Below are 46,087 nucleotides of genomic sequence, written 5' to 3' on the forward strand. Positions count from 1 at the left end.
CACATCAGCGGATTGGTCGCCAGCCGCCCCAGATCGCGGGTGATGCGTACGGCGTTGAGCAGCGTCCGCTCGTAATGGCCGAGCCGGTCGAGATCCGCCGGGCTCTGCTGGGCGGCCGCACGGTGCCAGCGCTGGATGAACGCGGCCACGTCCTCACGGCTCATCGGCGCCAGCGACACCTCGCCGAACCCCTCCGCGGCGAGCCAGCCGGCGGGCACGGCGGACGGCCGGGAGGTGACGATCCAGACGTTCCCCGGGTACCGGGCGGCCCACTCGCCGAGCTTGCCGCGCAGCTGCTCGCGGTCGCCCTCCGGGGCCTCGTCGAGCCCGTCGACCAGCAGCAGCGCCCGCCCGGCGCCGAGCACCCGCCGGGCCCAGCCGTCCGGCGCCGCCTCGGCGTCCCCGTAGCCGACGGCACTCAGAAACGTCTCCGGGGAGGGCAGGCCCTCGCGGGCGAAGCGGCGCACCGGCAGCAGGAACGGGACCCGGTCGCGCAGCGCCGCCAGCGCCTCGGGCAGCTCGTCGCGGGCGGTGGCGACGGCCAGCCACTGCAGCAGCGTCGTCTTGCCGGACCCGGCCACCCCGCGCACCAGGACCTGGTCGCGGCCGGACAGCGCCTGCTCGGCGGGGAGCGGAGGGTCGTCCTGATCGGCGCCCTCACGGCCGTCCGGGGAGCCGGACTCGCACTGCAGCCCCAGATAGGCGGCGTCCAGCGGCCAGCTGTCGGGGGAGTGGGCGAGGTCGATGCCAAAGATCGTGAGGTGGTTGTGGAGCGCGGCGGTGTCCTGGGCGTAGCGCGCCTCGAAGACGGCGTCCGCGGCGGCCCGGTCGCCGCGGGCCGGTGGCGGGGCGGCGGCGCGCTGCCCGTGGACCAGCTCGGCGAGGGTACGGGTCTGCTCGACGAGGGTGCGGGCGAGGTACGTAGAGCGCTGGGTGAGGAAGTACAGGACGTGCAGGGCCGCGGCGTCCATGAGGAGGCCGTGTGTCCGGGCGGCGTCGCCGGTCAGGGACGCGGTGACGCCCGGCACGGCCTCGCACAGCCGGCGGGCGAACTCGGCGGGCAGCAGCCGGGCCGCGTCGACGTCGTCCATCTCGATGTCGGCGAGCGCCCGGAGGCTGCGGGCCACGGCGGTCGCCAGGGCCGGCTCCTCCCCGCCGGTCGCCAGCTCGACCAGTGCCGCTGCGAGGCCGTCAAGCTCCCGCTCCGTCAGCACCGGCTTCTCACCGGCGAAGGAGACCAGGCGGGAGATCCGCACCGGCCGGTCGGCCAGCTCGGCGGCCGGCCCGTCGGTGCGGAAGAGCCTGCGGATCAGCGGGTCGACGGCGCGCGGCGCCAGGCGGGCGGCAAGGGCGGAGGGATCCATGGGCTGCTTCCCGTAACTGCGGTGCTGGGCCGGGCGGTTGAGGAGTGCCCTCCAGCCTACGTGCGGCGGCGCGGGAAGACAGTCAGTTTGGTACCGGGAGGGAGGGGGTGGCCGGGCGCGGGGTGGAGGTAGGAGAGGTGGACCTCTTGGAGGTCGGGCAGGGAGGTCAACGGGGGAAGGGCGATGGGGGCGTCGATCATGCCGTACAGCTGAAGTGTGCGGACGCCGGGGAAGGCGGGGAGGGCGGTGCGCAGCACGTCGGCCAGGTCGGACGCGGGCAGGCGCGGCCAGTTGAGGAGGCTGAGGTGCTTGACCTGGGGCAGCTCGAGACCGGCGGGAATGCGCAGGGCGGTGCTCTCCTCCGCCAGGCCGAAGGAGAGGAACTCCAGCTCGGTGAGGTGGCCCAGTGCCCGCCACTCTTCCTCGGCGAAATCGTCGGTGATGCGCTGCAGTTGCAGCCTTCGCAAGCCGGGCCACGAGGTCACCTGTGTGAACGCGGAGCCGATCGGGTGTCCGAGGGTGAGGTTGACCAACGGGGCGTTCACCGGCAGGGCATCCAGCCCCTCCGGCGGGAGCGGTACGAGGAGCGTCAGGTTCTTGGTGTGGCGCAGGTGAGAGAGCCCGCGCGGGGCAGCCACTTTGGAGCCGTCCGGTCCGCTCACCGCCAGTGTGTGCAGGGGCAGGTCCGCGGCCGGGGCGATGCTCTCGACGGCGGGACAGTCCTGGAGCGTCAGCGATTCCAGTGCGGTGAACCTCCGGAGGAAGGCGAGGCTGCTGATCTCCGGGTTGTTCATCAGGGTCAGATGGGTGATCTGCTCGATGTGCAGTCCGTCGAGGAGCTCACGGTCGGTGAAGGGACCGTTCACCGTCATGCGCGGCCGGCCGCCGAGGGCCTTGAGCGCGTGCAGTTCGCCGTCGGTGACGACGGTAACGGGCGTGTCGGGGGACAGCTGCCGGATGATCTCCTGGGCGTAGCGGTCGGTGTCGAACGCCTCCCAGCGTGTGCCGAGTTGGAGCCGGACGCCCAGCGCAGGGTGGCCGCGGAAGCGCTTGAGGATCTCCAGCGCCGCGTGCGAGCCGATGAGCGAGGCGGTCGCCACCACCTCCTGGGCCTCGTCATCCTCCAGCCCGTCCGGGCCGGGCAGCAGCTCCAGCACAAGCGGTCCCACCCCCGCCAGCAGCTCAGACTCCTCGCGGTTGCGCGGCGGCAGAATCGCCCGCGCCCGCCCGTTGACCTCCTGGCGTACGCGCGGATCGAGTTCCGTGGCGTGCTCCAGGCATGCCATGGCCAGGAGGTGGACGCGCAGGCGGGCGGCGTCGCTCCCGGCGCCGTCGCCGCGGGCGAGCAACCCGCGTAAGAAGTCCGCCCGTTCACGCGGCCGGGCGTGCGCCACCGCCATCCGCAGCACGTCCTCCCACTGGGAGTCCTCCGCATGTGCCACCAGCAGCCCGAAGTCCCCGTCCTCGACCGCCGCCTTCGCCCCCAGGTAGTCCTGGAACGTGCGGTGGACGAACTCGACCGAGCCCGGCGCCGGCTCGCGCAGCAGCCCGCTGCGCAGCAGCAGATGCCGCAGGACGTCCGGCGCCGAGCCCTGCTCCGCCGCCGCCGGAACCGCCGGCAGCGCATCGCCGATGATCCGCTCCGCCCGCTCCCGGTCCAGCTCCGTACGGCCGTTGCGGATGAGCCAGTACGCCAGCCGCTGCAGCAGCTGGATCTGCGGCTCGTCGCTCAGCTCGATGCCCGTGGGGGCGGCCATGTCGCGTTCGCGGTCGCGGCGGGAGAGCAGCATCGCAAGCGCCGCGTCGTACAGCTCCTTGCGGCCGGTGGGCAGATAGCCGCGGCGGTCGCGGTGCAGCGCGCAGATCAGCCCGCACATGAGGGGATTGGTGGCCAGGCGCGCGAGGTCCTGCTTGGTGTGGACGGCGGCCAGCAGGGACTGCTGGTAGGCGTCGAGGCGTTCGCTGTCCTCGGCGTCGCAGCGGGCCGCATCGTGCCAGCGGCCGATGAACGCGGCGACCTCGGTGCCGCGCATGGGGGACAGCGTCAGCTCGCCGAAGCCGTCGGAGGCCAGCCAGTCGTCACGTACGGCGGAGGGGCGGGTGGTGACCAGCCACCGGTTGTCCGGGAACGCGTCGAGCAGATCGCGCAGCCAGCGGCGGGCCTGCTCGCGCTCGCGGTCGGGGATCTCGTCCAGGCCGTCGACGAGGAGGAGCGCCCGCCCGGAGGACAGGACGCGGTCGGCCCAGCCACCGGGCTGCGACCCGGAGACCGGGCAGCCGACGGCGGCGAGGAAGCGGTCCGGGGTGGGCAGCGGCGCGCCGTCGCGGGTGAGAGTGCGCAGCGGGAGGACGAAGGGGATGCGGCCGTAGAGGTGGGGGAGGGGCGCCTGAGCGGGGGCCTTGGTGCAGGAGACGGCCAGCCACTGGACCAGGGTGCTCTTGCCGGAGCCCGCGACGCCGCGCAGCAGGACCCGGTCGCGGCCGGCCAGGGCCTGGTCGGCGGGGACGGGAGCGGACGGGCCGATCGGACGGAGGTCGTCCTCGGCCCAGGGGCCGCCGAGGGGGTTGACCTCGCGCGCGCCCGACGCCGTCGCCTCCAGGCTCATGTACGCCGCGTCCAGCGGCCACCGGTCCGGGGAGTCGGCCAGGTCGATGCCGTAGATGGTGAGCCGGCTGTGCTTGCGCGCCACGTAGGCGAGGTAGCTCCGCTCGAAGGCGGTGTCCGACGCCGACTGCGAGGGGTACCGGGCGAGGAACTCGTCGATCACCGTGATCAGGTCGTCCAGGCTGCGGCTCTGCTGGACCAGGGTGCGGGCCACGAAGGTCGAGCGCCGGCTGAAGAAGTGGACGATGTGCAGGCAGGCGGTGCCGAGCAGGGTGGCGTGCAGCAGCTCGGCGTCCCGGGACAGGCCGCGGACGGCGTGCGGGGCGGCCGCCTCCAGGCGCTCGGCCAGGGCGGTGGAGCCCAGCCGCACGGCCTGTACGTCGTCCATGTCGAGGTCGCCGAGGCCGCGCAGCGTGGTGGCGAGGGCGTCGGCCACGGCCTGCTGCTCGTCCTCGCCGACCGGGCGTTCGCCGGGCCCGGCGGCGCGGACGGCGCGGTCCACCAGCTCCGCGGCGAGGCGGTGCAGGTCCTTGTCGGACAGCGTCCGCTTCTCGCCCTTGAAGGACACCAGCGCGGAGAGCCGTACGGGTGCCGCGGTCAGGCCGGCGCCCGGCCCCTCCTTGACGAACAGCTTCCTGACCAGCGGCGCCACCACGCCGGAGGCGAGCCGGACGCCCACTGCTGACGGGTCCATCGTGCGCTGTGCCCTCCCCCGCGGCCGGTGCCGACGCCGTCGGCCCAGATTAGCGGGAAAAGGTGTGGCGGCGGTCACGGAATTCGGCATTCCGCCGGCTCCCGAAGGGCACGTTCGGCGGCCCCGGGTAACCCACGTCACAAATAGCCGAGTAACCCGGGTCACACGGGAAAGGCATTCGATCTCGCTCGCGCGTGACATGACGCACAGGCGATTTGAGGCCTACTAAAAGAATTAGGGGAAGTGCGGAGCCGGGGTGCGGGGGATTTCGGGCTCCGACGCGGGGGTGGCGGGCGACGAGCGGGGCGAGCGGCGCACCACCCGTGCCATGTAAGGGTAAAAAGCCTGATCAGAGCGGGTATAGCAGGCGCCAAGCGTGTCCGAAATGGACCTGTTTAGAGGGTTTCGTTCGATCGATCATCGGCGGCGCAAGGGCCTGAAGCACACGCTTCCCAATACGGGGCGGCTTAGTAGAAAGCCCCTTTGGCGGGATGGTTCGGGCGGGTTACCAAGGAATGGCGATCCCGGTCCGCAGCCGGGAAACCAAACACATTCCGGAGGGCAAACCCGCATGTCGAAGTTCACCGCCATACGTAATTCGAAGAAGTCCGTCCTGCGTAACCGCGCCGCCGTTGTCGCCGCCGGTATCGGTGTGACCGCCGCGCTCGGCGCCGGTGTCGCTTCCGCCGCCGACGGCGGGCTGCTGGGCCTCACCTCGGGCGTCGGCAAGACCGTCTCCGCCCAGGCCGACGCGCAGGCCAAGGCCGCCGCCGATGCCAAGGCGGCCAAGGTCGCCAAGGCCGCGAAGGCGGCCAAGGCCAAGAAGGACGCCGCCAAGAAGGCGAACGCCTGGAGCAAGCCGGTGGAGAAGTACACCCTCGGCTCGACCTTCGGCCTGGCCGGCAGCCACTGGTCGCACAACCACAGTGGTCAGGACTTCGTCGTGCCGACCGGCACCGCCGTGAAGTCCGTCCACAAGGGCACCGTCGTCAAGGCCGGCCCGTGGGGTGGCGGCGACGGCCCGGCGTACGGCAACGCGATCGTGATCCGTCACGACAACGGCATGTACACCCAGTACGCGCACCTGTCACAGATCAACGTCCAGCCCGGCCAGCGGGTCGGCACCGGCCAGCTGATCGGCCTGTCCGGCAGCACCGGCAACTCCACCGGCCCCCACCTGCACTTCGAGGTCCGTACCGGTCCCAACTACGGGACGGGCATCGAGCCGACCGGATTCCTGCGGGCTCACGGCGCTTCCGTCTGAGCTGAGTCCGGCCGGACTGGCCGGCGGTTCGGCGGGTTTGCCGCCGTGACCAGTTCTGTGGCGACCTCGAGGATGGCCTTGCGCTTCTCCTCGGGGTCGCCTTCGACGTTCTGCATCGCGAACATGCCCGCGTGCATGGAGAACAGCGCCGTGATGCAGCGCACCTGATCCGACAGCTCGGAATCGGGCTCCTTCAGCAGGCCGAAGAGGGTCAGCATCCGCTCCTTGAACCGCTCGCCGATGCTCAGGTCGCGCACCGCGGCCTGGTTCTCCTGCATGAAGCGGAAGAGCGGCTCGGCCGCGCGCAGGGACTCGCTGTAGCGGCGGATCAGCTCGTGCTTGGTCTCCAGGGTGCGCGGCTGCTCCTGGGCCCAGACGATCAGCTCGTCGATCGGGCTGGTCAGGTCCTGGAACAGGCTGATGACGATGTCTTCCTTGGTCTTGAAGTGGTAGTACAGCGCCGCCTTGGTGACTTCCAGCTTCTCGGCGATCTCACGCAGCGAGGTCTTCTCGTAGCCCTGCTCGGAGAACAGCTCCAGAGCGACGTCCTGAATGCGCTGGCGGGTGTTTCCCCTGCGCGCCTGCGGTGTGCTCATGCTGCTCTCCTGCGTCGTCGGTACTGGTCAGAGGGCTGCCCGGGTGGGCGTCAAGGAAACTTACTTGACGCCCGGCTAGTTGCCCGCCTACCTTCATCACTGTAACGAACTAGCCGGGCGGCAAGTAAGTAGGAGTGAAGTAATGGGGAAGTCGCAGGCTGCGACCCCGACGGGGGACAGACAGCAGACCACGGTCGAGGAACGACCCGAGTCCGCGCAGAGCACGGGGGCGGAGAAGCAGCCGGCGAGCGTACGGGTGGTGCTCTTCGCGCTGATGATCGCGATGCTGCTCGCGATGCTGGACAACATGATCGTCGGCACCGCGATGCCGACCATCGTCGGCGAGCTGGGCGGCATGAGCCACCTGTCCTGGGTGGTCACCGCATACACCCTCGCCACCGCCGCCTCGACGCCCATCTGGGGCAAGCTCGGCGACATGTACGGACGCAAGGGCGTCTTCCTCACGTCCATAGCCATCTTCCTGCTCGGCTCGGCGCTCTCCGGCATGGCCCAGGACATGGGCCAGCTCATCGGCTTCCGCGCCGTCCAGGGCCTGGGCGCGGGCGGACTCATGGTCGGCGTCATGGCGATCATCGGCGACCTGATCCCGCCGCGGGAGCGCGGCAAGTACCAGGGCATGATGGCCGGCGTCATGGCCGTCGCGATGATCGGCGGACCGCTGGTCGGCGGCACCATCACCGACCACCTCGGCTGGCGCTGGAGCTTCTACATCAACCTCCCGCTCGGCGCGATCGCCCTGATCATGGTCACCGCGGTGCTGCACCTGCCCAAGAAGCGGTCGCAGACCCGCATCGACTACGTGGGCGCCGCGCTGCTCACCATCGGCATCACCGCGCTGGTACTGATCACCACCTGGGGCGGCACCGAGTACGACTGGCTCTCCACCCAGATCATCGGCCTCGGAGTCCTCGGCGTCCTCGCGCTCCTCGCCTTCGTCCTGGTCGAGCGCAAGGTCAGCGAGCCGGTGCTGCCGCTGCACATCTTCCGCAACGGCAACTTCTCGCTCGTCACGCTCATCGGCTTCCTGGTCGGCTTCGTGATGTTCGGCTCGATGACCTTCCTGCCGCTGTTCCAGCAGACCGTGCAGGGCGCCTCGGCCACCAACTCCGGCCTGCTGCTGCTGCCGATGCTGCTCGCGATGATGGTCGTCTCCCTGTTCGCCGGCCGGGTCACCACCGCCAGCGGCAAGTACAAGGTCTTCGTCGTCGTCGGCGGCGGCCTGATCACCGCCGGCCTGGCGCTGCTGTCCCTGATGGACACCGACACCACCCGCTTCACCTCCGGCGTCTACATGGCGGTGCTCGGCGCCGGCATGGGCTTCCTGATGCAGACCACGATGCTGATCGCCCAGAACAGCGTCGAGATGAAGGACATGGGCGTCGGCTCCTCGTCCGCCACCCTCTTCCGTACGATCGGCGGCTCCTTCGGCGTCGCGATCTTCGGCGCGATCTTCACCCACCAGGTGGAGTCCACGATGATCGAGCGGATCGGCAAGGCCGCCGGCGAGAAGATGACCAGCGGCGGAGCCCAGATGGACCCCAAGGGCCTCGCCCAGCTCCCGCCGATGATCAAGGACGCCTACGCGCACGCGGTCGCCACCGGCACCCACCACGTCTTCCTGTGGGGCGCCGCGGTCAGCGTCATCGGCTTCGCCGCCGCCTGGTTCCTCAAGGAGGTTCCGCTGCGCGGGGGGCCCGCGAAGTAGGTCCACATCCCACGTTTTTGGCTTTCCCGCCGTGGTGGTTTTTCGCCGTTGCTCCCCCACTGCCTTAAGGGCGTGGGAGGTACCCCCAGCGGCGGGCGGTTGTTTGTCGGGTGCGGTGACAGCCCTACGGACTCCGTCCTACGGTCTGTCCCCTCCCGTGGGTGGGTGGAAAGAGCGGTCGGTGGGGGCGGGCCCTGCCCGTCGACTTCCTGCACACGAACGCTGACGTTCACCCCCACCGGTCTCCTCTCCCCCTCCCACGGGAGGGGGCGGACCGCAGGACGGAGTCCGGAGGGGCGCACCCGCTGCCGAAAACGCCCCGCGCAGCGGCACCCAGCCCGCCGCAGGCGCAACGGCGAGGAGCCAGACGAGTGGCCGCAGCAAAGCGCAGCGGAGGGGCTCGCCGCCAGGCGCAACGGCGAGCAACTCCCACGGCGGGCCAGCCGACAACGTGGGAAGCCAGCCAAGCGCAGCGCCTAGCGGTCGGGGAGATTGATCACCGGAAAGCTCCCCGTATTCGTAGGCGCGTTCTCCGGCAGCCACAAGACCGACACGGCGCCCGTCGAACCGTCGACGACCTCATCCGCGTTGCGGAACGTCAGACGCGCGCCCAGCACCCGCGCCTGCCCCGCCGCGATGGTCAGGCCCAGGCCATGGCCACGCCCCGCCCGGTCGCTGCTGCCGGTACGGAAACGACTGGGCCCCTCGCGCAGCAGCGCCTCGGGGAAACCACCGCCGTGGTCCCGCACCCGCACCACCCGGCCCTCGACGGTCACCTCGATCGGCGGCTTGCCGTGCCGGGCGGCGTTGGCGATGAGATTGCCCAGGATCCGCTCCAGACGGCGCGGATCCGTCGTGACCTCCGCGTCCCGTACGACATCGACGGCGATCTCCGGATCCAGCGCCCGCACCCGGCGGGAGACGAACTCGCCGATCATCACGTCCTGCAGCTCCGCGCGCTCCGCGTAACCGTCGAGCCGCGCCACCTCCAGCACGTCCTCCACCAGCGTGCGCAGCGCCTGCGCCCGGTCGCGCACCAGCTCCGAAGGGCGGCCCGGCGGCAGCAGCTCCGCCGCCGTCAGCAGACCCGTGACCGGCGTACGCAGCTCATGCGCGATATCGGCGGTGACCCGGCGCTCGGCCTCGATGCGCTCCTGGAGGGCGTCCGACATCGCGTCCACCGCCCAGGCCAGATCATCGGTCTCGTCGTGCACCCGGCCGCCGCCGACCTCGTCCCGGATACGCACCGAGGTGTCACCGTCGGCCAGCTTGCCCGCCGCCGCGGCCGCCTTGCGCAGCCGACTGGAGAGCCGCCCGCCCACCAGGACGCCCAGCGCACAGCCCCCCACCACGACCGCGGTCGAGCCGATCAGCAGCGCCTGGTCCAGATCGTCCAGGACGGCGAAGCGGTCCGGGAAACGGTCGTGGACCGACAGCACCCGGCCGTTGCTCAGCGGCGAAGCCGCCCACACCTCCGGGGCGGTCTCACCGGTGTCCTGCAGATAGGTCGCCCGCTTGTTCTTGGCGACCTCCGCGCGCAGCGCCGGCGGCAGCGCCGGATCGTCGATCTTCGCGCCGAACTGCAGCCGGTTGGTGGACTCGAAGATCTTCTGCGTGAAGTTCAGCCGCTCGACCTGAACGTCCCGGCTGTTGTCGAGCATGGAATGACGGGCCGCATTGTGTACGACAAGGCTCAGCGCGATCGCGACCAGCGCTCCGACGAGCGCGATCGCGGCACTGAGCTTCCATCTCAGACCCGTCCGCAGGGCCAGCCTGACCACCGGAGGAGTCAGCCTCTCAGCTTGTATCCGAAGCCGCGGACCGTCTCGATCCGGTCCTGGCCGATCTTGCCGCGCAACCGCTGGACGTGCACATCCACGACCCGGGTGTCACCACCCCAGCCGTAGTCCCAGACCCGCTCCAGCAGCCGGTCGCGCGAGAGGACCGTACCCGGAGCGTTGGAGAACTCCAGCAGCAGCCTCATCTCGGTGGGCGTCAGCGCGACGTTCTCGCCGCCCTTGCGCACCTCCATGCCCTCGGTGTCGACCTCCAGATCACCGAACCGCAGCACCGCCTCCGCCGCATCGTCCTCCTCCGCGGCGGCCGGCCGCGCGCCCTCCGGGCCGCTGGCGTGACCGAAGCGGCGCAGCACCGCGCGGATCCGGGCCACCAGCACCGCGCCGTCGAACGGCTTGGTGACGTAGTCGTCGGCGCCCGCCTCCAGCCCGAGCACCACATCGATGGAGTCGGCACGCGCCGACAGCATGATCACCGGAACCGTCGACTCGTCGCGGATCCGGCGGCACAGGCTGACACCGTCGAGGCCCGGCACCATCACATCGAGCAGCGCGATGTCCGGACGGTTGGCGCGGAACGCCTCCAGGCCCGCCAGCCCGTCGGGCATCGCGGTGACCACGAAACCGTCCCGCTCCAGCGCCAGCTGAGTGGCCTCACGAATGACGTCGTCGTCCTCGACGAAGAGCACATGGGTCTCGGCCATGCGGTTGTCTCAACCCTCCGATGCCATGCCGTCGTCCGGCTGCGGGCCGTCGGCAGTGGTCTTGCTGTAGTCGGTGTGGTACTTCGCGAACTCGGTGAAGCGGCCGTCCGCCCAGTGATAGGTCAGCACGTCCTCCCCGGAGGGACAGCACACCTTGTCGCCGGCCTCATAGGTCTGCTTGGAGATCTCCAGCTCGCCCTTGTTGACCCCGGCGGAGACCGACGGCTGCTCGTTCGCATACACGTTGTCATACCCGCTCTTCGCCCCGCTGTTCCTGCGGTACACGTAAGAGCCGATACCCACCGAATCCGCGCAGGTCATGACGTTGACGATGACATCGGGAGACTTACCGCCGGTCAGTGACGCATACGTCACCTCGACCGGATACTCATCGGCGGCACACGGCTTGTACAGGGACTTCTTCACATCCGCGCCGACCTTCGGGTCGTCCCTCATCAGCGCGACGGCGTCGACCTTCTTGAAGCCGGCGGACGAGGTCGGACTGGGCGCACTGCTCACCGCACCCCTCGGCGCGGGCGTATGGCCGGCCGCCCCCTCACTGCGGACGCCCTCGCCCCCCGGATTGCACCCGGCCAGCAAAAGGCCGACGGCGGCCACCCCTGCCGTGGCCGCGCCGCCGCCTCTGGTCAACCCCAACCTGGTCAACCTGTTCCTGGACAAACCGCTCCCGCTCACCGCGCTGCTCGCACAGCCGCCGCTCCCGCTGCTGTTCCTGATGTGATTGTCGCGCGTGGAGTCGTGAACCGTACGGCCCCTGCGGGGGTGACGGCCCTCTCATGCCAGGCCGCCGCACATAATGCCGCGCTGTTCGTCGTCGCGCCGATCGTCGTCGTCCCGCTCCGTGCCGGATGCCGTGAGCCGACCGTCAGGCCGCGCACCGCTCCCGCTCCTGCTCGCCGCGCTCCAGCATCCGCGCGTCGATGTCCCGCATCTGCAGCTCCTGCCGCAGTCGGGCCAGCGCACGGTGCAGCGTGCTCTTCACCGTACCCGTCGACATGCCGAGCGCGGCAGCGGTCTCCTCCGTGCTCATCTGCTCCCAGTGCCGCAGCACCACGACGCTGCGCTGCTTGGGAGCCAGCACCCCGAGGATGTCCATCAGCAGGGCACGGTCGGCGCGCTGCTCGGTGCCGTCGTCCACGCTCGCGTCCGGGAGCTGCTCGGTGGGCACCTCCTCCAGCTTGCGCGCCCGCCACCACTCCGTCCGCGTGTTGATCATGACGCGGCGCAGGTAGGCGTCGGCCAGCGACTTGTCCGCGATGCCGTCCCAGCGGCCGTAGGTGCGCACCAGTGCCGTCTGCAGCAGATCCTGCGCGTCGACCGGATCGGGCACCAGGCGCCGGGCGCTGCGCAGCAGAGCCTCCTGCCGGGTACGAACGTACTCTTCGAAGTCCAGTACCTTGCCGCCGCTGGTCGCCATGTCGACGCCTCCGATCCGCATTGCGATTCCCCACGTTGTCCGCGCCGGTGGTCGTCGTTTCCAGCGCGAGGAAGACGCTACGGAGGGGGTGTTGCGGCGTAGTGTGCGTCGGGCCCACAGCGAATGCACGGAAAACCCTCGGTTGTGTAACAGCGCTCCAGGGGTCATACCTCGGGCGGACGGCGGGGCTACGCGCGTCATACTCCGGACGGACAAGCACCCCCACCACAAGGCCTACGAGGCACATCGAGGCGGGTGCCGGGCCCCGCAGGCCCTTTCCGTCCGACGCGGATCGCGCCTCGGCCACCACGTCCCGCTGACAGAACGTCAGGGCGCTGCGGCTAGCGCGGCAGCCGCAGCCGGCGCGGGGGCCGCGGCGAGCGGCCCTGGGGCAGCCCCGCCTCTGCCGCCGGGCCGGGCCATACGCACCTACTGGCCCATACGTACTTGCTGGCCCATACGACCTACTGGCCCATACGACCTACTGGCCCATACGACCTACTGGCCCATACGTACCTACTGGGTCATGCGTGCCTACTGGGCCATCCGCACCGGGCCACCCACCGTATGTGACAGCGCGCGATGACGGCCGGGATATGACGGCTGGGGCGACATGGCCGTTACGTGACGACCGGGACGGCATGGCCGGGGCGTCATGGCCGTTACGTGACGGGCGCGGCATGACGGCCGGGGGGGGGGAGATGGCCGTCACCTGATGGCTGTTACGTGATGGCCGTTACGCGATGGCCGGGGCGGGATGGCTGCGGCCCACCGCCCGGCTGCGCGGCCGTCCGGCCGTCCGGTATCGCGGCCGCCCGCCGCCCTCCATATCGCGGCCGCGACATGGAGGGCGGCGGGCCGTATATCGGCCACGACATGCAGGGCAGCGGGCCGTCGTATGACGGTCGCGCGCGCTACGACAGAGGCAGCCGGTACCGGCCGCCGCCCAGCGGCTCCACCAGACCGTCCGACACCAGACCGTCCAGCGCCCGGGCCCGCTGCACCGGCTCGTCCCACACCGCGTCCAGCACCTGCTGCGGCACCGGCGTCACCGCCTCGCGCAGCACGGCGAGCAGCTTGCCGCGCACCTGCCGGTCGGTACCCGCGTACGTCTGCGTCCGCCGCGGCGGACCGTCGTGCGCCGGGGAGCCCGCCAGCCGCCAGGCGCACTGGGCCGCGATCGGGCAGCGGTGACACTCCGGCGTGCGCGCCGTGCACAACAGCGCGCCCAGCTCCATCGTGGCGGCCGCCCAGCGTGCCGCCAGCCGCTCGTCGTCGGGCAGCAGCTGACGGGCGAGCTTGCGCTCCGCGGCGGTGGTGGCGTTCGGCGGGTACTGCCGGCCGGCCACCGCGCGGGCGAACACCCGGCGCACATTGGTGTCCAGCACGGCGTGCCGCTGCCCGTACGCGAAGGACGCCACCGCCGCGGCGGTGTACTCGCCGACGCCGGGCAGCGCCAGCAACTGGCTGTGCTCGCGCGGCACATCACCGCCATGCCGCTCCTGTATGGCGGACGCGGCGGCGTGCAGGCGCAGCGCGCGCCGCGGATAGCCCAGCCGGCCCCAGGCCCGAACCGCCTCACCCGGCGCCTCGGCGGCCAGGTCGGCGGGGCGCGGCCAGCGGGCCAGCCACTGCTCGTACACCGGCAGCACTCTGCTGACCGGGGTCTGCTGCAGCATGAACTCGCTCACCATCACGCCCCAGGCGCCCGCCTCGGGGCGGCGCCAGGGCAGATCGCGGGCATGCTCGTCGAACCAGTCGGTGACCGGGGTGTGCAGCGCGGTCCCGTCTGCGGCCCCCGCGGCCGGGGCGGCGGCGGAGGCGGTCTCGGCGGCGGCGGTCGTGGCAGTGGAGGTGACAGGCGTCGAAGTCATGGCACTGCCGATCCTGGCACGTCCGCGCGCACCCGGGAAACGCGCCGGGCCCGCCCCGCCGCACGCCCACCCGCACGCAGGACGACTACATACGCACGGGTGGCGGCTACCGGCGGTACGCGCCGAGCCGACGACGGCCCGGCGGAAGGCCGACGCCGGGCTGACGACGAGCCGACGACGAGCCGACGACGGGCACGCGGAAGGTCGATCACGAGCCGATGAGCACCAGGCTTGAGATGGGCGGACTGAGGAAGGATCAAGCTTGAGACGGGTGAACCGAGGAGTCTCGGATGAACGAGGAGTCTCGGAGCCGCCCCGACCTCTGACTACAATCCGAGGGAACTGATTACTCTCCGTAATCGTTGCTTGAATAATGGAGGCGGCGAGCGAGCGAGGATGCGGGCGCGTGACGGAGCGAGGATGCGCGCGCAGGGCGGAGCAGGGGTGCGGGCGCACGGCGGAGAGTGGAGCGGACACGGCATGAGCGATACGGAAACCGGCGGCGGTGGAGCAGCCGGCGGCGGTACGAAAGCCACCGGCGGCGCGGCGGGTACGGGCCGCGAGGCGGAGGCGGCCGACGCGGGCGAACCCGGCGGCGCGGCGGACGCGGGTGCAATGGGCGGAGCTGCGGCCTGCCCCGTGGCGATCCGGCAGGCGCTGGCCACGCATACGACGATGACGCTGGCGTACGTGGACGAGGACGGACCGCAGGCCTGCGCGGTGCTGTACGCGACCGAAGCGCCGGACGCGCCCAACTCGGCCGGCTCCGGCTACGGCGATGGCGCCGTAGCCGGACCTGGAGTCGTAGCCGACGAAGGGGGTGATGCCGGAGCCGGTGATGATGCTGGCGCCGGTGCCGGTCCTGGCGATGCCCCCGGAACGGTCCTGACGGCCGGTCCCTCCTCCGACCCCGTGCTGTACTTCGTCACCGCGACCACGACCCGGCACGGCCGGGCTCTCGCCGAGCCCGGTGCCCGGGTCGCGTTCACCGCGCAGCGGGACGGCCAGGAGTGGAGCGGGCTGACGGGGCTGCAGGGCCGGGGCCACTGCCGTCCCCTGACCGGCGCCGAGCGGGCGGCCGGCTGGCGGATCTACACCGAGCGCTTCCCCTTCGTCGAGGCGAGCGACCGGCTCCGCGCCGCGCTTGAGCGCACCACCCTGTGGGAGTTGCGCCCCGACTGGCTGCGACTGATCGACAACGGGCAGGGCTTCGGCCACAAGGAGGAGTGGCGGCGACCGGATGCCCCGTAGTTCCCGTCGCCTGTGCGGCGGCCCACGCGGCCCCATGGCGCCCACGCGCCCGTGGCGCCCCGTTGCGTCCGTAGTTCCTACGCCAGCGCCCCGTAGTTCCTAAGCCTCGACCAGGACCCGCCACCGGCCCGCCCGCATCCGCAGGATCAGGTCGGTCGCCGGGGAGCCGAGGAGTGCCGCGCCGAGTGCCGCCACCGCCGCGCCCAGGGCCAGGCCGGCGGCCACGTCGTGCGGGTAGTGGACGCCGACGAACACGCGGGAGAAGCCGGTGAGCAGGGCGATCGGCAGCGCCGCCCAGGCGGCGGCCCGCCAGGCGATGGCGATGCCGACCGCCAGCGCCGCGGCGATCGTCGAGTGGTTGCTGGGGAAGGACCAGTCCCCCTCGGGCGGACAGGGCACGATCGAGGCGGCCGCGCCCGCCACCGCCCGGCACGGGCGCTCCTCGTCCACCAGGCTCTTGACGAGTTCGCTCAGCAGGTACGCGACCGCGGTGGCTATCGGCACCAGCGCCGCGAGCGCGACGCTTCGCGCCGTGCCGCTGCGGGACCGCCACCACCCCAGGACCGCCACCGCCATCAGGAGCAGCAACCCGCCCTCGGTGCCGATGTCGGCGAGGGTGCGGAGCCAGTTGGGCGCGTCGTGCGCCAGGTCGGTGAGATCGCGGTAGAGGTCGATGCTGTTCATGATCATTAACGGTACGGCCGTGGCGTCCGTGGTGCGGCGTACGAACGTCGGGAGGGGGCAACCGGCGACGGGAGGGGAGGAGGGAGAGGAGGCGACCGGCGACGGAGGAGGTGACCGGCGACGGAGGAGGTGACCGGCGACGGAGGAGGTGACCGGCGGCGGGAGGGGGTAACCGGCGGCGGGAGGGGGTAACCGGCGAAAGTAAGGTCGGAAGGAGCAGACCTCGCCTAACGGGGCATCAGGCCCGTTACGGCGGTAAACGCGGCCGGCGGGCCGACTCCGGGCCGATAATGGGAAAAGTTGCAGCCGGATGCGGCGGGTAGTGGCCGGTGTGGCTACGGATCTCTCGTAGAGTTTCCGCGTGGGATCACTGCGCAATCCGATCGGGCCGCTTCCCTCCTCCATCTACTGGCGGCGGAGGGCTGTTGCGCTGGCCATCGTCGTCCTGCTCACCGTTCTGGTCGTCTGGGCCCTCAATCTGGGTGGCGGCGGCGGTGCGAACAGCGATGAGGGCAAGGGCGGTTCGCACGGCAAGGGCCCCGCGACGTCCATCACGCCCGGCCCCTCCTCCACCGGCCCGGCGATCACTCAAAAGCCGGGCGGGCGCGACGAGTCGGGCGGCGGCGGGGAGTCGGGCTCGGACTCCGGCGCCGGCGGCGGTTCGGGGGCTTCCGACGGCGACAGCGGTGGTGCCGGTGGCGGCTCCGGCTCGGGCGGTTCCGGTTCGGGATCCGGCAGCGGTCCGATCGGTCAGGGCTCCGGAAGCGCGGTACCGGCCGGTTCGTCCCTCCCCAACTGCACATCGCCCAAGGTGGAGTTGACCCTCCGTAGCGTCAAGGACTCCTACGCTCCCGGCAAGCGGCCGGCGTTCGAGCTGACGGTCAAGAACACGGCCGGTGCGGCCTGCAAGGTGGACCTCGGGCAGAAGGCCGCGGTGGTCACCATCACCGACACCGCCGGAGACGACCCGGTGTGGGCCTCGAACGACTGCCCGTCGGGCACCGCCCCCGCGCTGCTGAAGGTGCCGGGCGAGGGCTCCGTGAAGCGCACCCTCGGGTGGGACCGTCACGCCAGCGCCCCGCGGTGCGCGACGCCGAGTTCGGCGACGGTGCCGGCCGGCAAGTACCTGATCGAGGCGAAGGTCCCGGGCCTGAAGGCGGCCCGTACGTCGTTCGTGCTGGATGAGGACTGACGTACGTACCGGGACGGGACAGCCGTACGGGCCGAGGCCGAGGCTGAGCCTGAGGTGAGGCTGAGGCATCGGTGCGGGAAGGCCGCTGCGGTTGAGGGCCGGTGCAACCGAGTTGAGGGGTGACGCACGCCCGTGGTGAACGCGGCTGACGCCCGTTTCGGAGGCGACTGACGCCCGCGGCGAACGTGGCTGACGCCCGTGTTCGCAGGTGGCTGACGCCCGTGTCGTCGGCGGCGGCTGACGCCCGTGGCGAGGGCCGTCCTTCGTGCGGAGGCTGATCGCTCTGGGCGATTCCGCTGAGAGCGTGCGGTGCTGGTCTCGTCCGCGGGCCTCCGGCACAGTCGCCGTCATGAGACTACTGATGCTGGGCGGAACGGAGTTCGTGGGCCGAGCGGTCACCGAGGCGGCGCTGGCGCGGGGTTGGCAGGTGACGGTCTTCCATCGTGGGACCCACGCGCCGCCGGAGGGCGTGACCGCGCTGCACGGCGACCGCACGGACCCGGCGGGGCTCGCGGCGCTGGAAGAGGGCGAATGGGACGCCGTCGTCGATACGTGGAGCGGCGCGCCCGTGGCCGTACGGGACGCGGCGCGTCTGCTGGCCGGCCGGGCCCGGAACTACGTCTACGTCTCCAGCCGGTCCGTGTACGCCTACCCGGCGGCGTACGGCCTCGGCGAGGACGGCCCGGTGGTGGCCGGGTCCGCCGACGCGACGGACTCCGACGACTACGCGACGGCCAAGCGGGGCGCCGAACTGGCCGCGCTCGACGCCTTCGGGGACCGGGCGCTGCTGGTCCGCGCGGGCCTGATCCTCGGGCCGTACGAGAACATCGGGCGGCTGCCGTGGTGGCTGGGCCGGATCGCCCGCGGGGGCGCGGTGCTGGCGCCCGGTCCGCGGGAGACGGCCCTTCAGTACGTGGACGTCCGCGACCTCGCCGAGTGGACCCTCGACGCCGTGCAGTCCGGTCTCGGCGGGGCGTACAACCTGGTGAGCGAGGTCGGGCACGCCACCATGGGCGAGCTGCTGGAGAGCTGTGTGAAGGTCACCGGCTCGGACGCGGAGCTGCGCTGGACCGCCCCCGAGGACGTGCTCGCCGCCGGTATCGAACCGTGGTCCGAGTTGCCGGTCTGGCTGCCGCCGGGCGAGCTGTACGACGCGATGTACGGCGCGGATGTCTCCAGGGCGCTGGCGACGGGGCTGCGTTGCCGCCCGGTCGGCGAGACGGTGGCGGACACCTGGTCCTGGCTGCGCTCCATCGGTGGGACGGCGCCGCAGCGTCCGGACCGGCCGGCGGTGGGGCTGGCGGAGGAGAAGGAGGCGGCGGCCCTGCGGTAGGCGCAGGCGGTGGTCGCTCAGGGCGGGCGGCCGCGCGGCCTGTTCGCCGCGGCGCGGGTCCGTGACGCGGAAAGTCCGCTGCCCCCGTGTGACGCACGGGGGCAGCGGACGTTCTCGGCTCATGTCCAGGGCGACGCAACGCCGTCGGTGGTCAGCCGATGGGGTTGACGAAGGTGCCCGGGTGGGTGGCGCCGCGCTGGTCGACGAGGGTGCCCCAGGGCCACTTGATGGTGATCGACCGGGTCTCGTTGGGCGGGGTGATGTCCGCGAAGGCGGGCTGGTAGAAGCCCTTGTCTTCCTTGGTCATGAGGACGTTGATCGTGAAGTCGGTGCTGTCCCCGGGCCCCAGGGTGATCGAGCCGTGCTTGGCGGACGAGCGGGCCAGCGACCAGCGCTCGCCGCCGTTCTCGGACTTGAGGTCCACGCCCGCGAAGCCGCCGATCGTGCAGGTGCGGCTGCCCTTGTTGGTCAGTACGACGCTGGCGGTCGTCGCGCCGGGCGCGTCGGGGTCCGGGATCGCGTCGCCGCCCGTGGCGAACGCCGCCTTCAGGCCGGAGGTGTGGCACCGCTCGACGCCCGAGCCCGCCTTGCCGCCGCCGGTGGCGTGCGCGCCGCCCGACTGCTTGCCCGTAGCGCCCGGCTTGGTGCCGGCCTTGGCGTCGGCCTTGGGGCCGGGGCTCGCCTGGGCATCGGAGCCCTGCGCTCCGGCGGAGGAGCCCGCGCCGCCGGACTCGGCGGGGGCCGAGCTCGCGTCCGTCCGGGCCGCGGGCTTCGTGCCGCCGGTGTCCGAGCCGGAGCAGGCGGTCAGCGTAAGGCCGGCGACTGCGGTCAGGGCTGCGGCGGCGATGCGAAGGGTGCGGCGACGAGCGGTGCGGACAGTGGTGCTGGAGCTCATTTCAGGTCCCCCGGGGCGGTCGGTGTCGTGGTTTCCTCGGTACGTCACCCACTCTGCTCGGGGTCGCTATCGCAAGGATGCCGCCCCGCTAACGTCCGGCTAACACGGCTGTGAGCAGGGGAAGGACGCCGAGGAGAGCCCGAAGAACCAGGCCGCGCCGCCTAGTTGGGACGCTCGGGTCAGACCGACCGCTCCGGTCAGACGTACCGCTCCAAGATCGACGACTCCGCCAGGCGGGACAGGCCCTCGCGTACCGAGCGGGCGCGGGCCTCGCCCACTCCGTCGACGGTCTGGAGGTCGTCGACGCTGGCCGCGAGCAGCTTCTGCAGGCCGCCGAAGTGGTCGACGAGGCGGTCGATGACCGTGCCGGGGAGGCGGGGGACCTTCGCCAGCAGGCGGAAGCCGCGCGGGGAGACGGCGGAGTCCAGGGTCTCGGGGGCGCCGCTGTAGCCCAGCGCGCGGGCCACGATGGGGAGTTCGAGCAGCTCGGTGTGGGTCAGGGAGTCGAGCTCGGAGAGCGCTTCGGCGACCGTGCGGGAGCGCTTGGCGGTGGGTTCGGGAACGTAGTCGCGGACGACCAGTTCGCGCTCGGGCTCCACGCCGGCGATCAGCTCTTCGAGCTGGAGGGTGAGGAGCCGGCCGTCCGTGCCGAGCTCGACGACGTACTCGGCGATCTCGGTGGCGATCCGGCGGACCATCTCCAGGCGCTGGGCGACCGCGGTGACGTCGCGGACCGTGACCAGGTCCTCGATCTCGAGTGCGGACAGGGTGCCGGCGACCTCGTCCAGGCGGAGCTTGTAGCGCTCCAGGGTGGCCAGGGCCTGGTTGGCGCGCGAGAGGATCGCGGCGGACTCCTCCAGGACGCGGCGCTCGCCGTCCACGTACAGGGCGATCAGGCGCATGGACTGGCTGACCGAGACGACGGGGAAGCCGGCCTGGATCGAGACGCGCTGGGCCGTGCGGTGGCGGGTGCCGGTCTCCTCGGTGGGGATGGAGGCGTCGGGGACCAGCTGGACGCCGGCACGCAGGATCTTGGTGATGTCCTTGTCGAGGACCAGGGCGCCGTCGAGCTTGCACAGCTCGCGCAGGCGGGTGGCGGTGAACTCGACGTCGAGGACGAAGCCGCCGGTGCACATGGTCTCGACGGTCTTGTCGAAGCCGAGGACGATCAGCCCGCCGGTATTGCCGCGGAGGATGCGCTCCAGGCCGTCGCGCAGTGCGGTACCGGGCGCGACGGCGCTCAGCGAGGCGCGCATCAGGCTCTCGGTGCCGGGGTTCCCACCGGACCTGCCGGGAGTCGATGCCCGGTCGTTGGCTGCCACTGCACTCCTCCGTCACACGGTCTGTCGGTCCGCAGGCCGCTCGCCCCATTGCTGCGGTTGACGTACCAGCGGAGCGTACGTGGCCGGCAGGCAATTCTGCGGTGACGGGCGAGACCAGGGCAAAGTCTACCGGCGTGCGCCCTCTTCCTGTGGGGCCTCCCGGCGTACCCGCTTGGGCAGGACGCTCAGGGCCTGTCCGACGTCGGCGACCTCCAGGACCCGCATCCCGTCGGGGATCTTGCCGGGGTCGGCCGGGACCAGGGCGTGGGTGAAGCCGAGCCGGGCCGCCTCGGAGAGCCGGCGCTGGACGCCGGTGACGCGTCTGACCTCGCCGGCGAGGCCCACCTCGCCGATGGCGACCAGGTTCTTGGGCAGGGGGGTGTCGCTGGCGGCGCTGGCGAGTGCCAGGGCGACGGCGAGGTCGGCGGCGGGCTCGGTGAGCTTCACGCCGCCGACCGTCGCGCTGTAGATGTCGCGTTTGCCCAGGGCGCTGATCCGGCCGCGCTGCTCCAGGACGGCCAGCATCATCGAGACCCGGGAGGTCTCCAGGCCGGAGGTGGTGCGCCGGGGCGAGGGGATCTGGGAGTCGACGGTCAGCGCCTGGACCTCGGCGACCAGCGGGCGGCGGCCCTCCAGGGTGACCGTCAGGCAGGTGCCGGGCACCGGCTCGGCCCGGCGGGTCAGGAACAGGCCCGAGGGGTCGGCGAGGCCGGTGATCCCTTCGTCGTGCAGCTCGAAGCAGCCGACTTCGTCGGTGGTGCCGTAGCGGTTCTTGACGCCGCGCACGAGGCGGAGGCGGGCGTGCCGGTCGCCTTCGAAGTGCAGGACGACGTCGACGAGGTGTTCCAGGAGGCGGGGGCCGGCGATGGCGCCGTCCTTGGTGACGTGGCCCACCAGGAGCGTGGACATGCCGCGTTCCTTGGAGGCGCGGATCAGGGCGCCGGCGACCTCGCGGACCTGGGCCATACCGCCGGGCGCGCCGTCGATCTCCGGGGAGGCGACGGTCTGGACGGAGTCGAGGATGAGGAGGGAGGGCTTGACGGTGTCGAGGTGGCCGAGGACGGCGGAGAGGTCGGTCTCGGCGGCCAGGTAGAGGTGGTCGTTGATGGCGCCGATGCGGTCGGCGCGCAGCCGTACCTGGCTCGCGGACTCCTCGCCGGTCACGTAGAGCGTGCGGTGGGCGTCGGAGGCGGCCTTGGCGGCGGCGTCCAGGAGGAGGGTGGACTTGCCGACGCCCGGTTCGCCGGCCAGCAGCACGACGGCGCCGGGGACCAGGCCGCCGCCCAGCACCCGGTCCAGCTCGTCCACGCCGGTGGAGCGGGCGGCGGCCTGCTTGCCGTCGACCTGGCCGATGGGCAGCGCGGCCGTCGTGACGCGGCCGGGCGCGGTGGTGCGCACCGCGGGGGTGCCGCCGAACTCCTCGACGGTGCCCCACGCCTGGCACTCGGGGCAGCGGCCGAGCCACTTGGCGGTGGTCCAGCCGCATTCGGTGCAGCGGTAGGAGGGGCGCTCCTTGCCCGACGTTTTACGCGTTGCCATGGGGTCACCGTAGCGGCGGGGTCTGACAACGCCCTCCGCCGAGTCCTCGGGGAGCGGGTCCCGGCGGTTCCGCCGCGTCGCCGTCCGGTTGCGCCGAGCGGGTGGCGCGCGCCGAGCGTGCCCCTGCCCCAATGGCCGAGCCGTGTCCCCTTTTGAGGGAGATGGTCACCCGTAAGGGTTAAAAGTGTGCCGGGCGAGCAGGCCTGGCTGCATCATCCCCCTACCGTCGCCGGGGTGATGAGCAGCAGGCCCGAGCACCCCACGCACTCCACCGGCGCACACCGGTCGCGCGGCGACGGCCGGCGCCGGAGCCGGCCGCAGCCCGCCGAGCGGCCCGAGCGGCCCGAACCGCTCGGCCCGGGTGAACGCGACGACGGCTATGAGCCGTATCTGGACGGGCTGTTCACGTACTGCCTGTCCGTCCTGTGCGACCACGACGCGGCGGCGGCGGTGCTCGGCGAGATGCTCGCGCTCGCGGAGCACCGCCGCGGCCGGCGCCCGGGCGACCCCGCGCTGCACCGCTCCTGGCTCTACGCGCTGGCCCGGTGGGCCTGTCTGCGCCGGCTCGCCGAGCGGACCGGGTCCGCCAGAAGGCCGGGCGGCGCTTCGGACGGCGCACCGGCCGGCTCCGCGGGCACCGCGGCCGTTCGCGACGCCGAGCGGCGGCAGCGGGAACTGGCCGCGCTGGCCTGGCCGGAGGCCGCGGGCACCACCCCCGAGCAGCGCGAGGCGCTGGAGCTCTCGGTGCGCCATCACCTCTCCGCCGACGAGGTCGCCGCGGTGCTCGGCGCCGACCCGATCGCCACCCGCGCGCTGCTGGCCACCGCGTCCTGCGAGGTCGAACGGACCCGGGCGGCGCTGGCCGTCGTCGAGTCGGGGCGATGTCGGGAGGTCGCGCGGCTGGCGGGCGACAGTCAGATGCTGCTGGGCGCGGCGCTGAGCCGGGAGCTGGTGCGCCATGTCGACGACTGCGCCGAGTGCCGGCGGACCGCCGAGCGGGCCACCGTGCCGGGGGCGTGGCCGGGCACCGCGCCGGTGGCCCGGGGCACGCTGCCGCTGGTCGGCGCTCCCGGGGAGGCCGTGCTGGCCGCGTTGGCGGCGGCCCGGCGCTCCCGGTCGGGGCGCGCGGAGGGAGTGCCCGGCGCCGGCCGCGGCGGCCGGGCGCGCGGGGCAAACGGTTCTCCTCGCTACGACCGCGACGGCTTCCCCGTGGGCGCCCCCACGGACCGGGCCGCCCGGCGCCGCAGGCTGCGGGCCCGGGCGCTGACCACCACCGTCGTCGCCACGGTGGTGGCGGCGCCGGTGCTGGCCCTGTGGGCGGCCTACCGCGGCGCTCCCGCCACCGGGGAGGCCGCGAACGAATCACCGGCGGTGACGGCCAGCGACACGGACAGCGGCGTGCAGCTGGGCGGCCGCCCGTACGAGAACGCCGGCAACGCCCGGACGACGCCCGAGCCCGGCTTCCGCGCCGGCGCGGGGCTGTCGGACGTGTCCGTCGAGGTGGTCGACGGGGACGGCGGCGCGCCGCGGTCGGGCGCGCGGGCCGGCCGGGCGGCCCGGGGCCCGGGCCGGCTGACGGTGGCCGCGCAGCCGAGCGGCGGGACGACGGTCATCACGCTGAGTGCCTCGGGGGGTGCGCCGGTGCGCTGGACGGCCTCGTCGGGTGCGCCCTGGCTGCTGATGAGTCATACGGCGGGTTCGCTGCGGCCGGGGCAGTCCACGACGATCACGGTCTACGTCGACCACGACCGGGAGCCCGCGGGCCGGTGGCGGGCCAGGATCGCCATCGGGCCCGGCAGGACCGCCGTGACGATGGAGGGTTTCGGCGCCCCGGAGCCGGGCCCCGGCCCGCAGGACCCGACGCCCACCCACCCGGCACCGACCCCCTCGGGCCCGGCGTCCACGCCCACGCCGACCCCCGCGGATCCGTCTCCCACACCCACCCCCACGGCTTCCGCGCCGACGCCGGCCCCGACGACTCCGGAGCCGAGCTCGCGGCCGTCGAACACCACGCGCCCCGCCGGCTGAGACCGCACGACGGCGGGCCGCGAAGGCATCACGGCCCGCCGAAGAGGCACCACGGCCCGCCGGGGAAGATCACGGCCCATCGGGGACGACGTCACGGTGGCAAGCGACGCCGCCGTCCCGCTCTGGGCCTCGCGGGCCTCGTCCTACTGCGCGGAATCCTTCTCCTTCGCGGAGTCCGCAGGCTTCCCGGAGTCCGCAGGCTTCCCGGACTCCGCGGACTTCCCGGGCTTCTTCGACTGCGCCGGCTTCGGATCCGCCGGATGCGGCGCCATCGGCAGTGTCGCCGCCAGCCGCTCCTCGCACAGCTCGGCGAGCTTGGCGTAGCCCTTCTTGCCCATCAGCTCGGTCAGCTCCGGCTTGTACGAGACGTACACCGGCTCGCCGGCGCCGTGCGCCGACGTCGCGGACGTGCACCACCAGTGCAGGTCGTGGCCACCGGGGCCCCAGCCGCGCCGGTCGTACTCGCCGATGGTCACCTGCAGCACCTGGGTGTCGTCCGGCCGGTCGATCCAGTCGTACGTGCGCCGGATCGGCAGCTGCCAGCAGACGTCCGGCTTGGTCTCCAGCGGTTCGCGGCCCTCGCGCAGCGCGAGGATGTGCAGTGAGCAGCCCGCGCCGGCCGGGAAGCCGGGGCGGTTCTGGAAGATGCACGAGCCCTGCCAGCGGCGGGTCTGCCGCTCGCCGTCGTCGTCCTCCTCGACCCAGCCGGTCTGCGTGCCGACGTCGTGGAACTGCCACAGGTCGGGCGTGAGCCGCGCCACGTGCCGGGCCACCCGCTTCTCGTCGTCGTCGTCCGAGAAGTGCGCGCCGAGCGTGCAGCAGCCGTCGTCGGCCCGGCCGGCCTGGATGCCCTGGCAGCCGCTGCCGAAGATGCAGGTCCAGCGGGAGGTCAGCCAGGTCAGGTCGCAGCGGAAGAGCTGCTCGTCGTCGGCCGGGTCGGGGAAGGTGACCCACGCGCGGGCGAAGTCGAGGCCGACCTCGTCGGCCGGGGGCTGCGCCCCAGCAGCCGCCCGGGCGCGCCGCTTTTCGTCCTTCTTCAGCGCTTTTTCGTGCTTCGCCTTTTTCGTCTTTGCCACAGGTCCAGCGTACGGGGGTCGGTACGGCCTTGAGGAATTGCCGGATCCGGGCCCGGCGCGCGTCCGGGCGCGCAGCGGGCCGCGGGCCGGGAACCACCGCGCCGTGAGGAGCGGGCCATCGGCGCAGTAGGTTTCCCCGTATGAGACTCGGTGTCCTCGATGTGGGTTCGAATACGGTCCATCTGCTGGTGGTGGACGCACACCCGGGCGCGCGCCCGCTGCCCGCCTATTCGCACAAGGCGGATCTGCGCCTTGCCGAACTCCTCGACGAGGCCGGTGCCATAAGCGACGCCGGGGTGGAGCGCCTGGTGGCGACCGTCCTGGAGGCGCTGCAGGTGGCCGAGGACAAGGGCGTCGAGAGCGTGCTGCCGTTCGCCACGTCCGCGGTGCGCGAAGCCACCAACGGCGAGGAGGTGCTGCGCCGGGTCGCCCTGGAGACCGGCGTCGAGCTGCAGGTGCTCTCCGGTGAGGACGAGGCGCGGCTCACCTTCCTCGCGGCCCGCCGCTGGCTGGGCTGGTCCGCCGGCCGGCTGCTGGTGCTGGACATCGGCGGCGGCTCGCTGGAGATCGCCTTCGGCCTCGACGAGGAGCCGGACGTGGCGGTGTCGCTGCCGCAGGGCGCCGGCCGGCTCACGGCGAGCTCTCTGCCGGGCGACCCGCCCGACCCGGACGACGTGCGGGCGCTGCGCCGCCGGGTGCGGGCCGAGATCGCCAAGGTGGTGAGCGAGTTCACCCGGTACGGGACCCCCGACCAGGTCGTCGGCACGTCCAAGACCTTCAAGCAGCTGGCCCGGATCGCGGGCGCCGCGCGCTCGGCCGAGGGCCTGTACGTCCAGCGCGAGCTGACCCGCAGGAATCTGGAGGAGTGGGTGCCGCGGCTGGCCGCGATGACCGTCAAGGAGCGCGCCGAGCTGCCCGGAGTGTCCGACGGCCGGGCGCGGCAGCTGCTGGCCGGGGCGCTGGTCGCCGAGGCCGCGATGGACCTGTTCGGGGTGGAGACGCTGGAGATCTGCCCGTGGGCGCTGCGTGAGGGCGTCATCCTGCGGCGGCTGGACCATCTGCCCGCGTGAGACTCGTCACGCCCGTACGGGAGGTGTGCCACGCCCATCGCCCCAGCCCCACCGGCCACGGGGCTCCCACGGGACGGGGAGACCTGCGCCGACAGGGGCGGTGGCCGTCCGGATCTCCTGCCCCGGGCACGGGCGCGGCCCGTACGCTGTCCCTCGTGACAGAGCCAGTGGTGCGCATCCCGGATGCGAAGGTCGCGCTGTCCACGGCCTCGGTGTATCCGGAGTCGACGGCGACGGCCTTCGAGATCGCCGCGCGCCTGGGCTACGACGGCGTCGAGGTCATGGTGTGGACCGACCCGGTCAGTCAGGACGTCGAGGCGCTGCGCAGGCTCTCCGACTACCACGGCGTACCGGTCCTGGCCGTCCACGCGCCGTGTCTGCTGATCACCCAACGGGTCTGGTCCACCGACCCGTGGGTGAAGCTGCAGCGGGCCCGTAACGCCGCGGAGAAGCTGGGCGCCTCGACCGTGGTGGTGCACCCGCCGTTCCGCTGGCAGCGCAGCTACGCCCGGGAGTTCGTCCGCGGGGTGTGGCGGATGGCGGGCGAGACGGACGTGCGCTTCGCCGTCGAGAACATGTACCCGTGGCGCTACCGGGACCGCGAGATGCTGGCGTACGCCCCGGACTGGGACCCCACCAACGACGACTACCGGCACTTCACCGTCGACCTGTCGCACACCGCCACCGCCCGCAACGACGCGCTGGCGATGGTGGAGCGGATGGGCGACCGGCTGGCGCACGTCCACCTCGCCGACGGCAACGGCTCCGCCAAGGACGAGCACCTGGTGCCGGGGCGCGGCAGCCAGCCCTGCGCCGAGGTGCTGGAGCGGCTGGCCGCCACCGGCTTCGACGGGCATGTGGTCGTCGAGGTCAACACCCGCCGGGCGATGTCCGCCGCCGAACGCGAGGCCGACCTGGCCGAGGCGCTGGCCTTCACCCGGCTGCATCTGGCGTCGCCGAGCCGGGTGCCGGGTTCGTGAGCGAGCCCGCGGACGAGTCGCCCGAGCGGCCCGCCCGCCGCCGGGGACGCCCGCCGCGCGGCGCCGCCGAGGCCGGGCCCGGCGCCCGGGACCGGATCCTGGCCGCGGCCCGTACCGAGTTCGCCGAGCGCGGCTACGACAAGACCTCGGTGCGCGGTATCGCCAAGGCGGCGGGGGTGGATGCGGCGCTGGTGCACCACTACTTCGGCACCAAGGAGCAGGTCTTCGCGGCGGCCATCGAGCTGTCCTTCGCGCCCGCGCTGACCATGCCCGACGCCCTCGCGGGCGGCGGCGCCGAGGTCGGCGAGCGGATGGCCCGCTTCATGTTCGGTGTCTGGGAGAACCCGGTCAGCCGGCCGCCGCTGCTGGCGATCATGCGTTCGGCGCTGACCAACGACACCGCGGCGGCGGTGCTGCGCGGGCTGATCGAGCGCCGGATGCTGCAGCGGCTGGCGGGCGAACTGCGCGTCCCCGACCCCGAGTTCCGGGTGCAGCTCGCCGCGAGCCACCTCATCGGCATCGCGCTGCTGCGCTATGTGATCAAGATGGACCCGGTCGCCTCCGCGGACACCGAGGAGATCATCGCGATGGTCGCGCCGACGCTCCAGCGGTATCTGACCCAGCCGTAGGGGATGCGGGCCCCGGGCCGTAGGGGAGGGGCGAACGGATCCCGTAGGGGATGCGAGGGCCCCCTGCGGGGCCACAACGCGGGGGTGCCGGCAGGCATTCCGCACGACCGCCGGCAGGCATTCCGCACGACCGCCGGGAAGGCGTCCCCCTCTGTTGCCGAGGAAGGCCGACACCGTCCGCACTCTGGGCGGTCGTCTCACATGCCGGAGTCGGCGTCCAGATCTTGGATCAAGAGCGTAACCTCGGACTCAGTTGCTACATGATTTCCGAGGGAGTGACCATCGTGCCTGAGCTGAGGTCCCGCACCGTTACCCATGGCCGCAACATGGCGGGCGCCCGCGCCCTTATGCGGGCCTCGGGTGTAGCGAGCGAGGACATCGGCAAGCCGATCGTCGCGGTGGCCAACTCCTTCACCGAGTTCGTGCCCGGCCACACCCACCTCGCCCCGGTCGGCCGGATCGTCTCCGACGCCATCCGGGCCGCCGGCGCCGTCCCCCGCGAGTTCAACACCATCGCCGTCGACGACGGCATCGCCATGGGCCACGGCGGCATGCTCTACTCGCTGCCCTCCCGCGACCTGATCGCGGACTCCGTCGAGTACATGGTCGAGGCGCACTGCGCCGACGCGCTGATCTGCATCTCCAACTGCGACAAGATCACCCCCGGCATGCTGATGGCCGCGATGCGGCTGAACATCCCGGTGGTCTTCGTCTCCGGCGGCCCGATGGAGGCCGGCCAGGCCACCCTCGTCGACGGCACGGTCCGCAAACTCGACCTGATCAACGCCATCGTCGACTCGGTCAACGACAGCGTCTCGGACGAGGACGTGCTGCGCATCGAGGAGAACGCCTGCCCGACCTGCGGTTCGTGTTCCGGCATGTTCACCGCCAACTCGATGAACTGCCTGACCGAGGCCATCGGCCTCTCGCTGCCCGGCAACGGCTCGGTCCTGGCCACCCACACCGCCCGCAAGGCGCTCTACGAGAACGCCGGCCGCACGGTCGTGGAGATCACCAAGCGCTACTACGAGGACGGCGACGAGTCCGTCCTGCCGCGCAACATCGCCACCCGCGCCGCCTTCGAGAACGCCATGGCGCTCGACATCGCCATGGGCGGCTCCACGAACACGATCCTGCATCTGCTCGCCGCCGCCCAGGAGGCCGAGCTGGACTACGACCTCAAGGACATCGACGAGGTCTCGCGGCGCGTCCCCTGCCTGGCCAAGGTCGCCCCGAACGTGGCGCCCGGCGGCACGTACTACATGGAGGACGTGCACCGCGCCGGCGGCATCCCCGCGATCCTCGGGGAGCTCTACCGCGGCGGACTGCTCAACGAGGACGTGCACTCCGTCCACTCCGCGACCCTCGCCGAGCACCTCAAGACCTGGGACGTGCGCGGCGGTTCCCCCTCCGCCGAAGCCGTCGAGCTGTGGCACGCCGCCCCCGGCTGCAAGCGCTCGGCGACCGCCTTCTCCCAGTCCGAGCGCTGGGAGACGCTGGACACCGACGCCGAGGGCGGCTGCATCCGCTCCGTCGAACACGCCTACTCCAAGGACGGCGGACTGGCCGTCCTCAAGGGCAACATCGCCGAGGACGGCTGCGTGGTGAAGACCGCCGGCGTCGACGAGTCGATCTGGACCTTCGAGGGCCCGGCCGTGGTCTGCGAGTCGCAGGACGAGGCCGTCGACAAGATCCTCACCAAGCAGATCAAGGAGGGCGACGTCGTCGTCATCCGCTACGAGGGCCCCAAGGGCGGCCCCGGCATGCAGGAGATGCTCTACCCGACGTCGTTCCTCAAGGGCCGCGGTCTGGGCAAGGCCTGCGCGCTGGTCACCGACGGCCGCTTCTCCGGCGGCACGTCCGGCCTGTCCATCGGCCACGCCTCCCCCGAGGCGGCGTCCGGCGGCACCATCGCCCTCGTCGAGGACGGCGACCGCATCCGCATCGACATCCCGGGCCGGTCCATCGACCTCCTCGTGGACGACGCGACGCTGGCCGCCCGCCGGGAGGCCCTGGGCGGCGTGTACGCGCCCAAGCAGCGCGAGCGCAACGTGTCGGCGGCGCTGCGGGCCTACGCGGCGATGGCCACCAGCGCGGACAAGGGCGCGGTGCGGGACGTGAACAAGCTCGGCTGAGCACACCCGTCGATGTGAAGGAGCCCCCCACGGCCGTGGGGGGCTCCTTCACATCGGGGCATACGGAGCGTCAACTGCCGGACGGCTCCCCGCCCCTGACGGCGCCGACGCACCAGGAGTCCGGCACGAGGCCGGCGCCCGCCGCCGTCACCGGGAGCCGGTGCGCGGACCTCACCAGCCCGCCGGGTCCTTCGTCGGCGCGCCGAACACCGTGCCGTCCGGCGCCGCGGCGTAGACCGCGCCCCGTGCGCCGTCCACCCGCGGCGCGGGCAGCGACTCCACGAACCCGTTGTGCCGGGCGGCCGTCAGCCGGGGCGGGGTCTGCCCGATCAGCGCGCCCGACCGGGCGTCCATCGCCAGCAGCCGGCCGTCCGCGGCGGTGAAGAACAGCCGGTCGCCGCTCACCACGGGAGCCGAGCCCCGGCTGACGGAGGTCTCGGTGTCCCACTTACGGGCCCCGACGGCCTGCAGCGCACCGCCCTCGGCCAGCAGGTACACCGTCTCGTCGTGCACCACGGCGGCCACACCGTCCAGGGGCGCGGTCAGCGGCAGGCGGCGGGCGTGCCCGGTGGCCGGGTCGTAGCGGACGACGGCGGTGGTGCGGTAGGAGAGCTTGGGGTCGGTGGCGGTGAGGTAGAGCGCCCCGGACGGGCCGGTCCCGGCCGGCGTGAGCACCCCCGGCAGCCGGCGCGACCAGCGGACCCGGCCGTCGGCCACGTCGATGGCGGTGACCTGCGAGGCCCTGCCGTCGGGGGTGGGTTCGGCGGCGTAGGCGGTGTGCGGGCCCCCGAGCCCGGCGAACAGCGGGAGCTGATGGCCGGGGTAGCGCCGGTGCCACCGTTGGCGGTGGGTGGCGCTGTCCAGCGCGGTGACCGTGCCGTCCCCGGCCGCCAGCAGGACCCGGTCGCCGATGACCGCGGCCCCGCCCTCGTATCCGGTGATGTCCCGGCTCCAGCGGACGGCGCCCTTGCCGCCGGGCGACGGATCGAGCGCCAGCAGCCGGGTGGCGTCGGCGGAGAAGACGTACAGCAGCCCGCCGGAGAGCACCGGCGCGGCCGGTGAGGCGGCGTGCCTGCCGGGGGAGTCCTCTGTGCGCCGCCACGCCACCCGGCCGGTGTCCGGGTCGAGCCGGGCGGCCAGTACACCGGTCTGGCCGCAGAAGACGGCACCGGATCCGCTGGTGCAGAAGGGCAGTTCGGCGTCGTGCCCCTTGGGCCGCTGGACGAGCGTGGTGTGCCAGGGGCGGAAGCCCTCGCCGGGGCGCGAGGGGTGGGTCTGCAGCGCCGGGTCCTGACCGGGGCCCGAGGAGGACAGCGCCCGGACGCCGGCGAACGCGCCGGCTCCGGTGACCACCAGGGCGAGGGCCGCCCACAGGGGCCAGCGGCGGCTCCGGGAACGGGCGCCGCGGCGCGGACCGGAGGCGGGCGCGGCCGGGGCGTCGGGAGGGGCCGGGTCGGTGCCGGGGGCCGGCTCGGCGGCGGGAGCCGGTTCGACGAGGGGGGCGGCCACCCGCACATGCGTCGTCTCGGCCCGCGGCGGGGCGGGCTCGGCCCGTACGGGCCGCCGCTGCTCCGGGATCCGCACGTCCGGTACCGCGCCGTCCCACGCGCCCGGCACCGCGTCCCGCACCGCGCCGTCCCACGCGCCCCGCACCTCACCGTCCACGGCCAGGCCCACCGGGTCGTCGGTCCGCAGCATCTCCATCAGCGCGTCCGGCGTCGGGCGGTCCGCCGGATCCTTCGCCAGGCAGCTCTCGATCAGCGGGGCCAACTCCTGCGGCACGCCCGCCAGATCGGCCTCGTCGTGCACCACCTGATACGCGACGAGGTACGGGCTCTCGGAGTCGAACGGTCCGCTGCCGGTGGCGGCGTGCACCAGCACCGAACCCAGCGCGAAGACGTCCGCCGCGGGCCCCACCTCGCGCGGCCGCTGGAACTGCTCGGGCGCCATGAACGGCGGCGTGCCGATCAACTTGCCGGTCTCGGTGCGCATTTCACTGTCGGAGGGGCGCGAGATGCCGAAGTCGATGACTTTCGGGCCGTCGGCGGCCAGCAGCACGTTTCCCGGCTTGAGGTCGCGGTGCACCACCCCGGCACGATGGATGTCGCGCAGCGCCTCGGCGAGTCCCGCAGCCAGCTGCCGGACCTCGCAGGGCGCCAGCGGGCCGCTCCGCTTCACATGGTCCGAAAGCGTCGGGCCGGGGATGTGGAGGGTCGCCATCCAGGGGCGTTCGGCATCCGGGTCGGCGTCCACGACGGGCGCGGTGAAGGCCCCGCTGACCCGCCGCGCGGCCGCCACCTCCTGCCGGAACCGCCCGCGGAACTCCGGGTCCTGGGCGAACTCGGCATGGATGACCTTGACCGCGAGCAGCAGTCCGGAGGACGAGCGGGCCAGGTGGACCACGCCCATACCGCCGGCGCCGAGCCGCGCCTCCAGGCGGTACTGCCCGGCGTATTCCGGACGCTCCGCTTCCGGGCCGACCCCGGAATCGCGCAGCGACGGCATGGTTCCACCCCCGTGTCATTCCCGTGCCATTCGGTCGCAGGTGCGACGCGCGGAGCCTAGTCGATGGTGCGTACGAGATGAACGAAGCTTGCTAGCGTGCGCGTTGCGGAATGGAAATGAACATGATCAAACGGGCACCATCAACGGGGGAACGAGAAATGACAACCCAGGACATCCAGGGCGATCCCGAGCAGGTCGACGGCCAGGCGCTCGCCGCCGCCTCCGCCGGGGGCCTGGTCTATCCGATCGCGCCCGGCTACCGCGTCAAGGTCCGCAAGGGCCCCGGGACGAACTACCCGGTCGTCCGCCTGCTGCCGGAGGGCGCGCGGATCGAGATCCGCTGCCAGCGGCACGGCCAGCGGGTCAGCGGCCCGTACGGCACCTCGGACGTCTGGGACAACATCGGCTCCGGCCAGTACGTCTCCGACACCTACGTCCGCACGGGCAGCGATGTGATGGTCGCGCCGCGCTGCATGGGCGACTGAGCACGGCCGGCGCCCCGGCGCGGACGGGGCACGGCCCGGGCCCGTGCGGCCCGGCGGGGATAATCGAGCCATGAGCGATGCGCAGACCCCCGCCGCGAGCCCCGAGCGCGGCGGCCCCGACGGCGGCCCCGCACCGGAGGAGATCCGGTTCTTCGGCACCACCTGGGTCCACCACGACGGTGGCTACGCGCTGCGCCGGGCCGGCGTCGCGGCGGGCTCGCTCGCGCTCGCCGCGGTCGGCGCGGTCGTGCTGCGGTTCGCCTTCCAGGGCCTGGAGATCGCCGCCGTCGGCCCGTTCGTCGGCATCCTCGTCGTCGCCGGCTTCGCCATCTGCAGCGCACTGGCCTTCCGCCGCACCTGGGACGGCTTCGTGCGCCGCCCGGACGCGGCCGCCCGCGGCGCCGCCGCCTCGTCCGGGCAGAGCCTGATGCTGATCGGCTTCATCGGCTCGCTGCTCGCGTACTTCTGCCGCAGCCTCCTGGAGGCCCCCGGCGAGAAGCTGCACCGCGCCGAGTACACGGCGGCCCGCGAGCGCCACGCGCGCCGCCGCGGAGCCCGCACCGGCAACCCGGCCGCCAAGAGCACCCCGGCCGCGAAGAAGAAGTCCGGCAGGCGCCGCTGAGGCGGTGGGCGGCCCCGCGCGCCCGGCCGGGTGTCACAGTGCGCCCGCCCGCGTCGTCCTTAGGGCAGGAGCACGGCGAGCAGCGGTCGCGCACGACGGCGGGCGATCGCGTACGACACCCGAGGAGCGGACCCATGGCACAGCCGCGGACGAGCGCGGACGACAACCTGGACACGCCGGCCGGCGACCGGCTGGCGCAGTTCGAGGAGCAGCGCGGACGGCTGTGGGCCATCGCCTACCGGATCATGGGCACCGTCACCGACGCCGACGACGCCGTGCAGGAGACCTGGCTGCGCTGGCAGGCGCTGCCCGACGAGCCGCCGGTGGTCAGCCCGCGCGGCTTCCTCACCACCGTCGTCAGCCGCATCTGCTACGACCTGCTGGGCTCGGCCCGAGCCCGCCGCGAGACCTATGTCGGCCCCTGGCTGCCGGAGCCGCTGCTCACCGGGGCGGGCGCCGGCGGAGCGCGGCTGCCGGATCCGCAGAGCGCCGGCGGCCCCGGCCCCGAGGACCGGGTCACGCTCGACGAATCCGTGGGGATGGCCCTGCTGACCGTCCTGGAGCGGCTCACCCCGGCCGAGCGCACCTCCTTCATCCTGCACGACGTCTTCGCGGTGCCCTTCCCTGAGATCGCCGAGGCGGTCGGCCGCACCCCGGACTCCGTACGGCAGCTGGCCTCCCGCGCCCGCAAGCGGGTACGGACCGAGGCGCCGCGCCGCACCGTGGACCGCGCGGAGCACCGCCGCACCGTCGAGGCGTTCCTCACCGCCGTCGTGGGCGGCGACCTCGACGCGCTGCTGGCCGTGCTGGACCCCGAGGTCGTCTGGCGTTCCGACGGCGGCGGCAAGGTCAGCGCCGCCCGCCGGCCGGTACTGGGCCGCGAGAAGGTCGCCCGCTACGCGCGGGGCCTGGTGACGCGGGGCAGCGAACTCGGGCCGATCCGGGCCGAGTTGGTGGACGTCAACGGCGCCACCGGCCTGGTCTTCGCCGACGCGGCGGGCCGGCAGGCCGGGGTGTTCGCCTTCACCGTGCACGACGGGCGGATCATCGAGGTGGACGCCGTGATCAACCCCGACAAGCTCGGGCACCTGGACCTCTTCGGCCTGCTGTGACCGGGCGGCCGCCGCGGGACGGGCGGCCGCCCGGCGACGGGTGACCGTACCGGCCCGGACGGCCGTGCCCTCCGGGCCGCCGGCCGCTGTCACACTCCGGCCCGCCGCGTCGTCCTCCTTGCGGCGCCGGCCGTCCGGGCACGGCGCCCCCACCCCAGGAGGACGGCATGAAGAGCATGGTCAGGCAGCGGGTCGTGGTCCTCGGCGGCGGCTACGCGGGCATGATGGCCGCGCTGCGGCTCGCCCCGTACGCCCGGGTCACCCTGATCGACCCCGACGACCGGTTGACCGAGCGGGTACGGCAGCACGAGGTGGCCGCCGGCCGCCCCGAAGTGGCCCACTCCCGGGCGCGGTTGCTGCACGGCACGGGCGTCGAGCACCTCGCCGCCCGGGCCACCGCCCTCGACGCGGACGCCCGCGCCGTCCACACCGACAGCGGCCGCACCCTCGGCTACGACCGGCTGGTCTACGCCCTCGGCAGCCACACCGACCCGCGCGGGGCCGGTGAAGGCGCCTTCACCGCCGAGAGCGCCGAGGCCCTGCACAAGCGGCTGCTGGACGGGCCGGGCCGGCTGGCCGTGGTCGGCGGCGGCCTGACCGGCATCGAGATGGCCGCCGAGATCGCCGAGGCCCACCCGCGGTGGGAGGTCCGCCTGCTGACCGGCGGGGAGATCGGCGGCGGACTGTCGGCCCGCGGCCGGGCCCATGTCCGTACCGCCCTGGGCCGGCTGGGCGTCCACGTCGAGGAGGGCCGCCATGTCGCCGGCGCGCACGACGTCGACGCCGACGCCGTGCTGTGGACGGCCGCCATGCGGGCCGCCGGCAGCCTCGCCCACGACGCCGGGCTGGACACCGATCCGGTCAGCGGCCGCATCCGGGTCGATGCGGCGCTGCGCTCGGTCAGCCACCCCGACGTCTACGCGGCGGGCGACGCGGCCGCGGCCCGGGCGCCCCGCGCCGGGGCCCTGCGGATGGCCTGCGCCACCGCCCTGCCCACGGGCGCGCACGCGGCCGGCGCGATCATCGCCGAGTCCCGCGGCGTCGAACCCGCGCCGCTGTCGTTCGCCTACGTCATCCAGTGCGTGAGCCTGGGCCGGCGCGACGGCCTGGTCCAGTCCGTACGGGCCGACGACACCCCGCGCGAACGGGCGCTGACGGGCCGTCCGGCCGCCCGCGTCAAGGAGCAGGTGGTCCGCTCCACCCTCCGCCTGCTGAAACTGACGGCCCGCCACCCGGGCGCCGTGCGGTGGATCCCGGGCATGGGCTAGGGGCTGTCCGGTGGGCCGGGCCGCCGCGCGGGGCGTGTGGTAGCACTGCGTGCATGACGGGCAAGACCACCGAACGCGCCGGTTATCACCACGGCGACCTCCCCGCCGCGCTCACCGCGGCGGCGATCGAGCTCCTGGACGAGCGCGGGATGGACCAGGTGACCGTACGTGAGGTCGCACGCCGGGCGGGGGTGTCGCCGGGCGCGCCCTTCAGGCACTTCGCCGACCGGCAGGCGCTGCTGACGGCGGTCGCCGACCGGATCCTGGCCGACTTCGCACAGTGGCAGATCGGCATGGTCGCCGGCGCCGAGGGTTCCGTGATGCGCGCCTTCGGCCTGGGCTTCGTCCGCTTCGCGATCCGCCACCCGCGCCGCTTCGAGCTGATCAGGACCAGGGTGTTCGCCGACGGCCGGCCGGCCGAACTGCACCAGCGCCTGACCGACATCGAACGGGCCTTCACCGACGTCATCGTCGCCGACCAGAAGGCCGGAGTGCTGCGCCCGGGCGATCCCGCGGCGGTCGGCCTGGCGGGGCAGGCCCTGGTCTACGGCCTGTCGCAGATGATCGTCGACGGATATCTGCCACCGGACCGGGCGGAGCAGCTGGCCGAGCAGGTCCTGGACACCTTCGGTACGGGCATCGCCAACTCCCCCGGCCCCGCGGGGCCTTGACCCCCACCCCGCCCGCTGATGTAATCGCCGATCACATCAGCCGAGGAGGGTGAGATGCCCCTACCGCGCCCGTCACGCATCCCGAGATTCCCCGACCCCGCGGCCTCCGGCACGGTGACGATCGAGGTGTCCCCGGCCGAGGCGTACCGCGTCATCAGCGACCCGCTCGTGATGATCCGGCTCGGCGAGGAGGCGCACCGCGCCCGCTGGCTGGGCGGCGCCACGGCCCCCGCGGTGGGCGCCCGCTTCCGCGGCCACAACCGCAACGGCCTGCGCCGCTGGTACACCGACTGCCGGATCACGGACGCCGATCCGGGCCGGCGCTTCGCCTACGAGGTGACGGCACCGCCCGGCGTCCCCATCTCCCGCTGGCAGTACGACATCGCGCCCGCGGCGCAGGGCTGCACCGTCACCGAGACCAACTGGCTCCGGGTGCCGCTGTGGTTCCTCCCCGTCGCCCTCCTGGTCACCGGCGTCTTCGACCGCGTCGGCGCCAACCACACCCACATCGGCAGCACGCTGCAGCGCCTCAAGCGCCATCTGGAGTCACCCCCGGCCGGCGCCGCCGACAGCCCGGAGCACGGCGAGCGCCGCGTGGGGTGAAGCGGCGCGCGGGGCGACCGGGCGCAGCGACTCCCGCCCCGGCCCGAGAGGTCCCGGCGGGCCGTGGGCCGAGGCGGGCCCAGCGGAACCACACCAGGAAGGAAGGCACGCACATGCACGAGGTACGCGGCTTACTCGCTCCTGAGGCGTTCAGTGGTGTCGTCGCCACGGTCATGGACAACAACCCCGGCATGGACGAGCCGACGGCCGGACGGGTGGTGACCGAGGCCCTCAAGTTCGTCGTGGCCGCCGCGAAGTTCCCGGAGGCCTCCCTCCGGCCCTCGCGCCTGGTCGACGAGGGGTGGCACGCCCTCATTCTGCACACGGCCCGGTACGCCGAGCTGTGCGCCCGGCTCGGGCGCTTCGTGCACCACTACCCCGATGAACCCGGCGCCTCGGGGCACGGCGCGGACGGACACCTGCCGACCGTGGCCCTGATCGAGGAGGCGGGGTTCAGCGCGGACAAGGAACTGTGGCCGTCCTCGACGGGCCCGCTCGCCCCGGCGGGGGCGAAGTGCCGGCGCAAGCCCCACCCGGGCGGCGGCTGCGGCACCTCGTCCTGCGGGTCGTCGTGCGGCTCGTCCTGCGGCGGGGGAGGGGGCGAGTAGGTCCCGCCCCGGGCAGGACCGCGCGCCTTAAGGAGCCGGCGGCCGTCCGCGGTGTGCGTGCGTGTGCGGGCGGGCGGCCGCTTCGTGGTCCTCGTCGCTCAGTACTCCCAGTCAGGCTTGCCCTTGCCGTAGAGCCAGTCGTCGAACAGGTCCTTCAGGTCCACGTCCGTGCGCGCCTGGCAGAAGGCGATGAAGTCCTTCGAATCGGCGTTGCCGTGGCGGTGCTCGGTGGGCCACTCCTTGAGGATCTTGAAGAAGGTCTTGTCGCCGACGGCCTTGCGCAGCTGCTGGAGCACCATCGCGCCGCGCTCGTAGACGGGCGTCCCGGTCACGTCCTTCGGCCCGGCCGGCTTGCCCGCGGGGAACTCCCAGCGCTCGCCGTCCTCGTCGTCCGCGTAGAGCGCGTCGAACTGCTGCTGCGGCGTCTTGCCGCCCTCGTGCTCCTCCCACAGCCACTCGGCGTAGGTCGCGAAGCCCTCGTTGAGCCAGGTGTCCCGCCAGGTCTTCGGCGTCACCGAGTCGCCGAACCACTGGTGGGCCATCTCGTGCACCACGGTCACGGTGTCCGGCGCCCCGGCGTAGACCGGCTTGGTCTGGGACTCCAGGGCGTACCAGTCGATCCGCTCCGGGGTGTGGTCGACGATCGCGCCCGCCGAGGAGAAGGGGTACTTCCCGAACAGCCCGCTCTCCCACTTGATGATCTCCGGCAGCCGCTCCAGCGGCTCCTTGCTCGCCTCGGCCTCCGCCGGGTCCACCGCGACGTACAGCGGCAGCCCCTCCGGTGTGCGGGACGTGCGGACGTCGAACTTCCCGATGGTGGCGGTGGCCAGGTAGGTGGCCATCGGCTGCGGGTTGTGCCACTCGAACGTGGCCTTGCCCTTGGAGGTCTTCTCCGACCGCAGCTCCCCGTTGGCGACGGCGGTGTACTGCCGCGGCACGGTGATCTTGAAGTCGTAGGCGGCCTTGTCGCCGGGGTGGTTGTTCCCGGGGAACCACGTCATGGCCCCCGCGGGCTCACCCGACACGAACGCGCCGTCGGCGGTCTTGACCCAGCCCTCCGTCGACCCGTCCGGATCCTCCATCTCCTGAGGGGTCCCGCCGTAGTCGACGGTCGTACGGAACCGCGCGCCCTTGGCGATCCCGTCCCGCGGGGTCACCGTCAGCTTGTGCCCCTTGCGGGAGAACGCGGCGTCCTCGCCGTCGACCCGGACGGCGGACACCCGCAGCCCCTGCAGATCCAGCTTGAACGAGCGCAGGTCCTGCGTGGCCCGGGCGGTGATCTCGGCGGTGGCGTCCAGGTGCCGGTGCTTGACGTCGTAGTCGAGATCGAGCCCGTAATGGCCGACCTGGTAGCCGCCGTTGCCCAGCGCCGGGAAGAGCGGGTCGCCCACCCCGCCGCTGCCCGCCGTCCCCTGGGCGCTGACGGCCGCGCTCGTGCACGAGGACAGCAGCAGGGCGACGGACAGGGCCGCGGTCGCACCGCAGCAGCGAAGGGGCCGGCGGTTCACAGCGCTCCTAGGGTCGGTGATCACAAGTTCCCCGACCCTACGGTCATTTCCGCCGCTACGCCCCTCCACTACCGCTTGGAGCGCATTACGGGGCGACGGACGGCGCGGTGTGCTGCGCGGTTCCCTCCGGGCCGCGGCGCTGCTCCTCCCAGTTGCCGAGCGCGGCCGCACACGCGTGGTCGAGGTGGCGCAGCCCGGACAGGTCCAGCTCGATCTCCCGGTCCCGGGGCAGCGCCTCCAACTGGTCGAGCAGCCTGGGCAGCCGCAGGAAGGTGGCGTTGCCGACGGCCCGTACGCGGACGGGACGTCGAGAGCCCGGCGCGGACGTCCCCTCGGGCTCCTCCAGTCCCACGATCTCCAGGTGCACGTGCGAGGTCGCCCACGCCGACTTGGCGATCGCCATCAGCAGCCCCAGCAGCACCCCCTCGAACATGTTGGTGGCCACGATCGCCACCGCGGTGGCGGCCAGCACCACGGCCTCACCCCGGTGCTCCCGCCACAGCGGGCGCCACTCCTTGACCGGCAGCAGCTTCCAGCCCGCGTGCACCAGCACACCGGCCAGCGCCGCGATCGGCACCGAGCCCAGCGCCGCCGGGAACGCCGCCGCGAAGACCAGCAGCCACACCCCGTGCAGCACCCGGGACGCCTTCGTCCGCGCCCCGGCCCGCACGTTCGCGGAGCTGCGCACGATCACCGCGGTCATCGGCAGCGCGCCGAGCAGCCCGCAGACCGTGTTGCCGGCGCCCTGCGCCATCAGCTCCTTGTCGTAGTCGGTCTTCGGCCCGTCGTGCAGCCGGTCCACCGCGGCCGCGCTGAACAGCGACTCCGCCGACGCGATCAGCGTGAAGGCGAGCACGGTGCCCAGCGCACCGGCCACCGCCCCCGCCTCCACCAGCCGCGCGAAGTCCGCCCCGCCCGGCGGCTGTACGACATCCAGCAGGCCCTGCACCTCGACCCGCGCCACCGGCAGGTCCCAGACGAACACCACGGCGGTCGCCAGGGCCACCGCCACCAGCGGCGCCGGCAGCACCCGCGCCGCCCGCCGCCACCGTGGCCACAGCGCCAGCAGCACCATGGTCGAGGCGCCGATCGCCAGCGCCGTCAGCGCGGTCTGCGACCCGGCGGTATCCGCCGCGAGCCGCGGCAGCCCGGCCAGGTTCGCCGGGCCGCCACCGGGCGCCTCGGCGTCCACCAGGGTGTACAACTGCCCGGCGATCAGCACCAGTCCGATACCGGCCAGCATTCCCTGGACGACCGCGACCGAGATGGCCCGAAACCAGCGGCCCAGCCGCAGCGCTCCCATGACCAGCTGCAGCAGCCCGGCGATCAGCACCAGCGCGCCCAGCGTGCCGAGCCCGTACTCCTGCACGGCCTCGTAGACCAGCACGGTCAGCCCGGCGGCCGGCCCGCTGACCTGCAGACTGCTGCCCGGCAGCAGCCCGGTGAGCAGCCCCCCGACGATCCCGGTGAGCAGCCCCAGCTCGGCCGGCACCCCGGAGGCGACGGCCACCCCGACACACAGCGGGACGGCGACGAGGAAGACGACGAGCGAAGCGGTGAAGTCGGCGCGCAGGACCGACAGCGAAGGCCGCGCCGAGCGGGTGGCCCGGGGGGATATCGACTGACGGGACGGGTGTGAGCGGGCAATACGGAACCTACGCATGACGTGCCTCCAGCGGAAGAGAGATACGGCGGCGCACGCGCGGATACCGGCACCGGCCCGGAATCGGGCACGGCAAACAGGCGCAGGGCGACCGGGGCCGGCCTGCTGTGGGCCGGCTGCCGTGCGGTGCCGTGCGGCGCGCGCCATGAAGGGTGTGGCGATGACGGCTGGATCCGTCGGGATGCGCGGGCCGGGGAAGGCCCTGGGGCAGCTCTCAGCTCGCCGTGCTCAGCAGCGGAAGACGAGGTGGTGGACCGGCAGCTCGCCCGATCTCGACACGGGCACGGCCTGACGCCCGGTCAGCGGGGCGGCCAGGCTCAGCCCGCCGTCGGTCCGTACGGGAGCGTCGGTCGACACGGCCGTGCCGGGCGGTGCGGGCACGCGGAACGTGGCCGCGGAGCGCCCGCCGCGGCGTGGCAGACAGCGGCCGAGGGCGGCTTCCGGGTCCTCGGAGGGGTCCGAGGCCACCGGGGCGGCGTTCGCGGAGCCGGCACCGGAGGCGCTGTTCCTGGCGGGCGCGGCCGCCGCGTCGGTTCCGAACGCGCCGTCGGCGGCGGTCGGCAGGGCCAGGACGACGGCCATGAGGATCAACAGGAGCCGCACGAAACGGCCCACCTGGATCTTCGCCATCGACGCCCCTTTCGGCGCGGCTGGACAGGTCACCCCATTGTGTCGAGCCCGGCAGGCCCCGCCGCAAGTCGATATGTGATCGACCTGTGAATACGGAGTTATCGGACAGGAGGGAAGGGTTCCGTTCGCGCCGGCGGCCGCCAAAGTGCGATCCGTGCTTCAACGCGCTGTATTGCGCGCCACTCCGCTGGGTTGTTCACCCCAATGGCCCAACGCTTGACGCCCCACCCCACCCGGCGCATTATTCATCACATGATGAATTACCGTGACGGTGCCGCCGCCGAGCCGGCCGTCCACGCCCACGACCTCACCGTCGTCCGAGGCGGCCGCACCGTCCTCGACGCCCTCACCTGCCACGTCCCCCGCGGCCGCATCACCGGCCTCCTCGGCCCCTCCGGCTGCGGCAAATCCACCCTCCTGCGCGCCGTCGTCGGCACCCAGGCCCACGTCACCGGCACCCTCGACGTCCTCGGCCACCCCGCGGGCGCCCCCGCACTGCGCCCCCGCATCGGCTACGTCACCCAGGACCCGTCCGTCTACGACGACCTCACGGTCCGCCAGAACCTCGACTACTTCGCCGCGGTCCTGCACCCCGGCCGCGCCGCCCGCGACCACCGCCGCACCGGCGTCGCCCGCGCCATCGCCGACGTCGACCTCACCCGCCACGCCGACGTCCTCGCCGGCCGCCTCTCCGGCGGCCAGCGCAGCCGGGTCTCCCTCGCGGTGGCCCTCCTCGGCGCCCCCGAACTCCTCGTCCTCGACGAACCCACCGTCGGCCTGGACCCCGTCCTCCGCCGCGACCTGTGGAACCTCTTCCACACCCTCGCCGCCGACCGGGGCACCACCCTCCTGGTGTCCTCCCACGTCATGGACGAGGCCGAGCGCTGCGACCGCCTCCTGCTGATGCGCGAGGGCCGCTTCCTGGCCGAGGACACCCCGCAGGCCCTCCGCGACCGCACCGGCGCGCCCACCGTCGAGGCCGCCTTCCTCCACCTCGTCGACCAGGCCGCGACCGCCGCCCCGCACCACGACACCACCACCCAGGAGCCGGCCCGATGACCGCCACCGCCCCCCTGCCCGCCGCGGCCCTGCGCCCGCGCACCGCGCCGATCTCCCGCACCCTGGCCACCGCCGCCCGGGTCCTGCGCCAGCTGCGCCACGACCGCCGCACCCTCGCGATGATGCTGGTCGTCCCGTGCGTGATGATCGCCCTGCTCCGCTACGTCTTCGACGCCCGCCCGGAGACCTTCGACAGCATCGGGGCCTCCCTCCTCGGCATCTTCCCGATGATCACGATGTTCCTGGTGACCTCCATCGCCACCCTGCGCGAACGCACCTCGGGCACCCTGGAACGCCTGCTCGCCATGCCCCTGGGCAAGGCCGACCTGATCGGCGGCTACGCCCTGGCCTTCGGCCTGCTGGCGGTCGTCCAGTCCGCCCTCGCCACGGCGCTGTCCCTGTGGGCCCTGGGCCTGGACACCGTCGGCTCCCCCTGGCTGCTCCTGCTCGTCGCCGTCCTGGACGCCCTCCTGGGCACCGCCCTCGGCCTCTTCGTCTCGGCCTTCGCCGCCTCCGAGTTCCAGGCCGTACAGTTCCTGCCCGCCGTCCTGATGCCCCAGCTCCTGCTCTGCGGCCTGTTCACCCCGCGCGAGACCATGCACCCCGCCCTCGAAGCGCTCTCCGACGCCCTGCCGATGTCCTACGCCGTCGACGGCATGAACGAGGTCCTGCACCACCCCGACGTCACCGGCGACTTCGTCCGCGACGCGATCGTCGTCACCGGCTGCGCCCTCCTCGTCCTCGCCCTCGGCGCCGCCACCCTCCGCCGCCGTACGAGGTGACACCGTCTTGGCCCTCGGAACGCACCCGCGCCCCGCGCCGCCCGGGTGCGAGGATGACGGCGTAACCGACCAGGCACCACCGGCGAGGTGAACCGCAGCATGACCCAGAAGGTCGCCGTACTCGGCACCGGAAAAATCGGCGAAGCCCTCCTCAGCGGAATGATCCGAGGCGGCTGGGCGCCCGCCGACCTTCTGGTCACCGCCCGCCGCCAGGAACGCGCCGAACAGCTCCACGCCCGCTACGGCGTGGAAGCCGTCAGCAACGCCGAGGCCGCGAAGTCCGCCGACACCCTCATCCTCACCGTCAAGCCGCAGGACATGGGCACCCTCCTGCGGGAACTCGCCCCGCACGTCCCCGTCGACCGCCTGGTCATCAGCGGCGCGGCCGGCATCCCCACCTCCTACTTCGAGGAGCGCCTGGCCGCCGGCACCCCCGTCGTCCGGGTCATGACGAACACCCCCGCCCTCGTCGACGAGGCGATGTCCGTCATCTCCGCCGGCTCCCACGCCAGCGCCGCCCACCTCACCCTCGCCGAGGAGATCTTCGCAACGGTCGGCAAGACCCTCCGCGTCCCCGAGACCCAGCAGGACGCCGCCACCGCCCTCTCCGGCTCCGGCCCGGCGTACTTCTACTTCCTCGTCGAGGCGATGACCGACGCCGGCATCCTGCTCGGCCTGCCCCGGGACAAGGCCCACGACCTCATCGTCCAGGCCGCCATCGGCGCCGCCGTGATGCTCCGCGACAGCGGCGAACACCCCGTCAAACTCCGCGAGAACGTCACGTCCCCGGCCGGCACCACCATCAACGCCATCCGCGAACTCGAGAACCACGGCGTCCGCGCCGCCCTGATCGCCGCCCTGGAAGCCGCCCGCGACCGCAGCCGCGAACTGGCCACCGGCAACGGCTGACCCCCGTGGCGGGGCAGCCGGCCCATCGGACAGGTCCTGGGCCCGGCTGCCCCACGGCCCGCCCTAGGCCAGCAGCCCCATCGCCCGATAGGCCGCGTCCACCCGCGGCCTGGCGACCGCCCGGGCCCGCTCCGCCCCGGCGCGCAGCACCGCGTCCACCGCCGACGGATCCGCCGCCAGCTCCGCATGCCTGCTCCGCACCGGCCGCAACATCTCCACCACCGCCTCCGCGGTGTCCTTCTTCAGCGCCCCGTACGAGGAGTACTCCCCGGCCAGCCGCTCCGGATCCCCATCCGTACAGGCGGCCAGCACATCCAGGAGATTGGCCACCCCCGGCCGCTCCGCGCGGTCGTGGACGACATCGCTGCCGCCATCGGTGACCGCCCGCATCACCTTCTTGCGGACCACCTCCGGCTCGTCCAGCAAATACACCACCCCCGCCGTCCTGGCGTGCGACTTGCCCATCTTGGACGTCGGCTCCTGCAGATCCATCACCCGCGCCGCCACCGCCGGATGCGTCGCCCTGGGCACGACGAACGTGGGCCCGTACCGCTGGTTGAAGCGCACCGCCAGATCCCGCGTCAGCTCCACATGCTGCGCCTGGTCCTCCCCTACTGGCACCTCCTGCGCCCCGTACGCCAGGATGTCCGCCGCCATCAGCGCCGGATAGGTCAGCAGCGACAGCCGCACACTCCCACCCCGCGCCTGCTCCCGCGCGGCCTTCTCCTTGTACTGGATCATGCGCCGCATCTCCCCGTCGGAGGCCGTGCACTCCATCAGGTACGACAGCCGCACATGCTCATCGACCTGGCTCTGCGCGAACACCGTGCACAGCTCGGGATCCAGCCCGGCGGCCAGCAGCAGCGTCGCGGCCTGCCGACTCAGCCGCCGCAACCGCGCCGGATCGTGCTCGACGGTGAGCGCATGCAGATCCACCACGCAGAACAGCGCATCCGCCCGGTGCTGGTCCACCTCGACCCACCGCCGCATCGCCCCGAGATAGTTCCCCAGCGTCAGATGCCCCGTGGGCTGCACCCCGCTGAAGATCCGAGTACGCCCCGCCGCAGTCGTCGCCATCGCCATCTCGCCCGTCCTTCTCTCCCGCACTCCGCTGAGTGCGCGTCGGGACCGCCGACTTCGCCGGCCGGCTACGAGAGGGGGATACGCGAACGGCCGCCGAAGCGGCGGCCGTGGTCATGCATGCGCTGTGGTCGGCCGCCGTCAGGCGAGCCACCACTGCTGTACGAGCGCATGCGTAGTCATGCCGCAAACGTACACGGCGAACCCGGGCCCGGCGCGGGTTTGAACAACCCCACGCCCTCGTGTAGTGTCCTCCGAGTTGCCACGGAGCCGACCGGCCCCGGACAACCATCCGCCGCTTCGCGGCACACCACTACTGCACGACTCCTCACCGGGAACAATTTCGGCATGCCGAAATTCGGACCGTGGCGCGATTATGCGCCGACG

The 46,087-nt window shown here is 72.9% G+C and carries 38 protein-coding genes (1 of these 38 only partly in view); 20 read left to right on the top strand and 18 right to left on the bottom strand.

The window, feature by feature from the left end:
• Both ACFWZH_RS11415 and ACFWZH_RS11420 read right to left on the bottom strand, forming a co-directional pair.
• Window positions 1-1,364: the 5' portion of an NACHT domain-containing protein gene (locus ACFWZH_RS11415; protein WP_384428109.1), read on the bottom strand. The gene continues 1,207 nt to the left of window position 1, outside the view; only the first 1,364 of its 2,571 coding nucleotides appear in the window; the start codon lies at window positions 1,362-1,364; its stop codon lies beyond the left edge, outside the window.
• A gap of 56 nt (window positions 1,365-1,420) precedes the next feature.
• The gene (locus tag ACFWZH_RS11420) at window positions 1,421-4,663 is read right to left on the bottom strand and encodes an NACHT domain-containing protein (RefSeq protein ID WP_384428111.1); all 3,243 of its coding nucleotides are present in this window, start codon (window positions 4,661-4,663) and stop codon (window positions 1,421-1,423) included.
• A gap of 571 nt (window positions 4,664-5,234) precedes the next feature.
• On the opposite strand from ACFWZH_RS11420, the gene ACFWZH_RS11425 reads away from it, so the two are divergent.
• Window positions 5,235-5,927 (top strand): M23 family metallopeptidase, encoded by a 693-nt coding sequence (locus ACFWZH_RS11425; RefSeq protein ID WP_384428113.1) that lies wholly within the window; start codon window positions 5,235-5,237, stop codon window positions 5,925-5,927.
• Here the strand turns inward: ACFWZH_RS11425 and ACFWZH_RS11430 are convergent.
• Window positions 5,909-6,523 carry a TetR/AcrR family transcriptional regulator gene (locus ACFWZH_RS11430; protein WP_384428115.1) on the bottom strand — a complete coding sequence of 205 codons (615 nt, stop codon included), beginning with the start codon at window positions 6,521-6,523 and terminating at the stop codon, window positions 5,909-5,911. The genes ACFWZH_RS11425 and ACFWZH_RS11430 overlap by 19 nt on opposite strands.
• 142 nt (window positions 6,524-6,665) lie before the next feature.
• Between ACFWZH_RS11430 and ACFWZH_RS11435 the strand changes: the two genes are divergently transcribed.
• Window positions 6,666-8,249 (top strand): MDR family MFS transporter, encoded by a 1,584-nt coding sequence (locus ACFWZH_RS11435; RefSeq protein WP_384428117.1) that lies wholly within the window; start codon window positions 6,666-6,668, stop codon window positions 8,247-8,249.
• Window positions 8,250-8,725: 476 nt separating this feature from the next.
• On the opposite strand, the gene cseC is transcribed toward ACFWZH_RS11435, so the two are convergent.
• The 5 genes from cseC to ACFWZH_RS11460 form a co-directional block, all read right to left on the bottom strand.
• Window positions 8,726-10,030 (bottom strand): two-component system sensor histidine kinase CseC, encoded by a 1,305-nt coding sequence (cseC, locus tag ACFWZH_RS11440; RefSeq protein ID WP_384428119.1) that lies wholly within the window; start codon window positions 10,028-10,030, stop codon window positions 8,726-8,728.
• Between the two features lie 8 nt (window positions 10,031-10,038).
• Window positions 10,039-10,749 carry a two-component system response regulator CseB gene (gene cseB / locus ACFWZH_RS11445; protein WP_384428121.1) on the bottom strand — a complete coding sequence of 237 codons (711 nt, stop codon included), beginning with the start codon at window positions 10,747-10,749 and terminating at the stop codon, window positions 10,039-10,041.
• Between the two features lie 9 nt (window positions 10,750-10,758).
• Window positions 10,759-11,367, bottom strand: coding sequence for a hypothetical protein (locus tag ACFWZH_RS11450; RefSeq protein WP_384428123.1), 609 nt, complete (start codon window positions 11,365-11,367; stop codon window positions 10,759-10,761).
• Between the two features lie 268 nt (window positions 11,368-11,635).
• Complete coding sequence (locus ACFWZH_RS11455; RefSeq protein ID WP_384428124.1) at window positions 11,636-12,208, bottom strand: SigE family RNA polymerase sigma factor; 573 nt, start codon at window positions 12,206-12,208, stop codon at window positions 11,636-11,638.
• A gap of 893 nt (window positions 12,209-13,101) precedes the next feature.
• Complete coding sequence (locus ACFWZH_RS11460; RefSeq protein ID WP_384428126.1) at window positions 13,102-14,061, bottom strand: A/G-specific adenine glycosylase; 960 nt, start codon at window positions 14,059-14,061, stop codon at window positions 13,102-13,104.
• Window positions 14,062-14,541: 480 nt separating this feature from the next.
• Between ACFWZH_RS11460 and ACFWZH_RS11465 the strand changes: the two genes are divergently transcribed.
• A complete protein-coding gene (locus ACFWZH_RS11465; RefSeq protein WP_384428128.1) occupies window positions 14,542-15,312 on the top strand; it encodes a hypothetical protein in 771 nt (256 codons plus the stop codon).
• A 99-nt stretch (window positions 15,313-15,411) separates the two neighbouring features.
• On the opposite strand, the gene ACFWZH_RS11470 is transcribed toward ACFWZH_RS11465, so the two are convergent.
• The gene (locus ACFWZH_RS11470; protein ID WP_384428130.1) at window positions 15,412-15,996 is read right to left on the bottom strand and encodes a phosphatase PAP2 family protein; all 585 of its coding nucleotides are present in this window, start codon (window positions 15,994-15,996) and stop codon (window positions 15,412-15,414) included.
• 361 nt (window positions 15,997-16,357) lie between these two features.
• Here ACFWZH_RS11470 and ACFWZH_RS11475 point away from each other — a divergent pair, with 361 nt between their 5' ends.
• Both ACFWZH_RS11475 and ACFWZH_RS11480 read left to right on the top strand, forming a co-directional pair.
• Complete coding sequence (locus tag ACFWZH_RS11475) at window positions 16,358-17,188, top strand: hypothetical protein (RefSeq protein WP_384428132.1); 831 nt, start codon at window positions 16,358-16,360, stop codon at window positions 17,186-17,188.
• Window positions 17,189-17,537: 349 nt separating this feature from the next.
• Window positions 17,538-18,521, top strand: coding sequence for an NAD-dependent epimerase/dehydratase family protein (locus ACFWZH_RS11480; RefSeq protein WP_384428134.1), 984 nt, complete (start codon window positions 17,538-17,540; stop codon window positions 18,519-18,521).
• A 151-nt stretch (window positions 18,522-18,672) separates the two neighbouring features.
• Here ACFWZH_RS11480 and ACFWZH_RS11485 read toward each other — a convergent pair whose 3' ends face one another.
• The 3 genes from ACFWZH_RS11485 to radA form a co-directional block, all read right to left on the bottom strand.
• A complete protein-coding gene (locus ACFWZH_RS11485) occupies window positions 18,673-19,416 on the bottom strand; it encodes a DUF4232 domain-containing protein (RefSeq protein ID WP_384428136.1) in 744 nt (247 codons plus the stop codon).
• A gap of 197 nt (window positions 19,417-19,613) precedes the next feature.
• Entirely contained in the window at window positions 19,614-20,738 is a 1,125-nt protein-coding gene (gene disA / locus ACFWZH_RS11490) for a DNA integrity scanning diadenylate cyclase DisA (RefSeq protein WP_384428138.1), read from the bottom strand.
• Window positions 20,739-20,864: 126 nt separating this feature from the next.
• Window positions 20,865-22,277, bottom strand: coding sequence for a DNA repair protein RadA (gene radA, locus ACFWZH_RS11495; RefSeq protein ID WP_384428140.1), 1,413 nt, complete (start codon window positions 22,275-22,277; stop codon window positions 20,865-20,867).
• Between the two features lie 237 nt (window positions 22,278-22,514).
• On the opposite strand from radA, the gene ACFWZH_RS11500 reads away from it, so the two are divergent.
• Complete coding sequence (locus ACFWZH_RS11500; RefSeq protein ID WP_384428141.1) at window positions 22,515-24,305, top strand: sigma-70 family RNA polymerase sigma factor; 1,791 nt, start codon at window positions 22,515-22,517, stop codon at window positions 24,303-24,305.
• Between the two features lie 143 nt (window positions 24,306-24,448).
• Here the strand turns inward: ACFWZH_RS11500 and ACFWZH_RS11505 are convergent, their stop codons facing one another.
• The gene (locus tag ACFWZH_RS11505) at window positions 24,449-25,381 is read right to left on the bottom strand and encodes a hypothetical protein (RefSeq protein WP_384428143.1); all 933 of its coding nucleotides are present in this window, start codon (window positions 25,379-25,381) and stop codon (window positions 24,449-24,451) included.
• A gap of 140 nt (window positions 25,382-25,521) precedes the next feature.
• Between ACFWZH_RS11505 and ACFWZH_RS11510 the strand changes: the two genes are divergently transcribed.
• From ACFWZH_RS11510 to ilvD, 4 genes are all read left to right on the top strand, one after another.
• Complete coding sequence (locus ACFWZH_RS11510) at window positions 25,522-26,451, top strand: Ppx/GppA family phosphatase (protein WP_384428145.1); 930 nt, start codon at window positions 25,522-25,524, stop codon at window positions 26,449-26,451.
• A gap of 155 nt (window positions 26,452-26,606) precedes the next feature.
• The gene (locus ACFWZH_RS11515) at window positions 26,607-27,431 is read left to right on the top strand and encodes a sugar phosphate isomerase/epimerase family protein (protein ID WP_384428147.1); all 825 of its coding nucleotides are present in this window, start codon (window positions 26,607-26,609) and stop codon (window positions 27,429-27,431) included.
• Window positions 27,428-28,060, top strand: a complete 633-nt coding sequence (locus ACFWZH_RS11520; RefSeq protein ID WP_384428148.1) for a TetR family transcriptional regulator — start codon at window positions 27,428-27,430, stop codon at window positions 28,058-28,060. Before ACFWZH_RS11515 ends, ACFWZH_RS11520 begins: the two co-directional genes overlap by 4 nt.
• Before the next feature lie 284 nt (window positions 28,061-28,344).
• Complete coding sequence (gene ilvD, locus ACFWZH_RS11525; protein ID WP_384428150.1) at window positions 28,345-30,195, top strand: dihydroxy-acid dehydratase; 1,851 nt, start codon at window positions 28,345-28,347, stop codon at window positions 30,193-30,195.
• A 171-nt stretch (window positions 30,196-30,366) separates the two neighbouring features.
• Here ilvD and ACFWZH_RS11530 read toward each other — a convergent pair whose 3' ends face one another.
• The gene (locus tag ACFWZH_RS11530; RefSeq protein WP_384428152.1) at window positions 30,367-32,700 is read right to left on the bottom strand and encodes a serine/threonine-protein kinase; all 2,334 of its coding nucleotides are present in this window, start codon (window positions 32,698-32,700) and stop codon (window positions 30,367-30,369) included.
• A 158-nt stretch (window positions 32,701-32,858) separates the two neighbouring features.
• On the opposite strand from ACFWZH_RS11530, the gene ACFWZH_RS11535 reads away from it, so the two are divergent.
• The 7 genes from ACFWZH_RS11535 to ACFWZH_RS11565 all read left to right on the top strand — a co-directional run bounded on the left by ACFWZH_RS11535 (window position 32,859) and on the right by ACFWZH_RS11565 (window position 38,069).
• The gene (locus ACFWZH_RS11535; RefSeq protein ID WP_384428153.1) at window positions 32,859-33,185 is read left to right on the top strand and encodes a peptidase; all 327 of its coding nucleotides are present in this window, start codon (window positions 32,859-32,861) and stop codon (window positions 33,183-33,185) included.
• A gap of 70 nt (window positions 33,186-33,255) precedes the next feature.
• Window positions 33,256-33,807 carry a hypothetical protein gene (locus ACFWZH_RS11540; protein WP_384428155.1) on the top strand — a complete coding sequence of 184 codons (552 nt, stop codon included), beginning with the start codon at window positions 33,256-33,258 and terminating at the stop codon, window positions 33,805-33,807.
• A gap of 134 nt (window positions 33,808-33,941) precedes the next feature.
• Entirely contained in the window at window positions 33,942-34,919 is a 978-nt protein-coding gene (gene sigJ / locus ACFWZH_RS11545) for an RNA polymerase sigma factor SigJ (RefSeq protein WP_384428157.1), read from the top strand.
• A 167-nt stretch (window positions 34,920-35,086) separates the two neighbouring features.
• Window positions 35,087-36,187, top strand: a complete 1,101-nt coding sequence (locus ACFWZH_RS11550) for an NAD(P)/FAD-dependent oxidoreductase (protein WP_384428159.1) — start codon at window positions 35,087-35,089, stop codon at window positions 36,185-36,187.
• Between the two features lie 53 nt (window positions 36,188-36,240).
• Window positions 36,241-36,858, top strand: a complete 618-nt coding sequence (locus ACFWZH_RS11555; RefSeq protein WP_384428161.1) for a TetR/AcrR family transcriptional regulator — start codon at window positions 36,241-36,243, stop codon at window positions 36,856-36,858.
• 54 nt (window positions 36,859-36,912) lie between these two features.
• The gene (locus ACFWZH_RS11560) at window positions 36,913-37,461 is read left to right on the top strand and encodes an SRPBCC family protein (protein ID WP_384428163.1); all 549 of its coding nucleotides are present in this window, start codon (window positions 36,913-36,915) and stop codon (window positions 37,459-37,461) included.
• Between the two features lie 113 nt (window positions 37,462-37,574).
• Window positions 37,575-38,069, top strand: coding sequence for a glycine-rich domain-containing protein (locus ACFWZH_RS11565; protein WP_384428165.1), 495 nt, complete (start codon window positions 37,575-37,577; stop codon window positions 38,067-38,069).
• Between the two features lie 98 nt (window positions 38,070-38,167).
• On the opposite strand, the gene ACFWZH_RS11570 is transcribed toward ACFWZH_RS11565, so the two are convergent.
• The 3 genes from ACFWZH_RS11570 to ACFWZH_RS11580 all read right to left on the bottom strand — a co-directional run bounded on the left by ACFWZH_RS11570 (window position 38,168) and on the right by ACFWZH_RS11580 (window position 41,870).
• On the bottom strand, window positions 38,168-39,577 hold the full coding sequence (locus tag ACFWZH_RS11570) for a M1 family metallopeptidase (RefSeq protein WP_384428167.1): 1,410 nt from the start codon (window positions 39,575-39,577) through the stop codon (window positions 38,168-38,170).
• 85 nt (window positions 39,578-39,662) lie between these two features.
• Window positions 39,663-41,240, bottom strand: a complete 1,578-nt coding sequence (locus ACFWZH_RS11575) for a SulP family inorganic anion transporter (protein ID WP_384428169.1) — start codon at window positions 41,238-41,240, stop codon at window positions 39,663-39,665.
• Between the two features lie 228 nt (window positions 41,241-41,468).
• On the bottom strand, window positions 41,469-41,870 hold the full coding sequence (locus ACFWZH_RS11580; protein WP_384428171.1) for a hypothetical protein: 402 nt from the start codon (window positions 41,868-41,870) through the stop codon (window positions 41,469-41,471).
• 252 nt (window positions 41,871-42,122) lie between these two features.
• On the opposite strand from ACFWZH_RS11580, the gene ACFWZH_RS11585 reads away from it, so the two are divergent.
• The 3 genes from ACFWZH_RS11585 to proC all read left to right on the top strand — a co-directional run bounded on the left by ACFWZH_RS11585 (window position 42,123) and on the right by proC (window position 44,620).
• Window positions 42,123-42,929 carry an ABC transporter ATP-binding protein gene (locus tag ACFWZH_RS11585; protein ID WP_384428173.1) on the top strand — a complete coding sequence of 269 codons (807 nt, stop codon included), beginning with the start codon at window positions 42,123-42,125 and terminating at the stop codon, window positions 42,927-42,929.
• On the top strand, window positions 42,926-43,711 hold the full coding sequence (locus ACFWZH_RS11590; RefSeq protein ID WP_384428175.1) for an ABC transporter permease: 786 nt from the start codon (window positions 42,926-42,928) through the stop codon (window positions 43,709-43,711). The genes ACFWZH_RS11585 and ACFWZH_RS11590 overlap by 4 nt, the downstream gene beginning before the upstream one ends.
• Before the next feature lie 99 nt (window positions 43,712-43,810).
• A complete protein-coding gene (gene proC / locus ACFWZH_RS11595; RefSeq protein WP_384428177.1) occupies window positions 43,811-44,620 on the top strand; it encodes a pyrroline-5-carboxylate reductase in 810 nt (269 codons plus the stop codon).
• Between the two features lie 63 nt (window positions 44,621-44,683).
• On the opposite strand, the gene trpS is transcribed toward proC, so the two are convergent.
• Window positions 44,684-45,697: a tryptophan--tRNA ligase gene (trpS, locus tag ACFWZH_RS11600; RefSeq protein ID WP_384428206.1), complete on the bottom strand. Its 1,014-nt coding sequence runs from the start codon at window positions 45,695-45,697 to the stop codon at window positions 44,684-44,686.
• Window positions 45,698-46,087 lie beyond the last annotated feature (390 nt).

The sequence above is a fragment of the Streptomyces sp. NPDC059008 genome (assembly GCF_042749045.1).
Lineage (GTDB): Bacteria > Actinomycetota > Actinomycetes > Streptomycetales > Streptomycetaceae > Streptomyces.

Bases quoted from the DNA above. Each gene is read 5' to 3' on its own strand.
- ACFWZH_RS11420 (WP_384428111.1), bottom strand. From the start codon at position 4,663: ATGGACCCGTCAGCAGTGGGCGTCCGGCTCGCCTCCGGCGTGGTGGCG.
- ACFWZH_RS11425 (WP_384428113.1), top strand. From the start codon at position 5,235: ATGTCGAAGTTCACCGCCATACGTAATTCGAAGAAGTCCGTCCTGCGT.
- ACFWZH_RS11430 (WP_384428115.1), bottom strand. From the start codon at position 6,523: ATGAGCACACCGCAGGCGCGCAGGGGAAACACCCGCCAGCGCATTCAG.
- ACFWZH_RS11435 (WP_384428117.1), top strand. From the start codon at position 6,666: ATGGGGAAGTCGCAGGCTGCGACCCCGACGGGGGACAGACAGCAGACC.
- cseB (WP_384428121.1), bottom strand. From the start codon at position 10,749: ATGGCCGAGACCCATGTGCTCTTCGTCGAGGACGACGACGTCATTCGT.
- ACFWZH_RS11455 (WP_384428124.1), bottom strand. From the start codon at position 12,208: ATGCGGATCGGAGGCGTCGACATGGCGACCAGCGGCGGCAAGGTACTG.
- ACFWZH_RS11460 (WP_384428126.1), bottom strand. From the start codon at position 14,061: ATGACTTCGACGCCTGTCACCTCCACTGCCACGACCGCCGCCGCCGAG.
- ACFWZH_RS11465 (WP_384428128.1), top strand. From the start codon at position 14,542: ATGAGCGATACGGAAACCGGCGGCGGTGGAGCAGCCGGCGGCGGTACG.
- ACFWZH_RS11470 (WP_384428130.1), bottom strand. From the start codon at position 15,996: ATGAACAGCATCGACCTCTACCGCGATCTCACCGACCTGGCGCACGAC.
- ACFWZH_RS11480 (WP_384428134.1), top strand. From the start codon at position 17,538: ATGAGACTACTGATGCTGGGCGGAACGGAGTTCGTGGGCCGAGCGGTC.
- ACFWZH_RS11485 (WP_384428136.1), bottom strand. From the start codon at position 19,416: ATGAGCTCCAGCACCACTGTCCGCACCGCTCGTCGCCGCACCCTTCGC.
- radA (WP_384428140.1), bottom strand. From the start codon at position 22,277: ATGGCAACGCGTAAAACGTCGGGCAAGGAGCGCCCCTCCTACCGCTGC.
- ACFWZH_RS11500 (WP_384428141.1), top strand. From the start codon at position 22,515: ATGAGCAGCAGGCCCGAGCACCCCACGCACTCCACCGGCGCACACCGG.
- ACFWZH_RS11510 (WP_384428145.1), top strand. From the start codon at position 25,522: ATGAGACTCGGTGTCCTCGATGTGGGTTCGAATACGGTCCATCTGCTG.
- ACFWZH_RS11530 (WP_384428152.1), bottom strand. From the start codon at position 32,700: ATGCCGTCGCTGCGCGATTCCGGGGTCGGCCCGGAAGCGGAGCGTCCG.
- ACFWZH_RS11535 (WP_384428153.1), top strand. From the start codon at position 32,859: ATGACAACCCAGGACATCCAGGGCGATCCCGAGCAGGTCGACGGCCAG.
- ACFWZH_RS11540 (WP_384428155.1), top strand. From the start codon at position 33,256: ATGAGCGATGCGCAGACCCCCGCCGCGAGCCCCGAGCGCGGCGGCCCC.
- sigJ (WP_384428157.1), top strand. From the start codon at position 33,942: ATGGCACAGCCGCGGACGAGCGCGGACGACAACCTGGACACGCCGGCC.
- ACFWZH_RS11550 (WP_384428159.1), top strand. From the start codon at position 35,087: ATGAAGAGCATGGTCAGGCAGCGGGTCGTGGTCCTCGGCGGCGGCTAC.
- ACFWZH_RS11555 (WP_384428161.1), top strand. From the start codon at position 36,241: ATGACGGGCAAGACCACCGAACGCGCCGGTTATCACCACGGCGACCTC.
- ACFWZH_RS11560 (WP_384428163.1), top strand. From the start codon at position 36,913: ATGCCCCTACCGCGCCCGTCACGCATCCCGAGATTCCCCGACCCCGCG.
- ACFWZH_RS11565 (WP_384428165.1), top strand. From the start codon at position 37,575: ATGCACGAGGTACGCGGCTTACTCGCTCCTGAGGCGTTCAGTGGTGTC.
- ACFWZH_RS11575 (WP_384428169.1), bottom strand. From the start codon at position 41,240: ATGCGTAGGTTCCGTATTGCCCGCTCACACCCGTCCCGTCAGTCGATA.
- ACFWZH_RS11580 (WP_384428171.1), bottom strand. From the start codon at position 41,870: ATGGCGAAGATCCAGGTGGGCCGTTTCGTGCGGCTCCTGTTGATCCTC.
- ACFWZH_RS11585 (WP_384428173.1), top strand. From the start codon at position 42,123: ATGATGAATTACCGTGACGGTGCCGCCGCCGAGCCGGCCGTCCACGCC.
- ACFWZH_RS11590 (WP_384428175.1), top strand. From the start codon at position 42,926: ATGACCGCCACCGCCCCCCTGCCCGCCGCGGCCCTGCGCCCGCGCACC.
- proC (WP_384428177.1), top strand. From the start codon at position 43,811: ATGACCCAGAAGGTCGCCGTACTCGGCACCGGAAAAATCGGCGAAGCC.
- trpS (WP_384428206.1), bottom strand. From the start codon at position 45,697: ATGGCGACGACTGCGGCGGGGCGTACTCGGATCTTCAGCGGGGTGCAG.